This is a genomic window from Tritonibacter sp. SIMBA_163, from assembly GCF_046535935.1.
GTDB lineage: Bacteria > Pseudomonadota > Alphaproteobacteria > Rhodobacterales > Rhodobacteraceae > Epibacterium > Epibacterium scottomollicae.
Map to the genome: position 1 here is coordinate 453,436 of NZ_JAWJBP010000001.1, position 55,644 is coordinate 509,079.

Consider the following 55,644-nt stretch of genomic DNA (forward strand, 5'->3'; position numbering starts at 1 on the left):
TCAAGGCGCGCGGGCAGGTGCTTGGCGGGATCTCGGTGCTGTGGCTCAGGACCTACAAGCCGGTGAAAGGTTTTGCGGCGCTGCATCTGGAGGCGCTGCAGCAGGCCGCCCGCGACATCAACGCGGCCTTGGATCTGGTTTGGGACGACACTCCCGGCTGATCGAACTGACCCGGGCTGATCCAGGGCCGCCGGATCAGAGCAGGCTTTCGGCGGTCTGTTTGGCAAGGAAGGCCGTGCGATAGAGCGGTGCCTTCAGCGCGCGGCCCCGGTCCGGCACCAGATTGGTGATCGGCAGTGGCAGGCTCTCTTCCGGTGCGCCGGAGAACAGCTCCGCCAGCGCCCGGCCAAACAGCGTGCCAGTGGTGATGCCGCGGCCATTGTAGCCCACCGGAGTGTAAAGCCCGTCATCCAGCCGGTGAATGCGGAACAGATGGTCGGGGGTAAAGGCGATCTGCCCGTGCCAGGCGTCCTCGAATCTCAGCGGCCCGAGGTCCGGGTACAGACGGCGCAGCTTGCGCTCCGCCCAGCGGCGCGACAGACCCGTGGTGCCGCCCACCACTGACCCCATGGAGCCGATGATCAACCGCCCGGCCTGATCGCGGCGCAGCGAGAACATGATCTTGCCGGTGTCCCACAGGCCTTGCCCCTCGGGCAGGATCGCCTGCGCCTCCTCGCCAAGAGGAGCGGTGGCCAGCTGGAAGAACTGGATCGGGGTGAAGCTCTGTTCCAGTCCTGGCCACAGTCCGGTGCTATAGGCATTGGTGGCCAGCACCACCCGGCCTGCGGTAATGACGCCGCGCTCCGTCTCGACCTTCCAGCTGTCGCCGTCCTTGACCAGCGACAGCACCTTGGTGCCGGTGGAGATCTCCGCCCCTGCCGCCCTTGCCGCGCGGGCCAGTCCGCGTGCGTATCCCATCGGGTTGATGGTGCCGGCGCGGGCATCCAGCAGGCCCCCGTGGAATTTGCCTGTGCCGGTCTTTTCCGCCGTCTCTGCCGCGCTCAGCAGGCGCACCGGCGCACCGCGTGCCTGCCAGGCGGCGGCGCGGGCCTCCAGGTCGCGCAGGCCCGAGGGCGCATGGGCGGCGTGGATGGTGCCCGCGCGGGTCGCCTCGCAGCGGATCTGATATTGCTCGATCAGCGAGAACACGTAGTCGGGCATATCCCCCAATTCCCGCACCAATGCGGCGCCATGGCGCTGGCCCAGCAGGTGCTCCACCTCCTGCGGCGGCAGCCACAGCCCGGCGTTCACCAGCCCGACATTGCGCCCGGAGCCGCCATGGCCGATCTCCTCGGCCTCCAGCACATGGCACGACAGCCCCTTGAGCGCCCCGTGCAGCGCGGTTGACAGGCCGGTGTAGCCGCCACCGACGATGGCCACGTCGACTCGCGCATCCTGTTGCAGCGGCTCGGAATGGGTGGGTTCTGCGGACGAGCGGTCCCACAGGGAAATGGACGTGTCTGCGCTCACGTTGGACGCCTCACATGCTAGGGGTGCGCCCGGAGCGGGGATGCCCGCCGAGCCTGCAGGGAACACTGGGGCAGCGCAGAACGCCTGTCAATCGGCTGCGTGACACGGGCTGGCGCAGCGCTCCGACTGGGCCTAGAGTGCTGGAAACGCAGCAGGGCTCGACCCACAGCAGGAGGCGACATGATGGCCAAGCTCAAGACCTCATCGGCGGACATGGTGGCAGCAGCCCGCGCCCGCATCGCGGAGATCGACAGCGCGGATGCGATTGCGCTGCATGGGCGCGACGACGTGATCTTTGTCGATCTGCGCGACGTGCGCGAGCGTCAGCGCACGGGCTTTATTCCCGGCAGCTTTCACTGCCCCCGTGGCATGCTGGAGTTCTGGGTGGATCCCGACAGCCCCTATTTCAAGGAAATCTTCGCCAAGGAGGACAAGCGGTTCGTCTTTCACTGTGCGTCCGGCTGGCGCTCGGCGCTTTCGGTGGCGATGTTGCAGGACATCGGATTTGAGGCGGCGCATATCAGCGACGGCTTCTCCGGCTGGGTCAAGGCAGAGGGGCCGGTGGTGCCAGCGGTAGATAGTGCCGACTGATCCCGAATCTTCCCCGCAAGCGCCAGAACAAGCCCGGCCGTGACGCGGCGTGCCTTTGTTGCTTCGTCCTGTCGTTTCGCCGGGTCGTGGCGCAGATCACCGCTATCCCGCGCCCCCGCAGGAGAGGGTGACGTGGCCATTTCATCACGGTTCATTTGGGAATAGTGACCCTGGCCCCCGTGTGAGGACTTTCCCGCCGCGCCTCAATTTGTTAACGCTTCGTTAAAATAAGAAGCAGTGACTGAGGCAGGCTAGAGCATGAAGACGGGCTTTCGTGGCACGTTTGTCATTTCCTGGACGCAGACAGAAATCGACGGTCTCGAGGCAGCGCCGATATCTGCGCTCGATGTCGGTGCCGCGTGGTCATGGCATGGGGATGCCCTGCGCGTGGATGGACCGTCGGACCTATTGCGTCTCGACATGGCAGATGGCGAAAAGGATCTCCGCCGGCGCGCGGCGCATTCGGTGCGTCGTCTTGTTGGCGCAGCCGTGCAGAATCGCACTGATATTCATGCGATCAACGTCAAGGATCCGGTGATGGACAGCAGCTTTGTCGTCACCAATGGGGTGCGCAGCTATACGGTGACCGTGATTGATGCCGGCAAGGGGCGACCACCTCTGCTGATGTTTGTCGATGACATGCCGCCGCGCCACACCGATCTCTGGGTCGTACATCATGCGCTTGGGTCCTTGGGCGTGGCTCAGGCGCCGCGCGATCCTGGGGTGATCTGCTTTACCCCCGGCACCCGCATCGCCACACCGGATGGGCCCAGAACCGTCGAAACCCTGCGTGAGGGCGACCGGGTGCAGACCCGCGACAACGGTGTCCAGATGATACATTGGATCGGCGCGCGGCGCATGACGGGCGCGCGGCTCTTCGTGATGCCGCAGCTGCGTCCGGTGCGCATCGGCGCGGGCGCGCTTGGCATTGACCGCCCCGAACAGGAGCTGCTGGTCTCTCCCGAACACCGCATGTTGTTGCGCGGCCCTGCGGCGCAGGCGCTGTTCAATGAGCCGGAAGTTCTGGTGGCCGCGCGTGATCTGGTGAATGACCGCACGATCCAGGTGGACCGCGCCGTGACAGAAGTGACCTATGTCCATCTCCTACTGGAGAATCATCAGGTGCTCTGGGCCAACGGAGTGGAGACAGAGAGCTTTCATCCGGCCCACGCGGCGCTGTCGGCGCTGGATGATTCTGATCGCAAGCGGCTGCTGCGGCAGTTGCCGGATATCGAAGGCGACCCGAGCAGCTACGGCGGTTTCGCCCGTCGCAATCTCTCTGCCTCGGAGGCGGCCATTCTGCTGCATGACGCAGCCTAGCGCCGCCGCGTTGATCGCGCTGTGTTTCGGGATTTGTGAGGGCGGGCAGGGCATCCAGTCCCAGTGTCCCAGCAGATCCGCTGTTGTGACCTGACCGAAGGTCCCGGCGCGGCAATGGCCGCTGGATTGAGCGGGACCATAATCCGCGGCTTCTCCCTTGACACCACAGCGCGTTCCTATAGAAGCGCGGCTTCATTGGTGTTGGTGGCTCCCGCAAGGGAATGCCTGTCATGGCAGAGGGTCGCAAGATCCAAACCCAAGAGGACAACGCCCTTTATCGCCGTGGCGAGCCTGATCTGGTTCTGACGGTTGTGTGTCGCTCGCGTCCGCAACCTGAAAATTGGGAACCGGTTTTCGGAGCAAGTCGCGGAGCCAAATATAAAGGAGAACAGCCGTGACCAAACGCACGTCTGCCAAGTACAAAATTGACCGTCGCATGGGCGAAAACATCTGGGGCCGCGCAAAATCCCCGGTGAACCGTCGTGAATATGGCCCCGGCCAGCACGGTCAGCGCCGCAAGGGCAAACTTTCCGATTTCGGTATCCAGCTGCGCGCCAAGCAGAAGCTCAAGGGCTACTATGGCGACCTGACCGAAAAGCAATTCCGTCGCATCTACGGCGAAGCCGAGCGTGTGAAGGGCGACACCGGTGAAAACCTCATCGGTCTGCTGGAGCGTCGTCTGGACGCCGTCGTCTACCGCGCCAAGTTCGTGCCGACCGTCTTTGCGGCCCGTCAGTTCGTCAACCACGGCCACGTGCTGGTGAACGGCAAGCGCGTCAACATCCCCTCCTACCGTGTGAAAGAGGGTGACGTCATCGAAGTGCGCGACAAGTCCAAGCAGAACGTTGCTGTTCTCGAGGCCGTGCAACTGGCCGAGCGTGACGTGCCTGACTACATCGAAGCCGACCACTCCAAGCTGACCGCCACCTTCGTGCGCGCGCCCTCGCTGGCCGACGTGCCGTACCCCGTGATCATGGAACCGAACCTCGTGGTCGAATTCTACGCCAAGAACTGATCCTGTCGCCCGCAGGGCGTATCGGATACGAGATTTGCAAAAGCCGCTCCCGAAAGGGGCGGCTTTTCTTCTGTTGTGTGGAGCGGGTGGGCTTGCGCGCCGCATGACGTCAGGAATCTCTTGGGTCATCGCGGGTTTGCTGCCTATGGTGCCCCTGACACCGGCCTCAACCCCAGAACAAATACGTGGTCCGGACAGATTGGGAGTTCACCATGTCGATCATATCCGCCACCCTTCGGACCCTCACGCTTGCCACCGGGCTGATTGCCGGGTTGGCCGCCGCCGCGGTCGCCGCCCCGGTGCAGCTGACACCCGCAGACCCGCAGCCCTCGGGGCTGAAACCGGGGCTTTCGGTGCGCTATGCTTATCCCTCGGACGTCAAGAGCCTGGGCGCGGCCCGCAACGCGCTGAAATACAAGGTCGAACAGGGCGCGCCGCTTAAAGGGCTGGACTACCGCGACACCGAGCTGGGCGAGAATGTCCTCACCTCCAAGCGGGCCGAACGGGTGGTGGCCGATATTCGGGGCTATGTGCGATTTGACGCGGCCGGAGTCTATACCATCGATTTTCTGACCAACGACGGGCTGCACGCCGTGGTGGGCGGCCAGCTTGTTGGCGAATTTGATGGCCGTCAGGCCTGCGAGGAGACATTTGCGGTAGAGGTCGAGGTGCCGCAAGCGGGCTGGTATCCGCTGCAGGCGCTCTGGTTCCAGCGCACCAACACGGCTTGTTTGCACATGCGGGCCGCGCCGGCGGGCAAACGCCCGACCTGGATGCCCAACGCGGTCTTTGGGCACTGATCCGCGCGTCCGGAGCCACCGAAGAGCCCATGCAGATCACGTATCACCCAGCAGAGCTTTCGGATGCGGCGGGTCTCTCCGCCGTGCTCGAGGCGCTGCGCAGGGCTGGCAAGCGGCGCAAGGCGGGGGATGCCGCCTTTGTCCGGACGCATTACATCCGCCATCCCGACCAGTTGGCCTGCACCGTTGCGACCGATGAAACGGGCGTGGTGCTCGGCTTTCAGTCGCTGAAGCGCGCGGTGCCCGGAAACCCCTATGGCGCCCCGGTGGGCTGGGGCGTGATCGGCACCCATATTCATCCAAACGCGGCGCGTTGCGGGATCGGGCGGGGGCTGTTTGCCGTCACCACGGCGGCGGCACGGCAGGCCGGACTGCCCGCCATTGACGCCCTCATCGGTGCCGCAAATGCAGAAGGGTTGGGCTATTACGCCGCCATGGGGTTTGTCGACCATCGCTCTGAACCCGGTGGCGTCGGCAAAGCATTCCATTTGCCGCGCGACTGAGCCTCAGACCGGCAGCGGACGCCCCTCGGCGATTGTCTCCATCGCGAAATAGGATGTCACGCTGTCCAGTTCCACGCCGCCGATCAGGCGCTGATAGACCTTGTCGTAACTGGCCATGTCGCGGGTCACCACCTTCAGCTGGTAATCGTAATCGCCGCCGATGCGATGGAAATCCACCACTTCGGGAATGGTCAGCACATGGCGCCGGAACTGCGCCAGCCAGTCTGCCGAATGATGCCGGGTGCGCAGCATGACAAAGACCACCAGACCGAGATCCAGCTGGCTGCGATCCACCTCCGCCCGGGTGCCGCGCAGAATACCCTTGTCCTGCAAGGCCCGGAGCCGCCGCCAGCAGGCGTTCTGCGACAGGCCGACACGCTCCGCTAGGTCGCGCTGCGACAGGCTGCCGTCTCTTTGCAGGATATGCAGGAGGTCGCGGTCAATCTGATCTACGGTTTTTGTCATTTCTCGATCATATGATAGCGAATTATCGCTGTCACCTGTGATGTTTTGTGAAAATGACCCTGCTTAGGTGGTCTATGATGAGCAAAATAACCATGAGGGCGCAAAAATGATCCTGCAAGAGTTCAAAACGGCGATCAAACACACCGCGTATGCGGGCAAGCTGGCTGAAACGCTGATCGGCGAGGGGGTGATGATCCCCGGCCTGAACGGCGATGTGCCGCTGGTCTATGCGGATTACGTGGCCTCGGGCCGCGCCATGCGCCCGGTGGAGGCGTTCATCGCCGAGAAATTGCTGCCGTTTTACGCCAATTCCCACACCGAAGCCTCCTATTGCGGGCAATATGTGACCCGCCTGCGCCGCGAGGCCCGGGCCGAGATTGCGCGGCTCACCGGCGCGGGGCAGGCGTGCGAGGTGATCTTTGCCGGCTCCGGGGCGACGGCGGGGCTGAACCGACTGGTGAAACTGCTTGGTGTCGAGCAGGTGGAGCGGCCGGTGGTCTTCATCGGCCCCTATGAGCATCACTCCAACATCCTGCCCTGGCGTGAGAGCCGGGCCGAGGTGGTGGAAATCCCCGAGGGCGCCGAGGGCGGCGTCGATCTGGCGGCATTGGAGGCGGCATTGCTGCATCATGCGGATGCGGATCTGATGATCGGTAGCTTCTCGGCGGCCTCGAATGTCACGGGGATCGTCACCGATCCGGACCCGGTGACCCGGCTGTTGCGGGCGCATGGGGCGCGGGCGGTCTGGGATTATGCCGGGGGCGGGCCCTATCTGCCCATCGACATGGGGGAGCATGGCGCCGAGCCAAAGGACGCCGTAGTGGTCTCGCCGCATAAATTCCCCGGTGGTCCGGGTGCCTCCGGGGTGCTGATCCTGCGCCGCGAGGCGGTGCGCTCGACCATGCCCTCCTGGCCCGGTGGCGGCACAGTCAGCTTCGTGTCACCCTGGTCGCATCGCTATGCCGACAGTCTTGCTGCGCGCGAAGAGGCGGGCACGCCCAATGTGGTTGGTGACATCCGCGCCGCGCTGGCCTTTCTGGTCAAGGAAGCGGTGGGGCAGGAGTATATCGAGGCGCGCGAGGCGCAGTATGCGGCCAAGGCCCGCGCGGCATGGGGGGCGCTGCCGGGCTTGACGCTGCTGGGTCATGAGAGCGCACATCGGCTGCCGATCTATTCCTTTACGGTGCGTGGGGCCTCCGGTGCACCGGTGCATCAGCAGCTCTTCACCCGCATGCTGAGTGATGTCTATGGCATCCAGGCCCGCGGTGGCTGTGCCTGCGCAGGACCTTATGCGCACCGGCTGCTGGAGATCGACCAGCCGCAGTCCGAGGCTCTGCTCGGCGATCTTCTGGCGGGGCGCGAGTTGCAGAAACCCGGCTGGGTGCGGCTCAACTTCTCCTACCTGATGGAGGAGGCAACGGTGGATTATGTGATCGAAAGCGTTGCTAAATTGGTGGCGGAGGCGGAACAAATCGCCGCGTCCTATGATGCTGATCCCAGCACCGCCCGGTTCCAGCCGCGCGCTGCCTAAAGACGTAGCGCATCGGATATCTGTGTTTGCATGAGCCGTTGAATTGAGAGGTTTCGCCTCGGGCTGTGCCCGAGGCGACCCGCGCCGCGCGCCCCTTTTGGGGCGCGCGGCGCGGCCCGGCCCAACGGGAGGATCTGTCCGTTTGCGGGCAGGGACGACGGGCGGGAGCACGCCCTCCCATCCCGGATTGCGCGCCACTGGTGTAGGCCTGCGCGCAGTTGCCGCTTTTCCCATCGCCTTCAGACCGCTATGAGAGACGGGTTCGCGAAGGAGCTCGACCGATATGACCCAAATCACGCCGCAACCCGGTATCATGGACATCGCCCTGTATCAGGGGGGCGCGGCCCATGTGGACGGGGTGAGCAATGTGACCAAGCTCTCCTCCAATGAAAACCCGCTGGGCGCCAGCCCCAAGGCGGTGGAGGCCATGGCCCAGGCTGCGGCCAAGATGCATCGCTACCCAAGTTCCGACCATATCGCCCTGCGCACTGCGATTGCCGAGACCCACGGGCTCGACGCGGATCGCATCATCTGCGGCGCGGGCAGTGACGAAATCATCGCCTTCCTCTGCCAATGCTACGCTGGTCCGGGCGACGAGGTGCTCTATACCGAGCACGGCTTTGCCATGTACCGCATCTCTGCGCTGGCCGCGGGCGCAACCCCGGTCGAGGTCAAGGAGCGCGAGCGTGTCACCGATGTGGACGCGCTTCTGGCAGGCTGCACGCCGCAGACCAAGCTGGTCTTCATCGCCAATCCCAACAACCCCACCGGCACCATGATCTCCGAGGCCGAGGTGGCCCGGCTTGCCGATGGCCTGCCCAAGGGCGCGCTGCTGGTGCTGGATGGTGCCTATGCGGAATATGTCGAGGGCTTTGATGCCGGTGCAAAGCTGGTCGAGGCCCGCGACAATGTGGTGATGACGCGGACCTTCTCCAAGATCTACGGGCTTGGTGGTGCGCGCATCGGCTGGGGCTATGGCCCGGCCGAGATCATCGACGTGCTGAACCGTGTGCGCGGGCCCTTCAACGTCTCGTCCACCGCATTGGCGGGGGCGGAGGCGGCGGTGCGCGACCGCGACTACGTGGAGGCCTGCCGGGTTGAGAACGCGAAATGGCGCGGCTGGCTTGCCGATCAACTGGCCGAGGCGGGCGTGCCGTCGGATACCTCCTGCACTAATTTCATCCTCGCCCGCTTTGCCAGCCAGTCCGAGGCCGAGGCCTGCGATGATTTCCTCAAGGCCCGCGGCCTGATCGTGCGCCGGGTGGCAGGCTATAACCTGCCCACCGCGCTGAGGATCACCATCGGGGATGAGACCGCCTGCCGCGCCGTGGCTGCGGCCGTGAAGGCGTTTAAATCCGGGCAGGGCACAGAATGACCGAAGCGCAGGCTAAACCCGTCTACAACCGCGTGGCGCTGATCGGCTTGGGGCTTATCGCCTCGTCGATGTTCTGGGCGATGAAACGCTCCGGTCTTGCGGGCGAGGTCACCGGCTATGCCCGCAGCGCCGAGACCCGCGACACTGCCCGCCGCATCGGCCTGTGCGATCGCATCTGCGACACGCCACAAGAGGCCGTCGAGGGCGCCGACCTGGTGGTGCTCTGCGTGCCCGTCGGCGTGATGGGCGCTGTCGCCGCCGAGATCGCACCGGCGCTGATGCCGGGGGCCACCCTTTCCGATGTGGGATCGGTGAAGCGCCATGTGATCGAGGATGTCGCGCCGCATATCCCCGAGGGGGTGCATTTTGTCCCGTCCCACCCGCTGGCCGGCACCGAACACTCCGGGCCCGAATCGGGCTTTGCCGAACTGTTCGACAACCGCTGGAGCCTGCTGGTGCCGGTAGAGGGCAGCGACCCAGAGGCGGTGGCCCGTCTTCGCGCGCTCTGGGAGGGCATGGGCGCGCATGTGGAGGAAATGGACGCCGACCACCACGATCTGGTGTTGGCGGTGACCAGCCACGCGCCACACCTCATCGCCTATACCATGGTTGGCGTGGCCGATGATCTGCGCCGGGTCACGGATAGTGAGGTCATCAAGTATTCCGCCGCGGGCTTTCGCGATTTCACGCGGATTGCGGCCTCTGATCCAACCATGTGGCGCGATGTGTTCCTGACCAACAAGGATGCGACGCTGGAAATCCTCGGTCGCTTCACCGAGGAACTCTTTGCCCTGCAACGTGCCATCCGCACCGGCGACGGTGAACATCTGCACGCCTATTTCACCCGCACCCGTGCGATCCGTCGCGGCATCATCGAGGCTGGTCAGGACACGGATGCGCCGGACTTCGGGCGTGGGCCGAAGAAATGAGCGTGCGGGCGCATATGAGGCTGGCCGGGGTTGCGCTGGTTTTGCTCCATGCGGCCAGCAATGTCACCACTGCTGCGCCGGAAACCACCCCGCGGCCACCGCTTGAACGAGGTACAGAGGTGGCACTGGCGGAGATCTCTGACCTGTCTGCGTCTACCGTAGTCAGCGCGGCGGCTGCCGCCGTGGTCATGCCATCGCTGGCGGCTCAGCTGCGCCCACAGATCCGCCCCGTGTCGCCACAGATCCTGGCCGCCGCCGCGCGCCCGATGGATCTGAGTCCGGTGGCGCCAGGGGCGACCCTGCGCCCGATGATGCGCACACCGGAGTTCATGCAGCAGGTGCTGTTTGGTCGCGCCAAAAAACGGCGCGGCTCGGTCTGCGGCGTCCTGGACATTCAGGGTGAGGTCGCGGGCGACATCCCTGGCAAGCTCAAGGGCTGTGGTGCCAAGAACGCGGTGCGGGTACGCTCGGTCTCCGGGGTTGCGCTCAGCACACCGGCGCTGATGACGTGCGACACTGCCAAGGCGCTGAACAAATGGGTGTCGCGGGATGTGGAAACGGCCTTTGGCCGGTCCAACCGCGTGGTGCGGCTACGGGTGGCCGCGCATTACAGCTGCCGCACCCGCAACAACCGGCCCGGCGCTAAAATTTCTGAGCACGGTCGCGGGCGGGCGATCGACATCTCCGGGTTCACTCTGGAGAATGGCACCACCGTGAGTGTCCTCAAGGGCTGGCTCGACAAGCCCACCCGCAAGGCCCTGCGTCGCATGTGGAAATCCGCCTGCGGTCCGTTCCACACGGTGCTGGGACCGGAGGCCGACATCTATCACCGCGATCATTTTCACCTCGACACAGCCCGTCATCGCAGTGGCCGCTACTGTCGCTAAGGGCATCGTCGCGGATCTTGTGGGTCGCGCCGCGCAGTCAGCGCTGAGTCGTCCGGGCAAAATCGCTAGGGCAGGGCTCCCGCCCCCGCAGGTGCACGCCCCCTGACGTGGGCCTCCCCCTTGGCGGGGTTGGGCCGGGCAGCCTGTCCCGGATCGGGACAGGCTGCGGCGCCGGGCCGAAGGGCCCGGCGCCATGCCCAACGCGGAGCGATGTGCCCCGCAGGGGCGCAGCGAACAGGGGCGGGAGCCCCACCATTAGCCCTTGCGCAGCCTCAGCGGATGATCAAGCGCGGGGCAGGGCCAAGCGGGATTGGGCCGATGGTGATGTAGCCACCGCGAAAGCCAAGCGTGATGTCCAGATCCTCCGGGTTGCCGCTGGCGCGCGCCAATATCGCCACCACGCGTGCAGTCTGATCCCGTGCCCCAGGAGTGATGAAGCCGGTATCCACCGCCATATCCAGAAACTCGGCCCAGGCTTCCACCTGCAGCGCCAGCTCGCCGGTGGGGACGCCCGAGGCATCCACATCCAGCGTTCCGGTGCTCTTCAGCCGCATCTGGCCCCATCGGGCCTCAAGCCGATCAAGGTCGATCCGGCGCGGTTGCGGGCGACGGTCCTCCAGTGCGCTGCGATCCCAGGCGGTGTCGAACGTCACATCTGCCTGCAGGGTCAGAGTGTCGAATGTTTGCGGCAGCTCGGGCGCGGCCCGCAACAGACGGCGTAGGCGGAGGCCGGGGCGAAAGGCGCGGGCCTGCATGTCGATCCGATACGCCTCCGGCTCAGCGCCTTGCACCATGCGCAGATCCAGATCCTCGGCGCTGAGCGTGATGGTCTCGCCATCACCGATGCGCCACGCGCCCGAACTCAGCCCTAGCTCTTCGAGCTCCAGTGCAAGACCGGGCGCGAGGAACAGATCCGCGCGCAGCCCTTCAGTGCCGATCACGACGGTCTGGTCAAAATAGGACAGACGCTGATCTCCATCGGCAAACCGCAGGCTCTGACGTCCGGGCCAGATCGCGGGGCTGTGAAGTTCCAGCCAGTCTGCCCGCCACGCCGCCCCGGTGCCCGGATCGGCCAGTGTGGGGGCGTCGATGCGGGTCACATGGCGCCAGGGAAAGCCCCCCAGCGCACCACGGGGCGCAATGCCGCCCACCTCCACCTGCCAGCCGCGTGCCGCCTGTGTCTCAAACCAGTTCGCAACGCTTTGACGCAGGCCCCATTCCGCGACGGCCCAATAGAGCACCCAGATGACACAGAGCCCCAGAAGGACCTTCAACCCGCGTTTCATGCCGCACTGCCCCTTTTGTTTCCAACCGTTTTGCTGTTTACAGGCGCACGGAAAAAAGGACCAGTAACATGACGATGTGGGTATTCGGATACGGCTCTCTCCTGTGGAACCCGGAGTTCCCAGTGGCGCAGAGCGAAGTGGCAACGCTGCATGGCTTCGCCCGATCTTTCTGCATGCGGTCCATCCACCATCGCGGCAGCGAGGAGGTTCCGGGCCTGGTGCTGGCACTTGATGCGCAGGAGGATGCCCATTGCAAGGGGCTGGCGCTCCGAGTGGAGCCGGGCCACGAGGAGACCACCCTCGCCGCGCTGCGCGAACGCGAGCTGATCTCCTCGGCCTATGTCGAACGTTTCTTTGACGTGGAGCTTGCCAGCGGCGAGCTGGTCAACGCGGTGGTCTACGTGATCGACCCGCATCACGTGCAATACTGTCATCTGGAGCTGGAAGAGCAGGCGCAGATCATCGCCCGTGCCGTGGGGGGGCGTGGTCCCAACAGCGAGTATCTGTTCAACACGGCCGGCCATCTGGATGAAATCGGGCTCAGCGATCCCGACCTCAGCTGGCTGACGCAGCGCGTCCGGCAAATTTTATCATAAATCCTTGGCGACCATGAGGTTTTCGGTCTAGGCTGCAGGCGCAGAACCACGTCGAAGCCTATCGGGAGCCGCAAGGAATGGCGCATCACGAACGCGAACGCCGGCCGCAGTTTTCACAGCCGGTGCGTCAGGTTGTCATGATGCTGATCGCATTGGCGCTGGCCGGGGCAGGGGCCGTGATGGCGCTGCCCCGGGTGATGCCGGTGTTCGAGGCGAACCCCTATCTCAACGGGTTTATCGTCTTTGTCTTTGTCATCGGGGTGCTGGCCACCTTCTGGCAGGTGCTGCAGCTGATCAACTCCGTGCGCTGGATCGAACGCTTTGCCGCCGAGATCACCACAGATGATGATCGTGCGCCCTCGATGCTTGCACCACTGGCCTCGTTGTTGCGATCCCGGGGCGCGCGAATGCAGCTGGGGTCCTCTTCGACCCGGTCAATCCTCGACTCCGTGGCCGAGCGCATTGATGAAGCGCGCGAAATCACCCGCTATATCGTCAACCTGCTGATCTTTCTCGGCCTGCTGGGGACCTTCTACGGTCTTGCCACCACGGTTCCTGCTGTGGTCGACACCATCCGCAGTCTCGCCCCGCAGGAGGGCGAAGAGGGCATCGCCGTCTTCAACCGTCTGATGACCGGGCTCGAGGCGCAATTGGGCGGCATGGGTGTCGCCTTTGCCTCCTCGCTGCTGGGTCTTGCAGGCTCGCTGATTGTCGGTCTGCTGGAGCTGTTCGCCGGGCATGGTCAGAACCGGTTCTATCGCGAGCTGGAGGAATGGCTGTCGTCCTTCACCCGCGTCAGTTTCTCGTCCGGTGAGGAGGGCGTTGGCGACAGCAACCTCGTGGCCGGTGTGCTTGATACCATGGCGGAACAGATGGACGCGCTGCAGGCGATGTTTGTTCAGACCGCCGAGAGCCGCGCCGAGGTGGATGGAAAACTGTCGCGGCTGGTCGACTCGATTGATGACATGAACCGCCGTCAGGACGATGTCTCCTCGATCTCCGGGGCGCTGGAACGGGTCGCGTTGGGGCAGGAAACCCTGACAGAGCTGATGCGCGCCCATGGTGACGTGGGCATTGACGCCGAAAGCCGCATGCGCCTGCGCTCCATCGACGTGCAGATGCTGCGCATTCTCGAGGAACTCTCTGCCGGTCGTCAGGAAAGCCTCGCCGAGTTGCGCAAGGACATCGACCTTCTGGTCAAGGCCTTCGCCGGCCCGCGTGGCATGGATCGGGCGGCGCGTGTGGCGGCGCGGAAAGAGAGCTGATCCATGGCCCTGAAACGCCGTACCGGCCAACGTTTCCAGGGCGCGATCTGGCCCGGCTTCGTGGACGCGATGACCGGTCTTTTGTTGGTGCTGATGTTTGTGCTGACCATCTTCATGGTGGTGCAGTTCGTGTTACGCGAAACGATTTCCGGACAAGAAACCGAACTTGATGACCTGTCGACCGAGGTCCGGGCGCTGGCGCAGGCGCTTGGGGTGAAGGAGCGCGAGGCCAGTCAGCTGCAGGCCCGTTTGGGCGCTTTGGGCGCCACGCTCAATTCGGCGCGCTCGGATCTGCAGGCCGCGCGGGATCAGATTTCGGCGCAGCAGGCGCGCATCAGCACATTGACGCAGGAGCGGGATGCAGCCACCTCTGATCTTGCCTCGGCGCGGACGCAGATTTCCGATTTCGAGGCCCAGGTGGCGGCGTTGATCGCAGGCCGAGACCGGGCCGTGACACAGATTGCGGAACTCACCGCCGAACGGGACGATCTTGCGACCGCGCGCAGCGAGCTGCTGTTGGAGCAGGACGCGCTGAACCTCGCGTTGGCGCAGGCGCGCGATGAGATGGACGCGCAGGTCGAGGCCGCGCGCTTGGCTGCCGCGCGAACGGATGCGCTGCAAGCCCTGGTGGAGGATCTGCGCAGCGAAGACGACGCGCAGGCCGCCCGTGTCTCGGAGCTGGAAGAGGCGCTGTCCGAGGAGGAAGCTGCCCGCCTGACCGAAGCAGCCGCCGCCGAGGCGCTGCGCAACCGGTTGGAAAATGCCGACGCCGAACTCACCGCGATGACGCTGGCGTTGGAAGAGGAGCGCAAGAACGCCGAGGACACGCTGACGCTGTTGGCTGCCGCAGAGGCCGCTCGCGAGACGCTTGACGAGGAACTGGAACAGGCGCTGTCCACGATCGAGCAGGCCAAGGCACAAGCCCAGGATCGCGATGAATTGGCTGAACGGCTGACACGCGTGCTGGCTCAGATGGAGGTCACCGAAAGCAGCGCCGCCGCCCGAGTTTCGGCATTGGAGGCAGAGTTGGAGCGTGTGCGTGCCGACAGCAGCGCCACGCGCGCCCGGCTGTCGGCTGAGGTCGACGCCGCACGTCAGAAGGCCGCAGACACCCGCAGCCAGTTGGAAACCGAACTGACCCGCCAGCGGGCCGCCACGGTGGAGACGGAAACCCAGTATCAGGCGCAGTTGCGTGCTTTGCAGGACAGCTTTGATGTCGAACGGCGCGCGCTGGAGGATCAGCTTGCCGCGCTGGGGGCCGAGGCGGAAGAAACCCGCCGCACGCTCGAAACACAGCTGGCAGATCTTCGCGCCGAAACCGCAGAAACCCGCAGCGGTTTGCAGACGCGCCTGGACCGTGCCGAGGCCGATCTACAGGCCGCCCGCAGCGCCGCAAGCTCTACCGCGGAAGAGCGCGCCTCTGTCGAGCAGCGCCTGCTGGTCGCCTTGGAGGCGCTGGAGCGGGCGCAGGCTGCGGCGTCCGATCAGGATGTGTTGCAAAGCCGTCTGCTGGCCGCCTTGTCGGACAAGGATGAATTCGCCTCAGAGGCTGCCGAACAAAAGACCCTTGCCGAACAACGCGCCGATCTCCTCGCACAGGCCCGCGCCGCCCTTGCGGACGAGAAAGCGATTTCCGAGGACGCGCGACGCGAAACTGCGCTGCTCAACCAGCAGGTGGCGGCGCTGCGCGAGCAGCTTGGCGGATTGCAGGCGCTGCTGGATGACTTCAAGGAACGCGATGCCGCGCAGTCCGTGCAGGTGCAATCGCTTGGCAAGGATCTCAACACCGCATTGGCCCGAGCCGCGTCAGAGGAACGTCGCCGCCGCCTGTTGGAGGAGCAGGAGCGCAAGCGTCTGGAGGCGGAGCGGGAGCGTCTGGCCAACCGGGCGGAGGATCTGGAGCGGTACCGGTCCGAGTTCTTCGGTCAGCTGCGTGATGTCCTGGGCGATCAAGAGGGCGTGCGAATCGAAGGTGACCGATTTGTTTTTGCTTCAGAGGTGCTCTTCGCGCTAGGCAGCGCCGAACTGTCAGAGGCGGGCAAGGTCGAGATCGCCAAAGTCGCGCGTATCTTGCAGAACGTGGCAGCGGTGATCCCTGAGGAGATCAACTGGATCATCCGGGTTGATGGCCATACCGACAATCTGAGTTTTTCGAGCACTGGGAAGTACGCCGACAATTGGGAACTCAGCCAGGGCAGGGCACTGTCGGTTGTGCGCTACATGATTGATGCGCTTGGGATCCCTCCAGATCGGCTTGCCGCCAATGGTTTTGGCGAGTTTCAGCCGATCAATCCAGCCGACACGCCGGCTGCGCGGGCGCAGAACCGCCGCATCGAACTGAAGCTAACCGAGCGCTGAAGTCAAAGATAAACATATGATATCTCTAAAATAAAAAGGCTCCGGCGACATGACATCGCCAGAGCCCGAACTGCTCAAATAACATCTTTGAAATCTGGACGTCTCCACCACTCACGGCTATTGGGTTCGCCCAGTAGGTGAGTAGCACGGCGACAGCTAAATTTCAATAAATTCTCATGCGTGAGAATTTTTATGTGCTATGCTGATCCTACAGATTATTTGCTTTGGCCCCTGGAGGGCATATGCATCTTCTTGGAGGGGCATTTTGATTGGATAGACTACGCGCCATCTTTGAACTTCGCGACATGTTGCGTCAGATGGAGCGCGACATAGGGCTGGAGGATTTGAGCCGGGCCGAAAAGGACGTGTTTCAGGCGGCACATAAATTGACGGATGAGCCCGGACAATTGGTGCGCTCTGAGCAAATTCGACAGCACCCTCTGACATGCGACATCACCCAGGCGACGTTTCATCGGGCATTGCGCTCGCTGCTGGATCTCGGCTTTCTCGAACGTCCCGAGGGCGCACGGGCCAAGCATTACATCGTTCGACGAGACTTGTTGCACGATTGATTTCGCAAGGGACGTGGCGTTTGTTCTCGGTTTGAGGGTCAAGGTCGCGACAGGAATTGTTTTGTGAATATGTGGGCGATACACCAGATGCATGAGAACTGCTGACGGCTTCATACCCGGTGTCCCCGGCATGGTGATGATCGCCATGGCCTATATAATTTGTCACGGTGCCACCATCTGGGTGATCGCGCCGGTGCAGCATTTCTTCTGGGAAAGCGCGTCCGTGTTTGCCAGCCTGGCGTATTTGCCGCATGGGGTTCGGGTGCTGAGCGTCTGGTTGATGGGGTGGCGAGCGATCCTGCCATTGGTTCTTGGCGCGGTGCTTGCGAACCTGATCTTTACGGGAGCTGACATCCGGGACTTGATGCAGAACCGGATGTGGATCTCGATCTTGACGAGCACGCTTGCCACCTATCTGGCATTTGAGCTGCTGCGCGTGTTCGGCGTTTTTGCCTATGCCGGAAGCGGCAGACGCATGAATTGGCGGCAGCTGCTGCTGGCAGGACTGCTGGCATCTGTTTTCAACTCGATGGGGCAGACGCTGGTGTTCTCCGGCATCGTTGACCCCAGCAGTCAGATTGGCGAGGTTGCTGCGTATATGGTTGGCGACATCCTCGGGCAGGTGGTGCTTATGATAGTTCTGATGTTGATCTTTCGCGCCTTGCGCAGTCCCATCCGCCGCAGCTGAGCCGTGATTTCGCACGCGGGGCACTGTCTGCTCGACGGGCCGATGCCGCGATCTAGAGCAGTCTTTTTCCAGGGTGTGTCTGCTGAACAATTGGGGGGAGGGGCGGCACCCGCCGCAGCTTGAACTCTGACATGAAAAACGCCCACCTTCGACTGAAGGTGGGCGTTGTCCGTTGCTGCGCCTGAGGCAGGCAGCGCGCGTTATTCGGCGGTCAGCAGGGGTGGCTTGTTGCCACTGAGCTGCGGCTTGTTTGGCCCCTCGATCCGCAGGTCGAGCTTGCCGTCCTTGATGCCGACCTGAACCACCCCGCCCTTGGCGAGCTTGCCGAACAGCAACTCCTCCGCCAGCGGTTTCTTGATGTGCTCCTGAATCACGCGACCCAGCGGGCGTGCGCCCATCTTGTCGTCATAGCCCTTATCCGCCAGCCATTCGGCAGCTTTGCGGGTCAGCTCGATCGACACGTTGCGGTCCATCAACTGGGCTTCCAGCTGCAGCACGAACTTCTCGACCACCTGCAGGATGACCTCTTTCGGCAGCGCGCCGAAGGAGATGGTGGCATCCAGACGGTTGCGGAATTCCGGCGTGAAGGTGCGTTCGATGGCCGCCGTGTCCTCGCCCTCGCGACGGTCGCGACCAAAGCCGACAGCCGATTTCGCCAGCTCCGTGGCGCCCGCGTTCGAAGTCATGATCAGAACCACGTTGCGGAAGTTCACCGTGCGGCCGTTGTGGTCCGTCAGCTGACCGTTGTCCATCACCTGCAGCAGGATGTTGAACACATCCGGATGCGCCTTCTCGATCTCGTCGAGCAGCAGCACGCAATGTGGATGCTGGTCGACGCCATCAGTCAGAAGACCGCCCTGATCGAAGCCGACATAGCCCGGAGGCGCGCCGATCAGCCGTGAGACCGCGTGTTTCTCCATGTATTCCGACATGTCAAAGCGCAAGAGCTCCACACCCAGCGTATCGGCCAGCTGCTTTGCCACCTCGGTCTTGCCGACGCCGGTTGGGCCGGCAAACAGGTAGTTGCCGATCGGTTTTTCCGGCTCGCGCAGCCCGGCACGGGACAGTTTGATCGCTGAGGACAGCGCGTCAATGGCGGCATCCTGACCAAAGACCACGCGTTTCAGGCTGGCCTCCAGATCCTTCAGCACCTCTGCATCGTCCTTGGAGACACTCTTTGGCGGGATGCGGGCGATCTTGGCCACCACGGCCTCGATCTCCTTGACGCCGATGGTCTTGCGACGCTTGCTTTCCACCACCAGGTGTTGGGCCGCACCGGCTTCGTCGATCACGTCGATGGCCTTGTCCGGCAGCTTGCGGTCGTTGATATAGCGCGCTGCCAGTTCCACCGCGGATTTGATCGCATCCGAGGTGAACTTTATTGAATGATGCTCCTCGAAATAGGGCTTCAGCCCCTTCAGGATGGCGATGGAATCCTCCACCGACGGCTCGTTCACATCGATCTTCTGGAACCGGCGCGACAGGGCGCGGTCCTTCTCGAAGTGCTGGCGGAACTCCTTGTAGGTGGTAGAGCCCATGGTGCGCAGCTTGCCGCCCTGCAGGGCAGGTTTCAGCAGGTTGGAGGCATCCATGGCACCGCCGGAGGTGGCGCCGGCCCCGATCACCGTGTGGATCTCGTCGATGAACAGCACCGCGTCGGGGTGGTCTTCCAGCTCGGTCACCACCGCCTTCAGGCGTTCCTCGAAATCACCGCGATAGCGCGTTCCGGCCAGCAATGCGCCCATGTCGAGCGAGTAGATGGTGGTTTCCGACAGCACCTCGGGCACTTCGCTTTGCACCACCTTGCGAGCCAGACCTTCAGCGATGGCGGTCTTGCCGACACCGGGATCGCCCACCAGCAGCGGGTTGTTCTTGCGACGGCGGCACAGCACCTGGATGCAGCGCTCCACCTCGGAGTCGCGACCGATCAGCGGGTCGATGTCGCCTTCGCGGGATTTGGCATTCAGATCGACACAGTATTTCGCCAGTGCCGACTCTTTCTGTTCGCCTTCTGCCACGCCTGGGCCGCCGCCAAGTTCTTCCTCGGCCTCGGGTGCGCCGGACACGGGGCGATTTTCGCCATAGGCGGGATCCTTGGCGACACCATGTGCGATGAAATTCACCGCGTCATAGCGGGTCATGTCCTGATCCTGCAGGAAGAAGGCCGCATCGCTTTCGCGTTCGGCAAAGATCGCCACCAGCACATTGGCCCCGGTCACTTCGGTTCGGCCCGAGGATTGAACGTGGATCGCGGCACGTTGAATGACGCGCTGGAAGGCCGCGGTCGGAACCGCCTCCGATCCGTCGATGTCGGTGACCAGATTGGCCAGATCTTCTTCTACGAACTCCAGAAGGGTTGATCGCAGTTCGTCAAGATTGACGCTGCAGGCGCGCATGACGCGTGCGGCATCAGGTTCCTCGATCAGTGCCAGAAGCAGATGTTCGAGGGTTGCGAATTCGTGACGCCGTTCATTCGCCAGCGCCAGCGCCGCGTGAATGGCTTGTTCCAAAGTGCTCGAGAATGAAGGCACGGGCGTGCTCCTCTGTCTTGGGTTATGGGGACCCGTCGCCACCGGGCGGCCCGGTCCTGTCCCATAACCATGTCCTCATACTGTTAGAGTTTGGTTGATAGAGCGTAAGCTTCAAGGGCTTTTTACGTGATTGTGGTCACAATTCCCGTCATTGTGCTCACATATCTTGCGTAGATTTGATGAGGCAGAGCCCCGGTACGTTAGAACCTGTCCTTTGCCGACCGGATATGGGCAAAGACCTCGACGTCTGCAACCCCTTCCATGCCAAGGGTTTTCTTCATTTCCGCATCGCCTGCGCGCAGGAATGGATTGGTGGCTTTTTCCACGCCCAATGCGACGGGCACTGTGGGGGCGTTTTTTACGCGCGCCTGCGCAATTTCTTTTGTCCGGCGTTGCAGCGCGGCGTTGTCCGGGTCGATACTGAGTGCGAAGGCGGCGTTGGACTGGGTGTATTCGTGCCCGGAATAAACCATGATTTCGTCGGGCAGGGCGGCCAGCGACGTCAGCGACTGCCACATCATGGCCGGTGTCCCCTCGAACAGGCGTCCGCATCCCAGCGCCATCAGGCTGTCGGCGGTAAAGAGCGCGCCGCCTTCCGGGTAGTAGAAGGCGATATGACCCAGCGTGTGGCCGGGAACCGCCAGAACCTGGCAGCGTCCCGCGCCGGTGCCGCCCTCAAATCCGGGCTCCAGCTCCATGTCGAGCGCTTCGCCCTGGGCGGCGATCTTGTCGGCCTCGGCCTTGGGGCCCATCACCGTGCAGCCGTATCTGTCGCGCAGCGCCTTGATGCCGCCGACGTGGTCGTGGTGGTGGTGGGTGATCATCACCACTGCGGGCGTCCAGCCGCGCGCCTCAAGGGCGTCGATGATCGGAGCAGCCTCTGGCGCGTCAATCACGGCAACCCCGTCGGGGCCCTTCACCAGATAGGCGTAATTGTCCGACAGGCAGGCGACCGTGACGATTTCGAGGGCAGAAGCGGAGGTAGAGGCTTGATCGGGCATGGTCATTCGCTTTCACATTGCTAGACTGCCCCCAAACTGACCGAAGCAGTGGGCCTCTGCAATGCATCTGGACGTGCAGGATCTAAGGAACTTCTATTATCGCAGTACGCTGGGGCGTGCGGCACAAGCATCGATCCGGGGCCAGCTGTTGCGCATGTGGCCGGATGCGATAGGCGAGACAGTTGCGGGCTTTGGCTTTGCCGCCCCTCTATTGCGGCCCTACCTGCCGGAGGCGCGTCGCGTGCTGGCCTTGATGCCGGGGCCACAGGGGGTGATGCAATGGCCTGCGGGGATGCCCAATGTCTCTATTCTGTGCGAAGAGACCTCCTGGCCGGTGGAGACGGGGCGGGTCGACCGTCTGGTGGTGTTGCACGGGCTGGAAACCTCGGAACGGCCGTCCGACCTTCTGGATGAATGCTGGCGGGTTCTGGGGCCGGGCGGCCGGGCGATCTTCATCGTCCCCAACCGGGGCGGCTTCTGGGCGCGTTCGGATGCCACGCCCTTTGGCTTTGGCCGTCCTTATACGCTGACCCAGGTGGAAAATCAGCTCCGAGGGCACCAGTTTGTCATCGAACGTCACGCGGCGGCGCTCTATCGCCTGCCGAGCCAACGGCGGTTCTGGCTCAAGTCCGGCGCCATGATCGAGCGGTTTGGACGGCGGCTGCCCGCAATGATGGCGGCGGGGGTGTTTCTGGTCGAAGTGTCCAAGCAGACCCACCCGCAGAAGGGCCATATGATCAAATCGCGACGCACAAACCCGATCCGGGTTCTGGAGGGGCTGTCCAATCCGGTTGCGGAACCGGCCTGATCTCTTGGGACCGGCGCCCATGCCGGGGGTCGTCCCCGCCGCGCTTCGGAGTGTCGCTGGCGTGGGGAGGGACACAGTCGACGCTTCATGTGCGAGATTCGACATTGTATGCGCCGGTGTACTGAAATAGCGCAAATTGTCACATCGGAATCGCATCCGGTTCACTCGCGGACGTAATTTTTTTGCGGCCCGACCTGCAATAAAGCGTCGCACTTTTGTTAAGTGATTGAAAAACATAGAAATCGGTTTTTTGTGTCGCGGACAGAGGGAGTTGCTAGGTCGCAAAGGCTCTGCTACATCCACGCTGATTTCGATGCCCGGCCAAAATCGGGTTGACCTCACGCCCCCGGATGCAACCTGCCAGGACGCATTAAAAACCGGGGCCAAAATAATATCGGAAGGGTGGACGTGTCCGAACCAGCTTCGATTTCCGCAGGCATTGCCGACCGCTATGCCACAGCGATCTTTGATATCGCTGTCGAGAGCAATGCTCTTGATAAACTCGAGACAAGCATCAACGATCTGGCAGCCGCGCTGGCTGACAGCGAAGACCTGCGTACTCTCATCTCTTCTCCCCTCGTGTCGCGCGAAGAGCAGGCTTCGGCCATCTCCGCCGTAGCGGAGAAGATGGGGATTGACGAAGTGCTCCGCAATGCCCTGTCCGTGATGGCGGCCAAACGCCGCCTGTTTGCGGTTCCGGCGCTGATCGCTGCGTTGAGCGCGCGCCTTGCCGAGGCCCGTGGTGAGGTCACCGCAGATGTCGTCTCTGCCAAGGCGCTGACCAAGACCCAAAGTGAAAAACTGGCCAAAACCCTCGCCGAGCGCGTGGGCAAGACGGTCAAAATCAATGCCACCGTTGATGAGAGCATCATCGGCGGTCTCGTCGTAAAAGTGGGCTCGAAGATGATCGACAGTTCGATCCGCTCCAAGCTCAACTCCCTACAGAATGCAATGAAAGAGGTCGGATAAATGGGTATCCAAGCAGCAGAGATTTCTGCGATCCTGAAAGACCAGATCAAGAATTTTGGTCAAGAAGCCGAAGTGGCCGAGATCGGCCGCGTTCTCTCCGTCGGTGACGGTATCGCCCGTGTCTACGGCCTCGACAACGTCCAGGCGGGCGAAATGGTCGAGTTCCCCGGCGGCATCATGGGCATGGCGCTGAACCTCGAATCCGACAACGTCGGTGTGGTGATCTTCGGCTCCGACCGCGACATTAAAGAAGGCGACACCGTCAAGCGCACCAACTCCATCGTGGACGTGCCTGCCGGTCCCGAGCTTCTGGGTCGCGTTGTGGACGGCCTCGGCAACCCGCTGGATGGCAAAGGTCCGATCGAAGCCAAAGAGCGCAAAGTTGCAGACGTGAAAGCGCCGGGCATCATCCCGCGTAAATCCGTGCACGAGCCGATGGCAACTGGCCTCAAGTCCGTGGACGCGATGATCCCCGTTGGCCGTGGCCAGCGTGAGCTGATCATTGGTGACCGTCAGACCGGTAAGACCGCGATCGCCCTGGACACCATCCTGAACCAGAAATCCTACAACGAAGCGGCAGGCGACGACGAGAGCAAGAAGCTCTACTGCGTCTATGTTGCGGTTGGTCAGAAGCGCTCCACCGTGGCGCAGCTGGTGAAGAAACTGGAAGAGTCCGGCGCGATGGAATACTCCATCGTTGTGGCCGCGACCGCGTCCGACCCGGCGCCGATGCAGTTCCTGGCACCCTACGCCGCGACCGCGATGGCCGAATACTTCCGCGACAGCGGCAAGCACGCGCTCATCATCTATGATGACCTCTCCAAGCAGGCCGTGGCCTACCGTCAGATGTCCCTGCTGCTGCGCCGCCCGCCGGGCCGTGAAGCGTATCCGGGTGACGTGTTCTACCTCCACTCCCGCCTGCTGGAGCGTTCCGCGAAACTCAACGAAGACTTCGGTTCCGGCTCGCTGACCGCGCTGCCGATCATTGAAACCCAGGGCGGCGACGTGTCCGCGTTTATTCCGACCAACGTGATCTCCATCACCGACGGTCAGATCTTCCTGGAAACCGAACTCTTCTACCAGGGTATCCGTCCGGCCGTGAACACCGGTCTGTCGGTCTCCCGTGTGGGCTCCTCGGCTCAGACCGATGCGATGTCCTCCGTCGCCGGTCCGGTGAAACTGTCTCTCGCCCAGTACCGCGAGATGGCTGCCTTTGCTCAGTTCGGCTCCGACCTTGACGCCGCGACCCAGAAACTGCTGGCCCGTGGCGCGCGTCTGACCGAGCTGATGAAACAGCCGCAGTATTCGCCGCTGACCAACTCCGAAATCGTCTGCGTCATCTTCGCGGGCACCAACGGCTATCTCGACAATGTCGACGTGAAGCAAGTGGGCCGCTTTGAAGCGGAACTGCTGACCTTCCTGCGCACCAAGAAGGCCGACTTCCTGGCTTGGATCACCAATGAAGATCCCAAGTTCAAGAAGGGTGAGCCGCTCGAGAAGATGAAGGCTGTTCTGGACGAATTCGCCGCAGACTTCGCGTAAGGAGAGAGACAGCACATGCCTTCTCTCAAGGACCTCAAAAACCGGATCTCGAGTGTGAAAAACACTCGTAAGATCACCAAAGCCATGCAGATGGTCGCGGCGGCGAAACTTCGCCGCGCCCAGGAAGCGGCTGAGGATGCACGCCCCTACGCCGAACGGTTCAATGCCGTGATGGCGGGGCTGGCAGCTTCTGTCGGCCAAAGCGATACCGCGCCGAAGCTCCTCGCGGGCACCGGCTCGGATCAGGTTCAGCTCCTGTTGGTCATGACCGCCGAACGCGGCCTGTGCGGTGGCTTCAATGCCAATATCGCCAAGCTGGCACGTCTGAAGGCGCAAGAACTTCAGGCGGCTGGCAAGACCGTGAAGATCCTCACCGTGGGCAAAAAAGGCCGCGACGTTCTCAAGCGCGAGTTCGGCGAGCTGTTCATCGGCCATGTGGATCTGACCGAGGTGAAGCGCCTGGGTTATGTCGACGCGCAGAACATCGCCAAGGACGTGCTGGCACGTTTCGACGCGGGCGAGTTCGACGTTGCGACGATGTTCTACGCGAAGTTCCAGAACGTCGTGACCCAGATCCCGACCGCACAGCAGATCATTCCTGCTCAATTCGATGCTGACGACGCCGATGCCGCATCCGGTCCGGTGGATTACGAACCAAGCGAAGAGGCGATCCTTGCGGATCTCCTGCCGCGCGGTGTCGCCACCCAGATCTTTGCGGGGCTGCTGGAAAACGGGGCCTCCGAACAGGGGGCTCGGATGAGCGCGATGGACAATGCGACCCGCAACGCGGGCGAGATGATCGACAAGCTGACCATCGAGTACAACCGCTCGCGTCAGGCCGTCATCACCAACGAGCTGATTGAAATCATTTCGGGCGCCGAGGCGCTCTAAGAGACAACCGGAGACGAACAAATGGCAAATGCAAAAGGCAAGGTGGTTCAGGTCATCGGCGCCGTTGTGGACGTCCAGTTCGACGGCGACCTGCCGGCGATCCTGAACTCCCTGACCACCGACAACAATGGCAAGAAACTCGTTCTTGAGGTGGCACAGCACCTCGGCGAGAACACTGTCCGCACCATCGCTATGGACGCCACCGAGGGTCTCGTGCGCGGTCAGGCCGTGGCCGATACCGGCGCTCCGATCACCATCCCGGTCGGCAACGCAACCCTGGGTCGCATCCTGAACGTCGTCGGCGAGCCGGTCGACGAAGGTGAGCCGGTCAACGCGACCGAGCACCGCGCGATCCACCAGCCTGCTCCGGAGTTCTCCGAGCAGTCCACCGAATCCGTGGTTCTGGAAACCGGCATCAAGGTCATCGACCTGCTGGCGCCCTATTCCAAAGGCGGCAAGATCGGCCTCTTCGGCGGTGCCGGCGTTGGTAAAACCGTTCTCATCATGGAACTGATCAACAACATCGCAAAAGTGCACTCGGGTTACTCCGTGTTCGCCGGTGTTGGTGAGCGGACCCGTGAAGGCAACGACCTTTACCACGAGATGATCGAATCCAACGTGATCAAGCCCGACAACCTCGAAGAGTCGCAGGTTGCTCTGGTTTACGGTCAGATGAACGAGCCTCCGGGTGCGCGTGCCCGTGTTGCGCTGACCGGCCTGACCCTGGCCGAGCAGTTCCGCGACCAGTCCGGCACCGATGTTCTGTTCTTCGTGGACAACATCTTCCGCTTCACGCAGGCCGGTTCCGAGGTGTCCGCACTTCTGGGTCGTATCCCCTCCGCTGTGGGTTACCAGCCGACGCTGGCCACCGACATGGGTGCGATGCAGGAGCGTATTACCTCCACCAAGAACGGCTCGATCACCTCGATCCAGGCTGTGTATGTTCCCGCGGACGACCTTACCGACCCCGCGCCGGCAACCACCTTTGCGCACCTCGACGCAACCACCGTTCTCAACCGTGCCATCTCCGAGCTGGGCATCTACCCGGCTGTGGACCCGCTCGACTCCTCGTCGCGCCTGATGGACCCGCAGATCGTTGGCGAAGAGCACTACAAGGTGGCCTCCGAGGTTCAGCAGATCCTCCAGCGCTACAAGTCGCTGCAGGACATCATCGCCATCCTCGGCATGGACGAACTGTCGGAAGAAGATAAGCTGACCGTGACCCGTGCGCGGAAAATCCAGCGTTTCCTCTCCCAGCCGTTCGACGTTGCGAAGGTCTTCACCGGTTCTGACGGTGTGCAGGTTTCCCTCGAGGACACCATCTCTTCGTTCAAGGCGGTTGTGGCCGGCGAATACGATCACCTGCCCGAAGGCGCCTTCTACATGGTTGGCGGCATCGACGAAGTGATCGCCAAAGCCGAAAAAATGGCTGCTGACGCGGCCTAAGGAGGGCCCTTATGGCTGATACGATGCAATTCGACCTCGTCAGCCCGGAGCGGAGCCTTGCTTCGCTTCAGGCCAGCGCGGTCCAGATCCCCGGGTCCGAGGGTGACATGACGGCCATGCCTTTGCATGCGCCGACCCTCACCACCCTGCGTCCGGGCATCCTGAAGGTCGATGCGCCTGAAGGATCGTCGGAGTATCTTGTCACCGGCGGCTTTGCCCAGATCACCGCAGAGGGCCTTTCGGTCCTCGCGGAGCGGGCAATTCCGATGGACGAGATGACCCGCGCCCATATGGACGAGCTCATCGAGGAAGCCCGCGCCATGTACAAGACCGCCAAGGACGATGACTCCGAGCACGGTCTGGTGGAAGACGCGGCCAAGCTGCTTTCGGACATGGAAGCGCTCGGGACCCACATGAGCCTCTGACGCCTGTCGTCAGACTGAAATCTCTGAAACCGGCCTGTTTACGCAGGCCGGTTTCTTTTTGGTAAGAAACCCGCGATAGTTTCACTTTGTCGCATATTTTACCTTTGAGGTTCGCCTTGCACTCCACTCGTCTTCACAGCGCACGCACCGGGATTATTCAGGGTGATGCAGAGATCTTCTCTGAATTTGAGTCCGGCGGCACCATGTGGACCGGAGAGGGAGAGCGCGAGCGCCGCCTGCACCTGCGTTTTGACGAGGCGTTTGCGGCCCCGCCTGCGGTGCATCTCACGGCTTCTCTGATGGACATGGACCACGCCGCCGCCTACCGCGCGGAACTGGTGGCCGAGGAGATCTCGGCCGAGGGCTTTGATATCGTGTTCCGCACCTGGTCCGACAGCCGCGTTGCCCGCGTGCGGGTGTCCTGGATGGCGATTGGCGATCTGCCGTTCGAGGATGACTGGGACGTGGAGTAGGGGACGGCAGCGACTCTCTGCATTGACCGGGAAAGAACACATCTCATATTCGCGGCCGGCAATATTAAACTTGCAAGTGGTGCGAGCACTGCATTTGATACCCCCTGCGTTGTTTGCGCATTTGGTGTTCAGGAGAGGTATTGAAATGTGGTTTCGCTCTATTGGTTTGATGATGTCCGGATTAGCGCTTGCCGCCTGTAGTCGCCCCATGACTGATGGCGAGATTGCTTACGGGTCACAGTATTTTACGCAGAACTTGGCGTTTGAAGATGTGCGGTTTTCCGGGAACGAGTCCCGAGGGCGCAGAGTTGCGAAGCAGCAGTTGGAACGCGAACTCGGAACAGCGGCGGGCAGCGCCGGCGAAAACTCGCAAAAGATTGCGTCCCTACCATCACTGTTCGGCGCCGACGCACTGGTGGTGGGCAATACAGTGTTCTTTGACCGTGAATACTATTCGTCGGATATCTCTCAAAGCCCAATCAACAGTGACCGATGGTTGATGGCGCATGAACTGACCCATGTGTGGCAGTATCAGAACCGCGACATGACCGGGTACAGCTTTGCCAAGGTGGTCTCGGAGCATGTCAGGTTCGGGGATGACGTCTATGATTATACGCTGGTGAACGGAAAGCGCTTTACCGAGTATCGCTTTGAGCAACAGGGCAAAATCGTCGAGTGCTACGCCATGTTGAAAGAAGTCTCGCCCAATGGTGCAAACACGCGCAAACATGAAAAGCTGATCCGGGCCGAGTTTCCTCTGGACGCTTTAATGGCACGGATCGGGATGGGTGCTGGCGATGTGATCCGTGTGCGGGAGTCCGTGCAGATGCAGAAGTGTGACGGCCAATAACGGCACCGTCTGGCTGGTTCCCGGTAGGGGGGAGGCTTGGGTATTGCGCGGGGCAAGATGAAAATCTCAAATTTCCCCTTGAGCCTCCAGTGACTGGAAGCCCTACATGGAAGGCAACAGGCAATAACGGAGTCGTTCCATGACCCAACCGATCACCGCCCGCCTCTCGATCAAGGGCATGACCTGCGCCGGATGCGTAGGCCGTGTCGACCGCACCCTGGCCGCACTGCCGGGGCTCAGCGATGTCTCGGTGAACCTCGCCAATGAGACCGCGCAGATCACCGCCACCACCCCCGAGGCGCTGCAGCAGGCCGACAGCGCCCTGCGTGATCTTGGCAAACCGGCGCGGCACCAGACTGTGCAGTTGTCCATCGAGGGCATGACCTGCGGCAGCTGCGTGGGCCGGGTGGAGCGCGCCATCAAGGCGCTGCCCGGTGTGGTCTCGGCCAATGTGAACCTCGCCGCCGAGAGCGCGCAGGTGGAGATCCTGCAAGGGGTGGTGACGCCGTCGCAGGTGGCGGCGGCCAGCACGGAGGCTGGCTATCGCGCCCGCCCGGCAGAGGCACGCGACAGCGAGGACCGCAGCGCCCGGAAGGATCGTGAAGCGCGCGATCTGCGTCGTCAGGTCTGGATCGCCGCCGTGCTGACCCTGCCGGTGTTTCTGTTGGAAATGGGCGGCCACATGGTCCCGGCGGTGCATCACTGGATCGCGCAGACCATCGGCATTCAAACCTCATGGGTGATCCAGGCCGTGCTGACCACGGCGGTGCTGTTCATCCCCGGTCGGGCCTTTTTCGCGCTGGGTCTGCCCGCCTTGCGCAAGGGCGCGCCGGATATGAACAGCCTTGTGGCACTGGGGGCAGGGGCCGCGTGGATCTACTCTCTGGTGGCCACTTTTGTCCCATCCCTGCTGCCCGCCGATGTGCGCGCCGTCTATTTCGAGGCCGCAGCGATGATTGTCACCCTGATCCTGATTGGCCGCTGGCTGGAGGCCCGCGCCAAGGGCCGCACCGGGGCCGCCATTCAGGCGCTGGTAGGCTTGCAAGCCCGCCATGCGCGGCGACTGACCAAGGATGGCCAGCCCGAGGACGTGGATGTGGATGATCTTGCGCCCGGTGATCGCATCCTTGTGCGTCCCGGCGAACGCATCCCCACCGACGGCGAGGTGCTGGAGGGCAGCGCCCATGTGGATGAGAGCATGATTTCGGGCGAGCCGATCCCGGTTGAGAAAGCCACAGGCGCGGCGGTCACCGGCGGGACTGTCAATGGCGAGGGCAGTCTTACCGTTAGCGTGACCCGCACCGGGGCCGAGACCACGCTGGCACAGATCATCCGCATGGTGGAGGACGCGCAGGGCGCCAAACTGCCGATCCAGAGCCTTGTGGATAAGGTCACCCTGCGCTTTGTGCCGGTGGTGATGGGGCTGGCGCTGCTGACGGTGGCGGTGTGGCTGACGGTTGGGCCGGAGCCGACGGTGACCAACGCATTGGTGGCCGGGGTGTCGGTACTGATCATCGCCTGTCCCTGCGCCATGGGTCTGGCGACGCCGACCTCGATCATGGTGGGCACGGGGCGCGCTGCAGAGCTTGGCGTGCTGTTTCGCAAGGGCGACGCGCTGCAATCCCTCAACGAGGTCGACATCATCGCCTTTGACAAGACCGGCACCCTGACCGAGGGCCGCCCATCACTGGTGGCGCTGCACCCAACCGCAGGGTTTGAGCGCGCCGAGGTGCTGGGTGCGGTGGCCGCGGTGGAGGCACGTTCTGAGCATCCCATCGCCCGGGCGTTGGTGATAGCCGCGCAGGACGAGGGCCTGACCCTCGCAGAGGTCAGCGATTTCCAGAGCCACACAGCCCGCGGTGTCACCGCCAAAGTTGCCGGGCGCGAGATCCATATCGGCAGCGCGCGGCTGATGTCGGAGGCTGGCATCAGCGTCGATGCGCTGGCGGCAGAGGCGTTGGAGCGCGCCAACCGGGGTGAAAGCGTGCTCTACACCGCAATCGACGGCCAGCTTGCGGCGCTGCTTGCGGTGGCCGACCCGATCAAACCCACCAGTGCCGCCGCAATCAAAGCACTGCGGGCGATGGGCAAGGATGTGGCGATGATCTCGGGCGATGCCCCGGCCACGGCAGAGGCCATCGCCCGCGATCTGGGCATCTCCCATGTGGTCGCAGGGGTTGCCCCTGAGGGCAAAGTGGCCGCGCTCAGGGATCTTGCCTCGCGCGGGCGCAAGCTGGGCTTTGTCGGGGATGGGATCAATGACGCGCCGGCCTTGGCGCAAGCGGACGTAGGCATCGCAATCGGCACCGGCACTGATGTGGCGATCGAGGCCGGCGATGTGGTGCTGATGTCGGGCGACCTGAGTGGTGTGGTGACGGCGATCAATATCTCGCACAAGACGCTGATGAACATCCGCCAGAACCTCGGCTGGGCCTTTGTCTACAACGCGGCGCTGATCCCACTGGCGGCGGGCGCGCTTTATCCGGCATTCGGCATCCTGCTGTCGCCGGTGTTTGCCGCCGGAGCGATGGCGCTGTCGTCGGTGTCGGTGCTGACCAACGCGCTGCGGCTGCGGCGGGCGGGGTAGGCCAGGGGCTAGGGCTGGGGCCCGCCCCTAGAACACCGCACAGCCGGAACCGATCACCTCGCCCGGGTGAACCTCGTAATGCGGCGCCGGGTTCATGTACACCATCTGCACCGCGGTGATCCTGTACTGACACTGCTCGGCCTGCGTGGGGGTGACGGTCTGTCCCCCGACATAGAGGTCGAGCCAGATATGGCCGCGGGCGCCGGTGTGACAGGGGCCGTCCTGAGGCCGGGGACCATCGCCGCAGGTGTCTTCGACCACCGCGTATTTCTTGATCCGGGGCAGGTAGAGCATCGTGCCGGGCGGGAAATCGAGGATCTCATGCGGCCCATGGAGCGCATGCCCCACCGCCAGGGTGACCGGATCGTCATGGGTGCCACTGCCGCCCGCGCGCCGGTGCTTGACCGGGTGCGAGATGATGGCCGTGCCCGGCGGGGTATTGTCCCAGAACCCGTATCCGGTGATATAGGCGGCAAAGCGCTGCTCTTCGGCCGCTGCACTCGACACTCCGGCGAGGCTAGCCAAGAGAGGCAGGACAAATCGGGCCGTCAGGGCGTCAGAGAGGCCGCCAGATAGGCCCACCAGACAGGCCGGTGAGGCAAAAAACCGGTGTCCGAGCATCATCAGGGGTCTCCTCGATCTGGATCTGTGCGGTCGCGCGTCACTCCGCCACCTCATGCACGCAGAGAACAGCATATACGGGCGGGTCTGACAACTTCTGGCTGAGCCGGAGACATGAGGCTGCGCCGGAGGCAGGTATTTTATCGACAATTTCACGCAAATCCTCTGAACGGCAGCAGCACCAGCGCCGCAATCAGGAAACGCGACCAGGCCACCACCACCGGTTCGCCCCCCTTGCGGTCAGTAGCTTCCCAGCGGTGTCGCCCAGCTCCACGCAGGTAACGGCGGCGAAGACACGGGCGGCAACGTGCAGGAGGTCGACCGGTCTCGTGGGACAGGACAGCTTTCGTCAGGGGGGGAAGAGCCTATCAGGCGCTGTGGGCGCATCTAACCGCGCTCTGCGCGATGTTTTGGAGTGTGTGTGCCGTGTTTGGCAAGGGGCGCAACTATGAGGCCCAATCGGCGTTTCCGTGACAACACCAGACCGGCCCGGCATGTGCTGCAGAAGGATCACCTCAATGCAGAAATAGGCGTTGTCAGCGGCGCTGACCGCTAGGTCAGCTGTGCGGGACTTTGCTGCCGTTTGTTTTCTGACTAACCTGCTTTGTATGAAACACAACAAGCTTCACGGTGTCGCTCACAATTACGCTGACTCAATAGCAGGCGGTTTAAGTTTTATCGTGCCTCCTCAAGTCATTCAGTTGGACGTCTTTGCTGAGGCTGCATCTAATAACAACGGGTATTTGGTCGCGGATTTTCTAACAGGAAGACTACAGGGTGCCTTCCCAGAAGGAGAAGTCGAGCACGCCTTACCTTTGTTTAAAAGCGCTTTTCCTAAGTTTTGCGAGAAGCACAATGTCGATGTGTTGGACTACAAAGCGTTTTTGGTGCGGTTCATAGCTGATACCGACGGCATCCGTTTTGTCGTTACGATTGAAGATCGCACTGGGCGTCGATCTTCTCGCGAATACGTTGGAAGCCAAAGCAAACGTTCAGAAACGCTCGACAAACTTGGTAGGCGTCGCCCAAATATTCTGGACACTCCACTAGACTAGTCAGCCTGGTAGGTTCGGGTTCAACCCCGCCTTTAGAACGCCCAACGAACAGCCGCACGTATGGCGGGTTGCATTTGAGGGCCGTCCACAAAAAAAACACCCCACGTCATCTCGCGGGGTGTTTTGATGAGATCTGAGGGATCTTAGCTCTGGCTATTGTAGAGCGACTCGTAGATCGGGATCAGGGTCTTGTCCTCGAACAGCGAGGACACCGAGGTGCCGTGCCAGATGTTCAGGATCGCCTGGGTGAACAGCGGTGCGGTGGGCACGATGCGGATGTTCGGGGCGTCCAGAATCTGCTGGGTCGGCTGGATCGAGTCGGTCAGCACAAGCGACTTCATCACCGAGTTGGTCACACGCTCCACCGCCGGGCCGGACATGACGCCGTGGCTGATGTAGGCGTGAACTTCCTTGGCGCCGTTGTCGAGTAGGATTTGCGCTGCCTTGCACAGGGTGCCTGCCGTGTCGCAGATGTCATCGACGATCAGGCAGATCTTGTCCTTCACGTCGCCGATGACGGTCATTTCAGCGATCTCGCCGGCCTTTTCGCGACGTTTGTCGACGATGGAGAGTGGCGCGTTGATGCGCTTGGCCAACTCGCGGGCGCGGGCCACGCCGCCCACGTCGGGCGAGACCACCATCAGGTCGTCCATCTGGTCCTTGAACTGTGCCTTCACGTCCAGCGCAAAGATCGGGCTGGCGTAGAGGTTGTCCACCGGAATGTCGAAAAAGCCCTGGATCTGTGCGGCGTGCAGATCCATGGTCAGCACGCGCTCGATGCCGGCACCTGTCAGCATGTTGGCGACCATCTTGGCAGAGATGGGCGTGCGTGCCTTGGTGCGGCGGTCCTGACGGGCATAGCCGAAATACGGAATGACCGCGGTAATCCGTTGTGCCGAAGACCGGCGCAGCGCATCCGCGATGATCAGAAGCTCCATCAGATTGTCGTTGGCCGGATTCGAGGTCGGCTGGATAATGAACATATCCTCGCCGCGCACGTTCTCGTAGACTTCGACAAAAATCTCGCCATCGTTGAAACGCTCGACCCGAGCATTCACCAGGTTCTGATCGACCCCCCGGTGCATGCTCATACGGCGCGATATGGATTGGGCGAGAGGAAGATTGGCGTTCCCAGCGATCAGCTTGGGTTCGTTCAAGGTCGGCATTGGCTGTTTATCCCCGGGCAGCAATGTGACAGATTCGTGATATTGAACCCCGCTTAACACGCACATAGGGTCAGGCCTAGTTCTAAGCACGAGGAATTCGTCCCATGGCCGCATCGATCCCATCAATCGACTATTATTTCTCTACCCTGTCGCCGTTCAGCTACCTTGCCGGGCAGCGGTTGGAGGAGATCGCGGCCCGCCACGGCGCTGCCATCACCTACAAGCCCTTTGACATCATGACGCTGTTTGCGCGCACCGGCGGCACTCCCCCAAAGGACCGGCACCCCGCGCGGCAGGACTACCGCCTCATCGAGATCGAGCGGCAGTCCAAACGCACCGGCCTGCCGCTGAACCTGAAGCCTGCGCATTGGCCCACCAATGCGGCCCCGTCCTCCTACGCGATCATCGCGGCCCAGAAGGCGGGGGGCGGTGATCTTGGCGCGCTGGTGCATGGCACCCTGCGCGCGATCTGGGCCGAAGATCGCGACATCGCGCAGGACGATGTGGTGAAATCCCTGCTCGAAAGCGCCGGTTTCGACGCGGCGCTGGCCGACAGCGGACTTCTGACCGGCGCGGAGATCTATGCGCGTAACCTCGAGGACGCTGTCAACGCTGGCGTCTTTGGCGCGCCGTTTTATGTGACCTCGGACGGGGCAAAGTTCTGGGGGCAGGATCGACTGGATGACCTCGACCTGCACCTTGCGGAGCAGGGCGCATGAGCCTCGACATGGGCGCATTGCCGCAAGAGGTGTTTCATCGCCGGTTTGGTCAGGGCACGCGGCCCGTCTTTGCGGTGCATTGCTCGCTGGCGCATTCCGGTGCCTGGCGCGGCCTGGTGGCGGCCCTGGGCGAGGATGCGGTGTCCTGCGCGGCCTTCGACATGTTGTCGCACGGCAAAAGCCCGGACTGGGACGGGCAGGGCCTGCTGCAGCAGCGCAATGCAGAGGCCGGGCTGCACCTGCTGTCGGCTGAGGTCGAGGCTGCGGGTGCCCCCGTCGATCTGATCGGCCATTCCTTTGGCGCCACAGTGGCGCTGGCGATGGCGCAGGCCCGCCCGGATCTGGTGCGCACGCTGACCCTGATCGAGCCGGTGCTCTTTGCCGCCGCCAGCGCGCGCGACCCGGCAGCACTCGCGCAGATGCGCGCCGATCACATGGCGGTGCGGGAGCCTTTCGCCGCAGGTGATGTGGAGCGGGCCACCCGCCTGTTCAACCGCGCCTGGGGCACCGGTTACCCCAAATGGCCCGACCTGCCGGAGACCGCCCGCGCTGCGATGATACGGTCCTTCCCGGCGGTGATGGACTGCGACAGTCAGGTCTATGACGACGCCGCCGGTCTGCTGGCGCCCGGCGCACTGGAGGCGCTGGCGATGCCGGTTCTGCTGATGCAGGGGGGCGCGACCCAGCCCATCATGTCGGCGGTCACCCAGGCGCTCTCGGCGCGGATGCCGGAGGCGCAGGTCGCGGTCATCGAGGGCGCGGGCCATATGGTGCCGGTGACACATCCCGAGGTCGTGGCGGAGGTTCTGCGGTCGTTTTGGCCCTAGGGCGCGACGCCGCCGTCTCGGCGGAAGCGCTCGACCCACTCTTGGCTTCTGGGGTCATCTATACGGGCAACATCCGGCTCCACACTGTCCGCGACCTGAGGTGGTAAATTAAGTTGCTCCAAGATGTCTCGTATCTGCGTTTGTGGAGCGTCTGCCAGAGTTTCATATGTCACGGTAAATGGCGCGACACCTTGCAGGTTGAACCACGCCTGCCAGTTCTGATCCCATTCCGTGAGCTTTGCCACCGCCGCCGCGATGGCCTCGTATGAGTATGTTGGCAACTGCGGCGCCGCTGTGCGCTCCAACTCCGTTCCATCGGCGTTTCGATGCCACAGCCCGGTTTGTTGAGCCAATAGGTAGGACACCGCTTGGCTCACCTTGTCCGCCCGAGTCAGATAGATGAAGCGCAGCGGACCAAAGACCGAGGTGAGCCGGACCAAATCAGTCTGGGCGGCAGGGAAGAGAAGGGCGAGCTGAGATTGCAGAAACGCGAAGCTATGCCATTGCTGGCGTAGGGCAAAGACCGCCGTGTCGCCTTTTCCCAATGCATGCGCCGCAGCCATAATGTCGCGGAGTTGCACTGTCGAGGATGCATCGGAGGGCGAAAGTGCCATGCGGCGCCGCCACTCAGCGAGGGAGGTGCCGAAGAACAACGAGGCGGGTGCCCCGGCGATGCCGGTTGTGCGCAACATTCGGCACAGAAGGGTGCTGCCACTGCGGGGAGTTGTGCATATAATATACGCGTTGGCCATCACGGCAGCCTAGCCGACTTCGATGACAAAGGAATGACGCCGCGCTCAGACCGGCTCTTCGATGATGTAGTCTTCCCATTCTTCCAGCGGCGTGTCGAATTCCGACACGGTCATGCCGCGTACCGAGACCCCGGCGCGGTGCACGCTGTCGGGGTCTCCGGTCACAAGCGGGTGCCAGTCGGGCAGGGATTTGCCCTCCCACAGCCGGCGATAGGCGCAGGTCTGCGGCATCCAATAGGCGTGGGTGTCGAGGTTTTCGGGCTTCAGCACGATGCATTCGGGAATGAAACTGTGCCGCGTCTCGTAATGCGCACATTGGCAGGACTGATCGTCCAGCAGGCGGCAGGCCACACGCGTCAGCGCCACCTCGCCGGTGTCCTCGTCCTCCAGCTTGTTGAGGCAGCATTTGCCGCAGCCGTCACACAGCGCTTCCCACTCGCGTGGGGAGAGCGTCTTCAGCGGCTTCTTTTCCCAAAACCGGTCAACGAGACCGTCGCGGTCGATTTGATTGGTCATATCCGCCCTCTCAGAGTGCGTTGAGGATGGCGCGCGCCTGATCACAATCGGCGTGCATCTGGGCGATGAAGGGCTCCAGCCCGTCAAATGTCAGCTCCGGGCGCAAGAAATCTACCAGTCCGACAGACAGATGCGCACCATAGAGGTTGCCCTTGAAATCAAAGAGATAGGTCTCGATGTTCGGCTGGTCGCCGTCAAACATCGGCCGCACCCCGACTGAGGCGGCACCGTGGTAGCTGCCCATATGGGGGCCGTCGAGCACATCCACCAGCACCGCATAGACGCCAAAAGCAGGCGGGTGCAAACCGTCGATGGACTGGTTGGCGGTGGGAAAGCCAAGCTCGCGGCCGCGCTGCTCGCCGCCGATCACCTCCCCCTCGATGCGGTGCCAATGGCCCAGCATGGCAGCGGCGTCGCGCGGGCGGCCCTCGCTCAGGGCGGTGCGGATCGCGGTGGAGGAAACGGTGTGCTCGGAATATTCCATCAAGGGCGCGATGGTGACGCCAAAGCCCATCTCTTGGCCGAAGCGCTGCAGATCTTCGGCGGTGCCGGCCCGCCCCTTGCCAAAGCAGAAGTCGGCGCCCACCACCACATGCGCCAGCCCCAGACCTTCAAAGATCACTTTGCGGGCAAACTCTTCGGGGGGAAGCGACGACAGCGCGTGGTTGAAATTCAGCTGATAGAGCTTCTCGACGCCGATCTTCTCCAGCCGATGCGCGCGGGCCTCTGCCGACATCAGCCGGAAGGGCGGCGCGTCGGGGGCAAAGAATTCACGCGGATGCGGCTCGAAGGTCATCACGCCCAGCGGGGCGTCTGGTACCGCCTGACGTGCCAGATCCACCACCGAACGATGGCCGCGATGAACGCCGTCGAAATTGCCGATCGCAACGGTTGCCCCGCGATCCTGCTCTTCGACAAATTGATAGTCCCGGATGATGCGCATGGCGCTTCCCTAGCCGCCGTGGCTGGGCGGCGCAAGAGTGCTGTGGTCAGTGGCGACCTCTACCGCGCGACCAGCGCGTGAAATCCCTTGCCCGAAGGACCGGAGCCAGAGAGGGAGCCGGTCTCCCCCGTTTCACCTTCTTATAAATATCCCCGCCGGAGGCTCCTGCAGCGCGACAACCGACCCCGGTCTGAAGGACCTGTTGCGCTGTCGCCGTGCGCCCGCTTCACCGGGATCTCATTCGATGGCGTTAGGCTGGCCGGGATCGATCACCAAGATGGGGACGCGGGATGGCTGTGGGCAGCGCCGCGTCTAAGGCAACGACCGGCCCCGATAAAAAGGGGGTGGATGATGCAGATGCACACTCAGCAGGCGCCGTAGTGCGACCTGTCCAGATGCCTGAGCAAGCGGTACCGCGACCCGTCCTTTATTGGATAGATCATCGGCTCCGACTATGAAAATGAACCGGCTTCATCGTCGGCACTCCGTCCGGGGGCATCCCCGAGGCGGCCTGATGCGCGGCCGCGCGTCAGTCGAACTTGCGCGAGGGGGCCATCACCATGGCCTCGCCCACCAGTACCTTTTGGCCCTCGACGATGCAGCGGCAGTCCAGCTTCACCCGGCGCTTGTCAATCTGGATGTCGGTCACCTCGACCTCGGCCAGCACCATGTCGCCGGGGCGTACGGGGGCGAGGAATTTCAGGTTCTGGCTCATGTAGATGGTGCCATGGCCGGGAAGCTGCTCGCCGATCACTGCCGAGATCAGCCCGGCGGTCAGCATGCCATGGGCGATGCGCCCTTCAAAGATCGTGTCCTGCGCATAGCCGTCATCCAGATGCACCGGGTTGCGGTCGGTGGAGACCTCGGCAAACAGCTCGATGTCGCGGTCGGTGATCTGCTTGCGCAGGTAGCGGGTCATGCCCATCTCGATGTCTTCGATGCAGATGGTGCCGCGGGGGAAATTGTCCAACATCCCTGCCTCCCTGAAGGATTTGAGCGGCAATAAATATACCGCTGAGTTGCGTGTTTGGTAATTTTATTACCTCGCAACTGCAGAAAGTCAAGCCCGCCCGTCCGGCCCCTATGGCGCAGGTATCCCAGCGGACGCCCTGACGGGCGACAGCAAAAGGCCCGCCCGCTCCGAGTGGAGCAGACGGGCCGGATTGGCGCGAAGCTGCAAGTGTCAGCGCAGAAAGCCGATGCTGTAGGTCGGGGCCACCTGCTCTTGTGCCAGATAGGTCTCCAGCGCGGCCGGGTCGGGCTGTTGGTCGGTCTTGGTGTCCTTGGCCGCCAGCCCGCCGGTGATGAACAGCGTGTCCACGCCTTCGCCCATGCCGCCGGAGATATCCGTGTGCGGGCCGTCGCCGATTGCCAGGATCTCGCGGTCACTGACATCATGACCGATCTCGCTCAGACGGCGACGCGCCAGGTCGTAGATCGGCGGGTAGGGCTTGCCGAAATAGAGGCTCTCGCCGCCCATCTCGGTATAGAGCTTCGCCAGCGCCCCGGCGCACCATTCCCGCACCTCGCCGCGGTCGACGATGATGTCGGGGTTGGCGCACAGCAGCTTCATCCCCATCTGCTTGGCGTAGAGGAACTCCGCCCGGTTCACTTCCGGATCGGCCATGGTGTCGAAGGGGCCGCAGCAGACGATGCCCTCGGCCTCTTTCAGGGGCACGCGGGTGATCTCGACGGGATCGTGGATCACCTTCATCGGTTCGAAAAAGCCCGCATCGCGCTCCCACTCGCCCATGAAATAGACCTTGCTGCCCACCGCGCCGGTGAACATCGCCGCGCGGGCAGAATCGCCAGAGGTGGAGATGGTGTCATAGGCGTCATCTGGCACCCCGAACTGGCTCAGCTGTTCGGCCACCCCGGCGCGGGGTTTGGGGGAGTTGGTCACCAGCACCACGACGCCGCCCCGCTTGCGATAGGCCTGCAGTGCGGCCACCGCGTCGGGGTAGGCGGTGATGCCGTTGTGCACGCAGCCCCAGAGGTCGACGAACAGGGCCTTGTAGTCGGCGGAGACCTCGGAAAGGGCGGAGATGATCTGGCTCATGGGGCGCCTCATGGGAAAGGAATATGCGTCCTTCCTATGCCAGGGGCAGCCGTTTGGCCAGATGCAGGCGGAGCGCGGCGGGGGCGTCCGGCGAATGGGCGCGCTCGGTGAAACGGATCGCGTGCCCCGAAATGAGTTGCGCCCGCCCCGGTTTCGGGACGGGCGCAAGCCGATGTGTCTATGTTTCACAAGGCCGGGCGGGGCTTAGCCCCTCTTGCTGGGCGGGGTGAAGCGCTTGGAGGTATCCGAAGCACCGCGGGCCTTGTTCTTTTTGCTGGAGGGCTTGCCTGCCGGGGGCGGCGGGCCCTTGGGCTTGTCGCTGCGCGGCTTGTCGGAGCGCGGTTTATCGAATTTCGGCTTGTCGCCGCGGGGTTTGTCCGAGCGCGGCTTGTCAAACTTCGCCTTATCCCCGCGCGGCTTGTCGCCCCGGGGTTTGTCATAGGCGGGTTTGTCACCGGACGGGCGTGGTTTGGCCGCGCGCGGTTTTACCGGGTGGTCCGTGCTGTCCTCGCGGGCGCGATAAGGCTTGCGGTCGCTCTTGTAGTCGCCACCGCTCTTGCGGTCGCCGCCGCCCTTGTAGTCACCACGATCACCGCCCTTGTAGCCGGGCTTGCCGCCGCCAAAGCCACCACGGCCCTTGCCGCCACCGGGTGCGCCACCTTTGCGGAAGGGCGGTTTGGAGCGTTCGGGCAGGTTCGGCGCTTCGTTCAAACGCTCCAGCGCGGAGCCATCATCCAGCGCCATTTCGCCGCCAAGGGTGGCCATGAAGCCATCGACCTTGTCTTGCGAAATCTCGGCATAGCTCTTGTCGCCGACGATGCGGATCGCACCAATGGCGGATTTGTCGATGCCGCCGGCCTTGCACAGCATCGGCAGCAGGCGACGCGGATCGGCACCGGCGTCGCGCCCGCCATCAATGGCAAACCAGACCGAGGGGCCAAAGGGCACGCGGTCTTCTTTCTTCTTGCGGGCATCCACGGAGGCCACATCGGTCAGCTCTTCCGGCGCGGAGCGGGCGGCGGACCACAGGCGCAGATAGCCAGCGGCCAGCTGCTCGGGCGAGAAGCTCTCGACCAGTTTCGCCAGCGTTTCCGCCTGGCTTTCGGGGGCCTCTTCGGTCCAGACAGCGTCGGACAGCATCCGCTCCATGTCGCGGCCACGCACCTCGTCGGCGGAGGGCGCATCGACCCATTCCGCTGACAGTTTGGCATCGCGCAGCAGGCGTTCGGCCTTGCGCACGGAGCGCGGCGTCACCATCAGCGCGCTGGCGCCCTTGCGCCCGGCGCGACCGGTGCGGCCCGAACGGTGCAGCAGGGTCTCATGGCTCGATGGCAGATCGGCATGCACCACCAGATCGAGGTTCGGCAGGTCGATGCCGCGCGCCGCCACATCGGTGGCCACACAGATCCGGGCGCGACCATCGCGCATTGCCTGCAGGGCACCGGCGCGTTCCGCCTGGCTCAGCTCGCCCGACAGTGCCACCACCTGAAAACCGCGGTTCGACAGCCGGGTCAGCAGACGGTTCACCGCAGCGCGGGTATTGGCAAAGACGATGGCGTTCGGGGCCTCGTGAAAGCGCAGCACGTTGATGATGGCGTTTTCAACGTCATGCGGCGCAACCACATGGCTGAGATAGGAAATATCGCTGTGCTGTTCGGATTTGTTGATCGTGGAAATCCGCTGCGCATCGGTCTGGTAGGTCTGCGCCAGCGTGGCGATCGGCTTGGACACCGTGGCCGAGAACAGCAGGGTCTGGCGCTCTTCCGGGGTTTCCTGAAGGATGAACTCCAGATCCTCGCGGAAGCCCAGGTCGAGCATCTCGTCGGCTTCGTCCAGCACCACGGCGGCGACGCCGCTTAGGTCGATGGAACCACGGGTGATGTGATCCCGCAGACGGCCCGGGGTGGCGACGACGATATGGGCGCCGCGTTCCAGGGCGCGGCGTTCGTCGCGCATGTCCATGCCGCCCACACAGGAGGCCAGCACCGCGCCCGCATCACCATAAAGCCAGGTCAGCTCGCGCTTCACCTGCAGCGCCAGCTCGCGGGTCGGGGCGATCACCAGCGCCAGCGGGGTGCCGGCACGGGCAAAGCGGCCGTCCTCTTCGAGGATGGTGGATGCAATGGCGATGCCGAAGCCCACCGTCTTGCCGGATCCGGTCTGTGCCGACACCAACAGGTCCGCTCCCGCCAGCTCTGGGTCGGAGACTGCCTCCTGCACAGGCGTGAGAGAAATGTAACCACGGCGCTCTAGCGCCTGCTGCAAGGTGGGTATCAAGAGGGGATCCGTTCATATCGAAGTGAGGCGCACGGGGCGCAGGGCCACAGAGGCGCCGATGGGTCAAGATCGCGCGTATAGCGTAAGGTTTCGGCTTTGTATAGCATATCTCGCCCGTGTTGGCTGCATGGCTGTATTGCGTTTTTTAAGGGAACGGCGCCGCGCGGGCGCTTCGGAGTTGATTTGCGGCGGGCAGCGCGCCAATTTGGCGGCCTTAGGTCCAGAGTCCAGTCGCAGGCCCGCTGTCGGACCCGCACGCCTTTGCTGCCTGTTCGCGCGGGGGGGCGGGACATGCCGCAAGGCGCGACAGATGTGATGAGGGACACGGGCATGGCAACGTCATGGCAACAAGGAGACGGCACATGAGCAAGCTGCCCCCGGAGGTGATCGCGGAGATTGATGCCGCGATTCGCCTGATCGTCGCGGATCTGGCCCCCGATGCGCGCTATCTGCCGAAATACGGCGGCGTGGTGATCGCGCCCGACCCCGCGAGCGACCAGTTTGTCGGCGGGCTGTTTGCCTATACCGAACATGTCTCGCTCGAGTTCTCGCAGGGGGCGCGTTTCGCGGATCCGCAGGGGGATCTGGAGGGCAAGGGCAAGGCGCGCCGACATCTGAAATTCCGCCATCCGGATGATGTGGCGGCACGGGATGCGCGCGGTTTCCTGCAGCAGGCGCTTGCGCTGCGAAACGCGCCTTGAGGTGAGCGTTCGCCGACGCCTGCAACGCCTCTTGTAGCGGGCGCAGACGCTGCTAATCTGCGTCGCGGTCAGATCCGTTTCCCTGCCAGATAGAGCGATACCTTCATGATGTTTCTGCGGTCCCCCGGTTCCTCCTGTCGCGCGCTGCTTGCGGGCGGGATATGCCTTGTCGTCAGCGCCTGTGGCACCACCTACGAGTTGCCCGACAGCGGCGGCGTTCACTCCGAGGAGGCGGCACGCCTCTTTGCCGAAGCGCGTCGCAGCCCGCCACCGGCCACCCTGTCCAGATCCGCCGCCGAGGCGCGGTTTGCGCGGGTGGAGCCCCGGGTGATGCGAGCAGGGCGAGAGACCTGCCAGCGGCTGAGAACCGGCGTCAATTGCAACGTCGATATCGCCATCGACCGGCAGATGACGGAGCGCAACGCCTATTTCACCTACCAGAACGGCCAGCCGGTGATCCGCATTTCGCTGCCGCTGATTCAGGACACCGGCAGCGATGACGAGGTCGCCTTTGTGCTGGCGCATGAATACGGTCATCTGATCGGACGGCACGTGGAGAAACAGCAGCAGCAAGTGCTGGCGGGGGCGTTGATTGGCGGCGCGCTCGCCGGGCTGGTGGGCGACAGCGGTGATGCGGTGGGGCTGGGGCTTGGCGTTGGCGCGACGGCGGGCGGGATTGTCTATTCGCAATCCTACGAGCTGGAGAGCGACACGCTGGGCACCCGCATCGCCTATGACGCAGGCTATGATCCGGTAGAGGGCGCGAAGTTCTTTGCCCGCTCCGAGGCGGCCACCGGCACCAGTGGCGGCTATTCGATCTGGGGCACCCATCCGCCGGACCGTCGGCGGGTGGCGACAGTGTTGGCCACCAAGGCCCAGATTGATGGTCAGGTCGGGCTGCGCAACGCGCGATAATCAACAGGACCTGTTTCAAAACGGAAAAACGCCCGCTGCAGGCAGCGGGCGTTTTGCATGTTCAGGCGGTCCGGGACCGCCAGGGCGATCAGACCTTGAGGTTCGGGATGATCTGCTTCTTGCGCGACATCACGCCCGGCAGCACCACGAGGTCGCCCTCGACACTGGCGCCAAAGCTCTTTTCGGCCACGGATTTCACCAGATCGTTGGGCACCAGCAGGGTGGCTTCTTCCTTCAGGATGTCGACCACGAACAGCAGCACCTGATCGACGCCGTCCTCGGCCTGAACAGTCTTGAAGGTCTCCATCAGGCTGTCCTTGCGGCCCAGCGGGATGTCCGGCGCGGTGGTTTCCAGCACGGAGACGCGGAACTTGGTGCCGTCGACCTCGTATTCCTTGGAGTCCATGCGGATCAGCTCTGCATCGGAAAACGCGGAGACGTCGGATTTGGCGGCGAACATCTCGGCGGCGTAGTCGGTGACGTCGAGGCCCAGATCCTTGGCCAGCTTCTCCGCCACGGCGCGGTCATGCGGCGTGGTGGTGGGGGAGCGGAATTCCAGCGTGTCGGACAGGATGCAGGTCAGCGCCGCGCCCTTGATGTCGTCGGGCATGCGGTCGGCGTCTGTGCCCATCAGGTCGTGCATGATGGTGGCGGTGCAGGCCAGCGGGCGCACGGTAATGTCGATCGGAGCCTTGGTTTCCAGGCCACCGACCAGCTTGTGGTGGTCGATGATGGCGCGGATGTCGGCGCTGTTGATGGAGGCGGGCAGCTCTGCGGGGTTGTTGGTGTCGACGATCACCACCGGTGCGTCGGCCTCGACATCGGCGATGATTGCGGGCTGCTCAAAGCCCCAGCGCTGCAACATGAAGGCGGCTTCGGTGTTCGGCGCGCCCAGCAGGACGGGAGTGGCGGCTTCGCCCTTCACCTCGTTCAGATACCAGGCCCAGATGATCGCGGAGCCGGTGGAATCGGTGTCGGGAGATTTGTGGCCGAAAACTTGAATGGTCATGAGGTCAATCCTGTCTGACGGGGTCTGTTGCCGCGCCTTACACCAGCGGGGCAGGGTTTGTCACCCCGCTACGGGCGGGCGACGGAGTTCTGCGCAGCGCATGGCTCGGTCACGGCCCCCTTTAAGGTGGCACCGCAACGCAAGGGGCAGTTGCCCGGGGGCAGAGGGCATGTAAACCTGCGAAGGCGGCGGGGGCCGTGATCGGTAAACGTGATTGGTCGTGCTTGGTAAAGAGGAGGGATTTCAGATGATGAGTGTATTTCGCAGGGTGGTCGGCGGGGCCGGGGGGCTGTTGTTGCAGGTGGCGGCTGGCGTCGCGCTGGCCGAAGGCGACAGCGCGCCCAAAGGCGTGGCCACAACGGAACGGGCGGCATTCTACAGCGGCAGCTGGCAGGGTTTGGACGTGGACAAACAATGGATCATCAACGGCCTGGTCAACCGCCACCTGATCCGCGTCACCTGCGAGGGTATCTCCAACGATCAGGAGTTCCCCAGTTTTCTGCTGGTGACAGAGGCCGGAGAGTACCGCTGGCCCCTCAACGAAAGCGGCGCCGCCTTTGTGGATGCGAAAACCCTCGCGCTGCGTGAGGCCGGGGCGGGCAAGGTGGTGGAGTGCACCTGGGCCTCGGTGAGTGATGCCGCCACGCAGCGCGATACCGTGCAGGTCGACGTGCTGCCGGGGCACAATATCCTGCTGGGTGGCTTTGCAACGACGCGGGAGTTCTCGGTCGCCTTTCACAGTACCGCCGGATGCAGTGATCTGTCTGCTCAGCTTTACATTGACGATGCACCATTGGTCACGGCGGATAACCAGCCGCAGCTGCTGACACCCGATGCCAGCTATTTCGGGGCAGCGCAGACTGTGGAGGCCAAAATCAATGGGCTCTGTCCCACGGGGGGCATTCCGATCCTGGAATTCTCACTCGCCCGCTGATCGCGGGTGAGCCCCGCGCCCTGGCGAGTCCGGTGCAGGCCGGATCAGTTGCGGGCCGGGGTCAGTTGATACCCGGCCCGTTGCAGCAGGTTCAGCACACCGGTGTCCCCGGCCAGATGCGCCGCGCCGACGGCGACAATCAGATGGGGGTCCTGGCGGGCGCGCAGGCGTTTAACCCAGGCGCGATTGCGCTGGGTCAGCACGGCCCGGTCAAAGCTGGCGAGCAGCCGGTGCACCTCGCGGCGCGGCACATCGAGGTCGCGGTAGATCATCCAGCTCATGACAATGCGCCCCTCGGTCAGCCGGTCGTCGAAATAGGATTCGGAGAGGGTGACATAGAGGTCTTCGTGCCGGGTCTCGCTGCGCAGATCGAGGCGCAGCATCTTGACCTGATCCGCCAGCGGCATGGAGGCCAGCGCAGCAAGGCCGCTTTCCGGCGCCTCCAGACCCAGCGTCGGGATGCCGGCGTTTCGGGCGCTGCGCTCGATGCGGTCGTCGAGCCCACGCCGGGCGCCAAAGCCGCGCTTGCGGCAATCGGTTCCGGTGAGGAAATCGGAGATATACCACGGCTGCATCCGTTTGGCGGCCTCTGCGGTGATCCCGTAGAGCGCCAGGCGGGCGGTCAGCAACCGCCAGTCGGCAGCGGGCATCATCCGGTCCAGTTGCTGGCCCGGTCGCAGCAGAAAATAGCGCGCAAAGGCACCCTGATTGCCATCCGCCGCCTGCATCTGCGTCTCGGTGACCTCCAGAAACACCGCGTCGGCCTGCCGGATCAGCGGACGCAACTGCCGCATGGTCTTTGCCATGCGCGCATCGCCGCTGTGCTGGGTGCCGACGATATCGATCCGCTGCGTGCCGCGGGTGGCGACCCAGTGGTTGCCGATGGCAAAGGGCACCTTGCCAAGGTCACTGTCGAGCCGGCTGCGGGCGCTGTCAGTCAGGTGATCCCGCAGGTCGATGCCGGAGCAACGCGCCTCGGCGCGGTCAACCGCGGTGAGCAGGGACAGCGCCAGCGTGGCGGCCATCATGCCCCGGGGCACGCGGCGGGCCATTGCCCGTAGCACAGACAGCGTGGCGGTGCCGGTCATAGTGGCGCCTCTTCGATCTCGTAGCCCTCTGCGTCCAAGAGGGCCAGCACCCCTTGCGTGCCGGGAAGATGTGCGGCGCCAACGGCCACCACCAGCCGTGATCCCTGCGTGGCCTCGATCACCGGGATCCAGTTACGGTTGCGTTGGTAGAGCAGCAGCTCCATCAGCTCATCCACCTGTGCCTGCCGCTCTGCCTCGGAGAGGCTGCTTTCTGCGGTCAGATAGTCCTTCAGCTGTAGCAGGGTGAATTCTTGCACCGCGCCGTCAAAGTAGCTTTCCACCATCGTGTAGAAGTCGTCCGGCCCCACCCCCATCATGGCGATATAGCCGCGCAGCTCCGCCACCTGCTGCTCCAGCGGGGCGGCGTCGAGCAGCTGAAACACGCTCAGCGGATCCTCAAGCGACAGGGTCGGGACGGCGGCTTCCTCGGCCACCTCCATCAGCTGCATGTCGAGGCCGCGCGTCACATCCTTGATCGTGCGGGCGCATTGCGGCACCGACAGGGACATGGTCAGGAACCAGGGCCGCATCTTGGCCGCCATGAAGGCAGGCACCCCGGCGGCGCGGGCCTGATCGGCGATCTGCTGCCAGTCCTCTTCGGGCAGGCGATCAATCAGGGTTGGCCCTTCGGTGATGAACATCATCGACGGCGTTTCGGCCAGGGTACGGTTCAGCGCGGCCTTGTCGGCGCGGTTCACCTCCAGCAGCACGGCATCGGCGCCTTCCACCACCGGGGTCATATGCGCCACCAGCGCGGCGTGACGGGGGTCGTTCAGGTGCATGGTGCCGATGATGTGCAGCCGCCGCTCGCCCCGTGTGGCGATCCAGCTGAGCCCCTCCGCATAGGGCGTCTGCGCCAGCTCCGCGTCCACCTCGGCGCGGATCTCCGGGGGGGCGGTGGCGCGCAGGTCGGTGCCGGAACAGGCGGCCTGAAGGGCGGTGCCCGCCAGCATTGGGCCGATCAGTAATGATGCAGCCCAGAGCCGCAGCGAGGCCTGCAAGGACGGGCGCGCGGGTTTGTTGCGCAGCGCGCAGCCATGCCCAAAGGTCTCCACCGTCCATGCCGGGGCAGGGCGGAGGCGAGAGAATAGTCCGGTCATGACTCACCGCTCGGTTTTTTCATTTGTCTCACATTGCCATTGCCGCCGGGGCGGGGCAAGCATGGCCGGGATGGAACGTGAACAAGATCTCTACGCCCCGGTGAAGGCGCTGTTCGAAGGGCAGGGCTATACCGTGAAGGGCGAGGTGGGTGCTGCCGATGTGGTGGCGCTGCGCGGCGCGGAGCCGCCGGTGGTTGTGGAGCTGAAGCTGCGCTTCACCCTGTCGCTGTTCCATCAGGCGGTGACGCGGCTTGCGGTCACCGATCTGGTGTATCTCGCGGTGCCGCGTCCCACCGGCAAGACCGCGCGCCGGGCGCTGAAGGACAACCTGGCGCTCTGCCGGCGGCTTGGCCTCGGGCTGATCACGGTGCGCGCGGATGGCCGCACCGAGGTGCATTGCGATCCCGGCCCCTACGCGCCGCGCAAATCCAAGGTGAAAACCGCGCGGCTGCTGCGTGAATTTGCCCGCATCCAGGGGGACCCCAACACCGGCGGCGCAACGCGGGGCGGGCTGATGACCGGCTACCGGCAGGACGCGCTGGCCTGCGCGCGTCACCTTGCGGCCCATGGCCCATCGCGCGGGGCCGAGATCGCCCGTGCCACCGGCGTCAGCCGTGCCACGCAGGTGATGTACTCCAACCATTACGGCTGGTTCGAGCGGGCGGCAAAGGGCATCTATGCGCTGACCGAGACGGGGCGGGCGGAGCATTTGAACTGGCCGGAACCACAGACGCCCCCCACGGAGACAGACACCGACTCAGGATCGGCTTCAGGATCGGTGGCGCGTTGAGGCGGTCCGCTTGCAGGGGCAGATGACGATAAATATATCGCCAAATGCGCAATCCAGAGCCCCTTGCATTCCGGTATCCGCGCACAGGTCCGGTCGTCACAAAAATTCCACCAAGTTTCATGCAGGGATTGGTTGACAGGCCAATTCTCACTGCCTAACTATCCGGCAGTTAGCACTCGACTAAGGTGAGTGCCAACGTCCTCGCGGCCCATGATGGGCGTGGGGTAAGGAAAACACTTTGAGCCTTTTGAGGAGCTGCAAAGATGGCATTGAAACCGCTTCATGACCGCGTGCTGGTTCGCCGTACCGAAAGCGAAGAAAAAACCGCTGGTGGTCTGATCATTCCCGACAGCGCCAAGGAAAAACCGTCCGAGGGCGTAGTTGTCTCGTGTGGCGATGGCGCGCGCAAGGACAGCGGCGAACTGATCGCGATGGCCGTGAAAGAGGGCGACAAAGTCCTGTTCGGCAAGTGGTCCGGGACCGAAGTCACCGTCGACGGCGAAGAGCTGCTGATGATGAAAGAGAGCGACATCATGGGTGTGATCGTCTGAGCCACCGGCTCCGACACATCCTCCATCGCATAGATACAGTATTCTCAAGGAGACTGAAAAATGGCTGCTAAGGACGTCAAATTCGACACCGATGCCCGCAACCGTATGCTGAAGGGTGTCAACACCCTCGCAGACGCTGTCAAAGTAACCCTGGGCCCCAAAGGCCGTAACGTGGTTCTGGAGAAATCCTTCGGTTCCCCGCGCATCACCAAAGACGGTGTGTCCGTGGCGAAGGAAATCGAACTGGAAGACAAGTTCGAGAACATGGGCGCCCAGATGGTGAAGGAAGTTGCTTCCCGCACCAACGACGAAGCAGGCGACGGCACCACCACCGCAACCGTGCTGGCGCAGGCGATCGTCAAAGAAGGCCTGAAGCAGGTTGCTGCTGGCCTGAACCCGATGGACCTGAAGCGTGGCATCGACATGGCGACCACCAAAGTCGTCGCAGCGATCAAAGAGATGGCCCGTCCGGTCAACGATTCCGCTGAAGTTGCGCAGGTTGGCACCATCTCCGCCAACGGCGAAGCCGAGATCGGCCGTCAGATCGCAGACGCGATGCAGAAAGTCGGCAACGAGGGTGTCATCACCGTCGAAGAGAACAAAGGCATGGAAACCGAGACCGACGTGGTCGAGGGCATGCAGTTCGACCGCGGCTACCTGTCCCCCTACTTCGTGACCAACGCCGACAAGATGACTGCAGAACTCGACGACTGCATGATCCTGCTGCACGAGAAGAAACTCTCCTCCCTGCAGCCGATGGTTCCGCTGCTGGAGCAGGTGATCCAGTCGCAGAAGCCTCTGCTGATCATTGCAGAAGACGTCGAAGGCGAAGCGCTGGCAACTCTGGTTGTCAACAAGCTGCGCGGCGGCCTGAAGATCTCTGCTGTCAAGGCACCGGGCTTTGGCGACCGTCGCAAGGCCATGCTGCAGGACATCGCGATCCTGACCGGCGGCCAGGTGATCTCCGAAGACCTCGGCATGAAGCTCGAGTCCGTGACCATGGACATGCTTGGCACCGCCAAGAAGGTTCAGATCACCAAGGACGAGACCACCATCGTTGACGGTGCAGGCGAGAAGGCCGAGATCGAAGCACGTGTTGCTCAGATCCGTAACCAGATCGAAGAGACCACCTCCGACTACGACAAAGAGAAGCTGCAAGAGCGCGTTGCCAAACTGGCAGGCGGTGTTGCCGTGATCCGCGTCGGTGGCATGACCGAAACCGAAGTGAAAGAGCGCAAGGACCGTGTGGACGATGCTCTGAACGCGACCCGCGCTGCTGTGCAGGAAGGCGTGATCGTCGGTGGCGGTGTTGCTCTGGTTCAGGGCGGCAAGGCTCTCGAAGGTCTGACCGGTGAGAACTCCGATCAGAACGCCGGTATCGCAATCGTGCGTCGCGCTCTCGAAGCGCCGCTGCGCCAGATCGCCGAAAACGCCGGTGTTGACGGTGCCGTGGTTGCCGGCAAGATCCGCGAATCCGACGACAAGACCTTCGGTTACAACGCTCAGACCGGCGAATATGGCGACATGTTCTCCTACGGCGTGATCGACCCGGCCAAAGTGACCCGGACCGCTCTGGAAGATGCGGCCTCGATCGCTGGCCTGCTGATAACCACCGAAGCCATGGTTGCCGACAAGCCCGCCAAAGAAGGCGCAGCTGCCGGTGGCGGCATGCCCGACATGGGTGGCATGGGCGGCATGGGCGGCATGATGTAAATCACGCCATCCAGTCTGGATGTCTGGCCCGCAAGGGTCGGGATGGGGTCGCCTTCGGGCGGCCCTTTTCTGTTTCACCATACCCTGTCGCAATCGCTGGTCTTGCGGTTGCCATATGGGTAGCTTGCCCCGACGCAAGGTAGTTTTGAGGCGCGTGCAGGCATGGCCAAGGCGATCCCGTCCACCGACAATATACTGGGGTCCTTTCCGCAGGTGTTTCCCCGCACGGACTTCTCACACAATCTGTTTCATGACTGGGACCACTGTCTGCGCTTTGAGCTTGGCGGCGATGATGTTTCTGATTCCTTGTGTCTGCGGCGGTTCATTCAGGCCTTCGAGCGGGCCGATGCGGTGGCCTCCTGGCTGTTTCGTGACACGGAGGAGCTGTGGCTGCTGTCATCGGATTACGGGGATGAAAAGCCCCGGAAGAAGCGCCTGAAACCCTATAAGAAAACAACCCTCAGGCCCTCCGACTTCCAGTATCTCGGCAAGGTGTTTCAGGAGGACTCGGACGACTTTACCGGCGATATTTATCGTCACTGGGATGCAACGATCCTGAAGGAGCGATGACAGCTGTGCGAAGTGCTTTGGCTGACCCTCGGCGCCGAGATGGGGGTGCGACCGACCGTGTCCGCAGATATCTATGTCGTGGATTTTGCGCGGGGGCTGGTTCTTCACCCTTATGATGATCGCGGCATGGATGTTGCCGGCACTCAGAAAGGAACGCTGGTGCCGCTCTACCAAGAGTATCACGACTGGTTGCAGACATTTCGGATCGATGAAATGCGCGCTGCCTTTGAGGGCTGAGGGGGCGCTCCCGCCCGTGGGCCATGCCCCTGCGGGACCTGTCCTCCGGTTGGGCCCGGCGCCGCGCGCGCCCAACGGGCGCGCGCGGCGCGAGTCGCTTCGAACGCAGGTCGAAGCGAAACCCTGCTGGCCCGCCCCGAGTTTGTGTACCGCCTGAGTGCAGAGCACCGAGCCTGTCGAGATGCATCTATTGTATCGGCACAGAACTGCGACCTTGAGCTTTCTGGGGTGGGATGCTTGCCTGCAGCACAAAGACACAGCAGGAGCACGAGATGCCTGAGTTTCAGTTCGATTGGGTCGATGCCTTCACCGACCGGCCCTTTGGCGGCAATGGCTGCGCGGTGGTGCATGGCGGGGCCCATCTGCCCGAAGCTGTGGCCTGCGCCTATGTGCGCGAGACTTCATTGGTCGAATGCACCTTTACCGGCCCCTCTGAGGTGGCGGATATCCGGGTGCGCTACTTCCTCGCCAGCCGCGAGATCCCCTTTGCCGGGCATCCCACCATCGCCACCGTGGCGGCAATGCGGGATTGCGGCATGATCGCCGGCAATCGGATCACGCTGGAGACCGGGGCGGGGATCGTGCCCGTGGCGCTGGAGGGAGATCGGATCGTCATGCAACAGGTGGCGCCGGAGTTCGGCCCCGCGCCGGACCTTGCGCTGGTGGCGGCGGCGGTGTCCCTGCCGCAGGACGCCATCATCGGTCAGCCGCAGCTGGTCTCCACCGGCCTGCCCTTTTGCATCACCGTGCTGAAGGATCACGCGGCACTGAAAGCGGCCCGCCTGAACGCCGAAGCAATGGGGCCGCTGGGCGCGGCGCTTGGGGCAGATGGCAGCGATATCATGGAGCCCTTTCTGGTGACGCTTGATGGGTATACCGGCGCGGGGGACACGTTTTCGAGGTTGCTGATGTTGCCCCCAAGCCCGCCGGAAGATCCGTTCACAGGGTCCGCCACCGGCGCCATGGCGGCCTATCTCTGGCACCATGGGCTGATGGAGAAAGAGAGCTTTGTCGCGGAGCAGGGGCACCTGATGGGGCGGCCCGGGCAGGCCCATGTGTCGCGGATCGGACCACCAGACGCCATCGAGGGCGTGCGCGTCGGGGGCACTGGGTTTGTGTTGATGCGGGGCAGTGTTACCTTGCCCGAAGAGCTCCCCCTCTAAGAGCACATATTCGTCACAGGGAGGCTCCCGCCCGAGGGTCATGCCCCTGTGGGACACGTCCCTCGGTTGGCCCCCGCGTCACGCGCGCCCTTTGGGCGCGCGTGACGCGGGTCGCTTCGAACGCAGGTCGAAGCGAAACCCGTTGACCTGCCTGTTACAGCGCTTGTCGAATCCTCAATGTTCACGTATTGTTCTTCTCAAGTTCAATAAATACGGGAAGAGTCAGGATGATCGAGGGAAGCTGTTGTTGCGGCGCGGTGCAGTTCACATTGGATCGGCCGCCGTCGATGATGGGCACCTGCCATTGCTCGCGCTGCCGCAAGGTCGGGGCCAATGTGCTGGTTTTTGTGGCACGCGACAGCGTGAGCTGGGTACAGGGGCGCGAGAATGTGGCGCGTTACCAGCCCGAGGCGCCTTATACATACGGCCGTTGTTTCTGCAGGACCTGCGGCACCTCATTGGGAGAGATCCTGTCGGAGGAGGAGAGCTTTCCAATCTCGGCCCATGCGCTGGACTGCGATCTTGAGATCCGCAACCGGTTTCACGAGTTCGTGGCGGAAAAGCCGTCCTGGTATGAAATTTGCGACGCGGCAGAGCAGTATGATGGGCATCCCGTCACCACGTGATCCGGCTTGGGTCGCGGCGGGGGCGGAGGCTCAGGTCGCATCCTCCGCCCTGCAGTCCCACAGGACCCAGACCATTCGGTCTAGCATCCAGAGTTTGGTCAGCATGGTGATGGCCAGCCCGGTCGCGGTTAACCCGGGATGCAAGACAGCCAGACCGGCGAAATACAAAAGCCCACCACAGAGACCACCCAGCGTCAGGGCATGGACCACCCGGCGATGGTGGGCAAGCGCCGGTGTGTCGCTGCGCTGCAGCCAGAGCTGTTCACCCAAGACGCCCTCTGACATCCAGTTGTCGGTGCGAGCTGGAACCGGGAAAACCCTCGGGTTGAGCCAAGTCCACAGCAGCAGCAGCGCTACAGGCAGCAGCGCGCCCCAGCCGACCCAGACGCGGCTCCAGACCGCCAGGGCGAGAAGCGGCAGCACGGTCAGGCGGCTCCAGCCGCTCCAGGGATTGGCGTGGCGGGCCCAGACCTGCGGTGTCATGCCCATCATGGCCGCAGTATGGTGAAAGGCATTGCGCTTGGCCATTTGCGTGCTTTCCCTCTCGACGTTCGGCGCCATTAAGGCATGGTGGGGGACAAATGAAAACGGCCCGCCACCGGGGCAGGCCGTTGTTGTGATCGAACTGCACGCCTGCAGTGGTGGGCCGAGGTCAGCCGATCATGCGATTGATGGCAATGAACAATACGCCCGAGAGGGTGGCCGCAGCCGGAACGGTGATCACCCATGCGGCGATGATGGTCATGAAATGCGACCGGCGCACCAGCTTGCGACGACGCCGTTCCGCGGCGCCTACACGAGGGGCATCGGGGGTCACGGCCTTTGCTCGGCGCAGGCGGCGTTCGGTGTCCCACTCGCGGAAGAAACCAACGCCGAACACCCCGCCGATGGCGATATGGGTGGAGCTGACCGGCAGGCCCAGCCCGCTCGCCACGATCACCGTGATCGCCGCCGACAGCGCCACGCAGTAGGCGCGCATCGGGTTCAGCTTGGTGATCTGGCTGCCGACCATGCGGATCAGCTTGGGGCCAAAGAGGAACAGGCCAAAGGAGATGCCGAAGGCGCCAATGATCATCACCCAGAAGGGGATCGAGACCGCTTGGGTGAAATCGCCGGAAGTGGAAGCCTGCACGATCGCCGCGAGCGGGCCGACCGCATTGGCCACGTCATTGGCCCCATGAGCAAAGCTGAGCAGCGCGGCAGAGACGATCAGCGGGATCGCAAACAGCACCTTCAGCGATTTGTTGCGGTTCTCCAGCCCGCGTGACTGGCGGCGCACCACCGGGATCATCACCAGCCACAGCAGCAGGGCCACGGCGACGCCGATCATGATCGCATCGGTCAAGTCGATCTTGATCAGTTTCTTCAGACCCTTGACCGAAAGATAAGCGGCAAAGGCGCCGCCCATGATGCCGACAAGAACCGGTACCCAGACACGGGCAGCGGCGATCTTGTCATCACGGTAGATGATGCGCGACTTGATGAACCACAAGAAACCCGCCGCGATCAGCCCGCCCAGCATGGGCGAGATCACCCAGCTGGCGGCAATGGCGCTCATCTGCGCCCAGTTCACGGCGGCAAAGCCGGCTGCGGCGATGCCGGCGCCCATGACGCCGCCCACCACAGCATGGGTGGTGGAGACAGGTGCGCCGATCCAGGTCGCGAGATTGACCCAGAGCGCGGAGGCCAGAAGCGCCGACAGCATCGCGGCGATGAACATCGAGGAGGTCGCCATGGTGGTCGGCGAGATGATGCCCTTGGCGATGGTCGAAACCACATCGCCCCCCGCGATCAGCGCCCCGGCGCTTTCGAAGATGGCGGCCACGACGATGGCAAACCCCATCGACATTGCATTGGCGCCCACGGCGGGGCCCATGTTGTTGGCGACGTCATTGGCGCCGATGTTGAGAGCCATATAGGCCCCGAAGGCAGCGGCGATCACCACGATGACGGTGTTGTTGGCATCGCCCAGCATCAACCCGGTCGCGGCAGCGACAATCAGGATGAAGACAAAGGCAATTCCAAGCCCGACATTGGACCGCCCGACATAGGCTGTCGCCTGTTCCAGCGAGGACAGGCGGTCGAGATCCCGGTCCAGGGTTTCAAGGTGACGCGGGTCTAGATCGTTTTGGGACACC

The 55,644-nt window shown here is 63.3% G+C and carries 55 protein-coding genes (1 of these 55 only partly in view); 37 read left to right on the forward strand and 18 right to left on the reverse strand.

The window, feature by feature from the left end; genetic code table 11:
• Positions 1-161, forward strand: the end of a protein-coding gene (locus tag R0J92_RS02065) for an IclR family transcriptional regulator (RefSeq protein WP_411050564.1). The gene continues 646 nt to the left of window position 1, outside the view; the window shows 161 of its 807 coding nt (coding positions 647-807); its start codon lies beyond the left edge, outside the window; it ends in the stop codon at positions 159-161.
• Positions 162-195: 34 nt separating this feature from the next.
• Here R0J92_RS02065 and R0J92_RS02070 read toward each other — a convergent pair whose 3' ends face one another.
• Positions 196-1,470, reverse strand: coding sequence for an NAD(P)/FAD-dependent oxidoreductase (locus R0J92_RS02070; RefSeq protein ID WP_411050565.1), 1,275 nt, complete (start codon positions 1,468-1,470; stop codon positions 196-198).
• 183 nt (positions 1,471-1,653) lie between these two features.
• Here R0J92_RS02070 and R0J92_RS02075 point away from each other — a divergent pair, with 183 nt between their 5' ends.
• The 5 genes from R0J92_RS02075 (at position 1,654) to R0J92_RS02095 (ending at position 5,699) form a co-directional block, all read left to right on the forward strand.
• Positions 1,654-2,061 (forward strand): rhodanese-like domain-containing protein, encoded by a 408-nt coding sequence (locus R0J92_RS02075; protein ID WP_411050783.1) that lies wholly within the window; start codon positions 1,654-1,656, stop codon positions 2,059-2,061.
• 258 nt (positions 2,062-2,319) lie between these two features.
• Positions 2,320-3,381, forward strand: a complete 1,062-nt coding sequence (locus R0J92_RS02080; protein ID WP_106163056.1) for a Hint domain-containing protein — start codon at positions 2,320-2,322, stop codon at positions 3,379-3,381.
• Between the two features lie 394 nt (positions 3,382-3,775).
• Positions 3,776-4,396 carry a 30S ribosomal protein S4 gene (gene rpsD, locus R0J92_RS02085; RefSeq protein WP_106163055.1) on the forward strand — a complete coding sequence of 207 codons (621 nt, stop codon included), beginning with the start codon at positions 3,776-3,778 and terminating at the stop codon, positions 4,394-4,396.
• Between the two features lie 212 nt (positions 4,397-4,608).
• Positions 4,609-5,196, forward strand: a complete 588-nt coding sequence (locus R0J92_RS02090; RefSeq protein ID WP_411050566.1) for a PA14 domain-containing protein — start codon at positions 4,609-4,611, stop codon at positions 5,194-5,196.
• A gap of 29 nt (positions 5,197-5,225) precedes the next feature.
• The gene (locus tag R0J92_RS02095; RefSeq protein ID WP_411050567.1) at positions 5,226-5,699 is read left to right on the forward strand and encodes a GNAT family N-acetyltransferase; all 474 of its coding nucleotides are present in this window, start codon (positions 5,226-5,228) and stop codon (positions 5,697-5,699) included.
• Positions 5,700-5,702: 3 nt separating this feature from the next.
• On the opposite strand, the gene R0J92_RS02100 is transcribed toward R0J92_RS02095, so the two are convergent.
• A complete protein-coding gene (locus R0J92_RS02100; RefSeq protein ID WP_411050568.1) occupies positions 5,703-6,164 on the reverse strand; it encodes an Lrp/AsnC family transcriptional regulator in 462 nt (153 codons plus the stop codon).
• A 106-nt stretch (positions 6,165-6,270) separates the two neighbouring features.
• Between R0J92_RS02100 and R0J92_RS02105 the strand changes: the two genes are divergently transcribed.
• The 4 genes from R0J92_RS02105 (at position 6,271) to R0J92_RS02120 (ending at position 10,886) form a co-directional block, all read left to right on the forward strand.
• Entirely contained in the window at positions 6,271-7,695 is a 1,425-nt protein-coding gene (locus R0J92_RS02105) for an aminotransferase class V-fold PLP-dependent enzyme (RefSeq protein ID WP_411050569.1), read from the forward strand.
• Positions 7,696-7,978: 283 nt separating this feature from the next.
• Positions 7,979-9,070, forward strand: a complete 1,092-nt coding sequence (hisC, locus tag R0J92_RS02110; protein ID WP_106163050.1) for a histidinol-phosphate transaminase — start codon at positions 7,979-7,981, stop codon at positions 9,068-9,070.
• The gene (locus tag R0J92_RS02115; RefSeq protein ID WP_411050570.1) at positions 9,067-9,999 is read left to right on the forward strand and encodes a prephenate/arogenate dehydrogenase family protein; all 933 of its coding nucleotides are present in this window, start codon (positions 9,067-9,069) and stop codon (positions 9,997-9,999) included. The genes hisC and R0J92_RS02115 overlap by 4 nt, the downstream gene beginning before the upstream one ends.
• On the forward strand, positions 9,996-10,886 hold the full coding sequence (locus tag R0J92_RS02120) for an extensin family protein (RefSeq protein ID WP_411050571.1): 891 nt from the start codon (positions 9,996-9,998) through the stop codon (positions 10,884-10,886). Before R0J92_RS02115 ends, R0J92_RS02120 begins: the two co-directional genes overlap by 4 nt.
• Positions 10,887-11,158: 272 nt before the next feature.
• Here the strand turns inward: R0J92_RS02120 and R0J92_RS02125 are convergent, their stop codons facing one another.
• A complete protein-coding gene (locus R0J92_RS02125; protein ID WP_411050572.1) occupies positions 11,159-12,172 on the reverse strand; it encodes a DUF2125 domain-containing protein in 1,014 nt (337 codons plus the stop codon).
• A 68-nt stretch (positions 12,173-12,240) separates the two neighbouring features.
• On the opposite strand from R0J92_RS02125, the gene R0J92_RS02130 reads away from it, so the two are divergent.
• From R0J92_RS02130 to R0J92_RS02150, 5 genes are all read left to right on the forward strand, one after another.
• The gene (locus tag R0J92_RS02130) at positions 12,241-12,768 is read left to right on the forward strand and encodes a gamma-glutamylcyclotransferase (RefSeq protein ID WP_106163046.1); all 528 of its coding nucleotides are present in this window, start codon (positions 12,241-12,243) and stop codon (positions 12,766-12,768) included.
• 77 nt (positions 12,769-12,845) lie between these two features.
• On the forward strand, positions 12,846-14,033 hold the full coding sequence (locus R0J92_RS02135; RefSeq protein WP_106163045.1) for a biopolymer transporter ExbB: 1,188 nt from the start codon (positions 12,846-12,848) through the stop codon (positions 14,031-14,033).
• A gap of 3 nt (positions 14,034-14,036) precedes the next feature.
• Entirely contained in the window at positions 14,037-16,391 is a 2,355-nt protein-coding gene (locus tag R0J92_RS02140; protein WP_411050573.1) for a peptidoglycan -binding protein, read from the forward strand.
• 269 nt (positions 16,392-16,660) lie between these two features.
• Positions 16,661-16,963 carry a hypothetical protein gene (locus R0J92_RS02145; protein ID WP_106163043.1) on the forward strand — a complete coding sequence of 101 codons (303 nt, stop codon included), beginning with the start codon at positions 16,661-16,663 and terminating at the stop codon, positions 16,961-16,963.
• 91 nt (positions 16,964-17,054) lie between these two features.
• Entirely contained in the window at positions 17,055-17,651 is a 597-nt protein-coding gene (locus tag R0J92_RS02150) for a hypothetical protein (protein ID WP_411050574.1), read from the forward strand.
• A gap of 200 nt (positions 17,652-17,851) precedes the next feature.
• On the opposite strand, the gene clpA is transcribed toward R0J92_RS02150, so the two are convergent.
• Both clpA and gloB read right to left on the reverse strand, forming a co-directional pair.
• Positions 17,852-20,182 (reverse strand): ATP-dependent Clp protease ATP-binding subunit ClpA, encoded by a 2,331-nt coding sequence (clpA, locus tag R0J92_RS02155; RefSeq protein ID WP_106163041.1) that lies wholly within the window; start codon positions 20,180-20,182, stop codon positions 17,852-17,854.
• 200 nt (positions 20,183-20,382) lie between these two features.
• A complete protein-coding gene (gloB, locus tag R0J92_RS02160) occupies positions 20,383-21,189 on the reverse strand; it encodes a hydroxyacylglutathione hydrolase (RefSeq protein ID WP_411050575.1) in 807 nt (268 codons plus the stop codon).
• A gap of 55 nt (positions 21,190-21,244) precedes the next feature.
• Here gloB and R0J92_RS02165 point away from each other — a divergent pair, with 55 nt between their 5' ends.
• The 9 genes from R0J92_RS02165 to R0J92_RS02205 all read left to right on the forward strand — a co-directional run bounded on the left by R0J92_RS02165 (position 21,245) and on the right by R0J92_RS02205 (position 31,174).
• Complete coding sequence (locus R0J92_RS02165) at positions 21,245-21,991, forward strand: class I SAM-dependent methyltransferase (protein WP_106163039.1); 747 nt, start codon at positions 21,245-21,247, stop codon at positions 21,989-21,991.
• Between the two features lie 408 nt (positions 21,992-22,399).
• Entirely contained in the window at positions 22,400-22,960 is a 561-nt protein-coding gene (locus tag R0J92_RS02170; RefSeq protein ID WP_106163038.1) for a F0F1 ATP synthase subunit delta, read from the forward strand.
• The gene (atpA, locus tag R0J92_RS02175) at positions 22,961-24,502 is read left to right on the forward strand and encodes a F0F1 ATP synthase subunit alpha (RefSeq protein WP_106163037.1); all 1,542 of its coding nucleotides are present in this window, start codon (positions 22,961-22,963) and stop codon (positions 24,500-24,502) included. It abuts the gene before it with no gap.
• A gap of 15 nt (positions 24,503-24,517) precedes the next feature.
• Entirely contained in the window at positions 24,518-25,393 is an 876-nt protein-coding gene (locus tag R0J92_RS02180) for a F0F1 ATP synthase subunit gamma (protein WP_106163036.1), read from the forward strand.
• 21 nt (positions 25,394-25,414) lie between these two features.
• On the forward strand, positions 25,415-26,839 hold the full coding sequence (gene atpD, locus R0J92_RS02185; RefSeq protein WP_106163035.1) for a F0F1 ATP synthase subunit beta: 1,425 nt from the start codon (positions 25,415-25,417) through the stop codon (positions 26,837-26,839).
• Positions 26,840-26,850: 11 nt separating this feature from the next.
• Positions 26,851-27,264, forward strand: a complete 414-nt coding sequence (locus tag R0J92_RS02190) for a F0F1 ATP synthase subunit epsilon (protein ID WP_106163034.1) — start codon at positions 26,851-26,853, stop codon at positions 27,262-27,264.
• A 116-nt stretch (positions 27,265-27,380) separates the two neighbouring features.
• On the forward strand, positions 27,381-27,737 hold the full coding sequence (locus tag R0J92_RS02195; protein ID WP_106163033.1) for an H-type lectin domain-containing protein: 357 nt from the start codon (positions 27,381-27,383) through the stop codon (positions 27,735-27,737).
• Between the two features lie 22 nt (positions 27,738-27,759).
• Positions 27,760-28,587 (forward strand): DUF4157 domain-containing protein, encoded by an 828-nt coding sequence (locus tag R0J92_RS02200; protein ID WP_411050576.1) that lies wholly within the window; start codon positions 27,760-27,762, stop codon positions 28,585-28,587.
• A 139-nt stretch (positions 28,588-28,726) separates the two neighbouring features.
• Entirely contained in the window at positions 28,727-31,174 is a 2,448-nt protein-coding gene (locus R0J92_RS02205; RefSeq protein WP_411050577.1) for a heavy metal translocating P-type ATPase, read from the forward strand.
• Between the two features lie 27 nt (positions 31,175-31,201).
• Here R0J92_RS02205 and R0J92_RS02210 read toward each other — a convergent pair whose 3' ends face one another.
• A complete protein-coding gene (locus R0J92_RS02210) occupies positions 31,202-31,798 on the reverse strand; it encodes a hypothetical protein (protein ID WP_411050578.1) in 597 nt (198 codons plus the stop codon).
• A 605-nt stretch (positions 31,799-32,403) separates the two neighbouring features.
• Between R0J92_RS02210 and R0J92_RS02215 the strand changes: the two genes are divergently transcribed.
• Positions 32,404-32,850 carry a hypothetical protein gene (locus R0J92_RS02215; protein ID WP_411050579.1) on the forward strand — a complete coding sequence of 149 codons (447 nt, stop codon included), beginning with the start codon at positions 32,404-32,406 and terminating at the stop codon, positions 32,848-32,850.
• Positions 32,851-32,993: 143 nt separating this feature from the next.
• Here R0J92_RS02215 and R0J92_RS02220 read toward each other — a convergent pair whose 3' ends face one another.
• Positions 32,994-34,016 (reverse strand): ribose-phosphate pyrophosphokinase, encoded by a 1,023-nt coding sequence (locus R0J92_RS02220; RefSeq protein WP_106163029.1) that lies wholly within the window; start codon positions 34,014-34,016, stop codon positions 32,994-32,996.
• Positions 34,017-34,120: 104 nt separating this feature from the next.
• On the opposite strand from R0J92_RS02220, the gene R0J92_RS02225 reads away from it, so the two are divergent.
• Positions 34,121-34,735 (forward strand): 2-hydroxychromene-2-carboxylate isomerase, encoded by a 615-nt coding sequence (locus R0J92_RS02225; RefSeq protein WP_106163028.1) that lies wholly within the window; start codon positions 34,121-34,123, stop codon positions 34,733-34,735.
• Positions 34,732-35,562, forward strand: coding sequence for an alpha/beta fold hydrolase (locus R0J92_RS02230; RefSeq protein ID WP_411050580.1), 831 nt, complete (start codon positions 34,732-34,734; stop codon positions 35,560-35,562). The genes R0J92_RS02225 and R0J92_RS02230 overlap by 4 nt, the downstream gene beginning before the upstream one ends.
• Here the strand turns inward: R0J92_RS02230 and R0J92_RS02235 are convergent.
• The 6 genes from R0J92_RS02235 to R0J92_RS02260 all read right to left on the reverse strand — a co-directional run bounded on the left by R0J92_RS02235 (position 35,559) and on the right by R0J92_RS02260 (position 42,109).
• A complete protein-coding gene (locus R0J92_RS02235) occupies positions 35,559-36,314 on the reverse strand; it encodes a Stf0 family sulfotransferase (RefSeq protein WP_411050784.1) in 756 nt (251 codons plus the stop codon). The genes R0J92_RS02230 and R0J92_RS02235 overlap by 4 nt on opposite strands.
• A 45-nt stretch (positions 36,315-36,359) precedes the next feature.
• Positions 36,360-36,830 carry a YcgN family cysteine cluster protein gene (locus R0J92_RS02240; RefSeq protein WP_411050581.1) on the reverse strand — a complete coding sequence of 157 codons (471 nt, stop codon included), beginning with the start codon at positions 36,828-36,830 and terminating at the stop codon, positions 36,360-36,362.
• 10 nt (positions 36,831-36,840) lie between these two features.
• The gene (locus tag R0J92_RS02245) at positions 36,841-37,773 is read right to left on the reverse strand and encodes a bifunctional riboflavin kinase/FAD synthetase (RefSeq protein WP_411050582.1); all 933 of its coding nucleotides are present in this window, start codon (positions 37,771-37,773) and stop codon (positions 36,841-36,843) included.
• 529 nt (positions 37,774-38,302) lie between these two features.
• The gene (locus tag R0J92_RS02250; protein WP_106163024.1) at positions 38,303-38,746 is read right to left on the reverse strand and encodes a MaoC family dehydratase; all 444 of its coding nucleotides are present in this window, start codon (positions 38,744-38,746) and stop codon (positions 38,303-38,305) included.
• A 210-nt stretch (positions 38,747-38,956) separates the two neighbouring features.
• Positions 38,957-39,832, reverse strand: coding sequence for a TIGR01459 family HAD-type hydrolase (locus tag R0J92_RS02255; protein WP_317386728.1), 876 nt, complete (start codon positions 39,830-39,832; stop codon positions 38,957-38,959).
• 204 nt (positions 39,833-40,036) lie between these two features.
• Positions 40,037-42,109 carry a DEAD/DEAH box helicase gene (locus R0J92_RS02260; RefSeq protein WP_411050583.1) on the reverse strand — a complete coding sequence of 691 codons (2,073 nt, stop codon included), beginning with the start codon at positions 42,107-42,109 and terminating at the stop codon, positions 40,037-40,039.
• A gap of 362 nt (positions 42,110-42,471) precedes the next feature.
• Between R0J92_RS02260 and R0J92_RS02265 the strand changes: the two genes are divergently transcribed.
• Together R0J92_RS02265 and R0J92_RS02270 are read left to right on the forward strand one after the other, a co-directional pair.
• Entirely contained in the window at positions 42,472-42,810 is a 339-nt protein-coding gene (locus R0J92_RS02265; protein WP_411050584.1) for a DUF1801 domain-containing protein, read from the forward strand.
• 105 nt (positions 42,811-42,915) lie between these two features.
• A complete protein-coding gene (locus R0J92_RS02270; RefSeq protein ID WP_243394960.1) occupies positions 42,916-43,725 on the forward strand; it encodes a M48 family metalloprotease in 810 nt (269 codons plus the stop codon).
• Positions 43,726-43,813: 88 nt separating this feature from the next.
• Here R0J92_RS02270 and R0J92_RS02275 read toward each other — a convergent pair whose 3' ends face one another.
• Positions 43,814-44,734, reverse strand: a complete 921-nt coding sequence (locus tag R0J92_RS02275; protein ID WP_411050585.1) for a manganese-dependent inorganic pyrophosphatase — start codon at positions 44,732-44,734, stop codon at positions 43,814-43,816.
• 247 nt (positions 44,735-44,981) lie between these two features.
• Here R0J92_RS02275 and R0J92_RS02280 point away from each other — a divergent pair, with 247 nt between their 5' ends.
• Positions 44,982-45,668, forward strand: coding sequence for a hypothetical protein (locus R0J92_RS02280; protein ID WP_411050586.1), 687 nt, complete (start codon positions 44,982-44,984; stop codon positions 45,666-45,668).
• Positions 45,669-45,712: 44 nt separating this feature from the next.
• Here R0J92_RS02280 and R0J92_RS02285 read toward each other — a convergent pair whose 3' ends face one another.
• On the reverse strand, positions 45,713-46,756 hold the full coding sequence (locus R0J92_RS02285; RefSeq protein ID WP_411050587.1) for a TraB/GumN family protein: 1,044 nt from the start codon (positions 46,754-46,756) through the stop codon (positions 45,713-45,715).
• Entirely contained in the window at positions 46,753-47,856 is a 1,104-nt protein-coding gene (locus tag R0J92_RS02290; RefSeq protein ID WP_243394958.1) for a TraB/GumN family protein, read from the reverse strand. Before R0J92_RS02290 ends, R0J92_RS02285 begins: the two co-directional genes overlap by 4 nt.
• Positions 47,857-47,926: 70 nt before the next feature.
• Here R0J92_RS02290 and R0J92_RS02295 point away from each other — a divergent pair, with 70 nt between their 5' ends.
• The 7 genes from R0J92_RS02295 to R0J92_RS02325 all read left to right on the forward strand — a co-directional run bounded on the left by R0J92_RS02295 (position 47,927) and on the right by R0J92_RS02325 (position 53,506).
• Positions 47,927-48,646 (forward strand): DUF2161 domain-containing phosphodiesterase, encoded by a 720-nt coding sequence (locus R0J92_RS02295; RefSeq protein ID WP_411050588.1) that lies wholly within the window; start codon positions 47,927-47,929, stop codon positions 48,644-48,646.
• Positions 48,647-48,909: 263 nt separating this feature from the next.
• Complete coding sequence (locus R0J92_RS02300) at positions 48,910-49,197, forward strand: co-chaperone GroES (protein WP_106163016.1); 288 nt, start codon at positions 48,910-48,912, stop codon at positions 49,195-49,197.
• A 60-nt stretch (positions 49,198-49,257) separates the two neighbouring features.
• Complete coding sequence (gene groL / locus R0J92_RS02305; protein WP_106163015.1) at positions 49,258-50,910, forward strand: chaperonin GroEL; 1,653 nt, start codon at positions 49,258-49,260, stop codon at positions 50,908-50,910.
• Positions 50,911-51,072: 162 nt separating this feature from the next.
• Positions 51,073-51,480 (forward strand): hypothetical protein, encoded by a 408-nt coding sequence (locus R0J92_RS02310; RefSeq protein ID WP_411050589.1) that lies wholly within the window; start codon positions 51,073-51,075, stop codon positions 51,478-51,480.
• A 12-nt stretch (positions 51,481-51,492) separates the two neighbouring features.
• Positions 51,493-51,717: a DUF3885 domain-containing protein gene (locus R0J92_RS02315; protein WP_411050590.1), complete on the forward strand. Its 225-nt coding sequence runs from the start codon at positions 51,493-51,495 to the stop codon at positions 51,715-51,717.
• A 272-nt stretch (positions 51,718-51,989) separates the two neighbouring features.
• Entirely contained in the window at positions 51,990-52,880 is an 891-nt protein-coding gene (locus tag R0J92_RS02320) for a PhzF family phenazine biosynthesis protein (protein WP_411050591.1), read from the forward strand.
• Positions 52,881-53,107: 227 nt separating this feature from the next.
• Entirely contained in the window at positions 53,108-53,506 is a 399-nt protein-coding gene (locus R0J92_RS02325; RefSeq protein ID WP_411050592.1) for a GFA family protein, read from the forward strand.
• Positions 53,507-53,536: 30 nt separating this feature from the next.
• On the opposite strand, the gene R0J92_RS02330 is transcribed toward R0J92_RS02325, so the two are convergent.
• Together R0J92_RS02330 and R0J92_RS02335 are read right to left on the reverse strand one after the other, a co-directional pair.
• Complete coding sequence (locus tag R0J92_RS02330) at positions 53,537-54,034, reverse strand: DUF6653 family protein (protein ID WP_106163012.1); 498 nt, start codon at positions 54,032-54,034, stop codon at positions 53,537-53,539.
• A gap of 124 nt (positions 54,035-54,158) precedes the next feature.
• Positions 54,159-55,643: an anion permease gene (locus R0J92_RS02335; RefSeq protein WP_317386716.1), complete on the reverse strand. Its 1,485-nt coding sequence runs from the start codon at positions 55,641-55,643 to the stop codon at positions 54,159-54,161.
• Position 55,644 lies beyond the last annotated feature (1 nt).

What these genes read in the sequence shown, in the direction of transcription:
- R0J92_RS02330 (WP_106163012.1), bottom strand. Translation starts at nt 54,034, where the DNA reads ATGGCCAAGCGCAATGCCTTTCACCATACTGCGGCCATGATGGGCATG.
- R0J92_RS02265 (WP_411050584.1), top strand. Translation starts at nt 42,472, where the DNA reads ATGAGCAAGCTGCCCCCGGAGGTGATCGCGGAGATTGATGCCGCGATT.
- R0J92_RS02255 (WP_317386728.1), bottom strand. Translation starts at nt 39,832, where the DNA reads ATGAGCCAGATCATCTCCGCCCTTTCCGAGGTCTCCGCCGACTACAAG.
- R0J92_RS02115 (WP_411050570.1), top strand. Translation starts at nt 9,067, where the DNA reads ATGACCGAAGCGCAGGCTAAACCCGTCTACAACCGCGTGGCGCTGATC.
- R0J92_RS02310 (WP_411050589.1), top strand. Translation starts at nt 51,073, where the DNA reads ATGGCCAAGGCGATCCCGTCCACCGACAATATACTGGGGTCCTTTCCG.
- R0J92_RS02190 (WP_106163034.1), top strand. Translation starts at nt 26,851, where the DNA reads ATGGCTGATACGATGCAATTCGACCTCGTCAGCCCGGAGCGGAGCCTT.
- R0J92_RS02090 (WP_411050566.1), top strand. Translation starts at nt 4,609, where the DNA reads ATGTCGATCATATCCGCCACCCTTCGGACCCTCACGCTTGCCACCGGG.
- R0J92_RS02285 (WP_411050587.1), bottom strand. Translation starts at nt 46,756, where the DNA reads ATGACCGGCACCGCCACGCTGTCTGTGCTACGGGCAATGGCCCGCCGC.
- R0J92_RS02180 (WP_106163036.1), top strand. Translation starts at nt 24,518, where the DNA reads ATGCCTTCTCTCAAGGACCTCAAAAACCGGATCTCGAGTGTGAAAAAC.
- groL (WP_106163015.1), top strand. Translation starts at nt 49,258, where the DNA reads ATGGCTGCTAAGGACGTCAAATTCGACACCGATGCCCGCAACCGTATG.
- R0J92_RS02320 (WP_411050591.1), top strand. Translation starts at nt 51,990, where the DNA reads ATGCCTGAGTTTCAGTTCGATTGGGTCGATGCCTTCACCGACCGGCCC.
- R0J92_RS02105 (WP_411050569.1), top strand. Translation starts at nt 6,271, where the DNA reads ATGATCCTGCAAGAGTTCAAAACGGCGATCAAACACACCGCGTATGCG.
- R0J92_RS02165 (WP_106163039.1), top strand. Translation starts at nt 21,245, where the DNA reads ATGCATCTGGACGTGCAGGATCTAAGGAACTTCTATTATCGCAGTACG.
- R0J92_RS02150 (WP_411050574.1), top strand. Translation starts at nt 17,055, where the DNA reads ATGAGAACTGCTGACGGCTTCATACCCGGTGTCCCCGGCATGGTGATG.
- R0J92_RS02140 (WP_411050573.1), top strand. Translation starts at nt 14,037, where the DNA reads ATGGCCCTGAAACGCCGTACCGGCCAACGTTTCCAGGGCGCGATCTGG.
- R0J92_RS02125 (WP_411050572.1), bottom strand. Translation starts at nt 12,172, where the DNA reads ATGAAACGCGGGTTGAAGGTCCTTCTGGGGCTCTGTGTCATCTGGGTG.
- R0J92_RS02080 (WP_106163056.1), top strand. Translation starts at nt 2,320, where the DNA reads ATGAAGACGGGCTTTCGTGGCACGTTTGTCATTTCCTGGACGCAGACA.
- R0J92_RS02120 (WP_411050571.1), top strand. Translation starts at nt 9,996, where the DNA reads ATGAGCGTGCGGGCGCATATGAGGCTGGCCGGGGTTGCGCTGGTTTTG.
- hisC (WP_106163050.1), top strand. Translation starts at nt 7,979, where the DNA reads ATGACCCAAATCACGCCGCAACCCGGTATCATGGACATCGCCCTGTAT.
- R0J92_RS02245 (WP_411050582.1), bottom strand. Translation starts at nt 37,773, where the DNA reads ATGCGCATCATCCGGGACTATCAATTTGTCGAAGAGCAGGATCGCGGG.
- R0J92_RS02235 (WP_411050784.1), bottom strand. Translation starts at nt 36,314, where the DNA reads ATGGCCAACGCGTATATTATATGCACAACTCCCCGCAGTGGCAGCACC.
- atpD (WP_106163035.1), top strand. Translation starts at nt 25,415, where the DNA reads ATGGCAAATGCAAAAGGCAAGGTGGTTCAGGTCATCGGCGCCGTTGTG.
- R0J92_RS02280 (WP_411050586.1), top strand. Translation starts at nt 44,982, where the DNA reads ATGATGAGTGTATTTCGCAGGGTGGTCGGCGGGGCCGGGGGGCTGTTG.
- R0J92_RS02220 (WP_106163029.1), bottom strand. Translation starts at nt 34,016, where the DNA reads ATGCCGACCTTGAACGAACCCAAGCTGATCGCTGGGAACGCCAATCTT.
- R0J92_RS02100 (WP_411050568.1), bottom strand. Translation starts at nt 6,164, where the DNA reads ATGACAAAAACCGTAGATCAGATTGACCGCGACCTCCTGCATATCCTG.
- R0J92_RS02075 (WP_411050783.1), top strand. Translation starts at nt 1,654, where the DNA reads ATGGCCAAGCTCAAGACCTCATCGGCGGACATGGTGGCAGCAGCCCGC.
- R0J92_RS02095 (WP_411050567.1), top strand. Translation starts at nt 5,226, where the DNA reads ATGCAGATCACGTATCACCCAGCAGAGCTTTCGGATGCGGCGGGTCTC.
- R0J92_RS02250 (WP_106163024.1), bottom strand. Translation starts at nt 38,746, where the DNA reads ATGTTGGACAATTTCCCCCGCGGCACCATCTGCATCGAAGACATCGAG.
- R0J92_RS02205 (WP_411050577.1), top strand. Translation starts at nt 28,727, where the DNA reads ATGACCCAACCGATCACCGCCCGCCTCTCGATCAAGGGCATGACCTGC.
- R0J92_RS02325 (WP_411050592.1), top strand. Translation starts at nt 53,108, where the DNA reads ATGATCGAGGGAAGCTGTTGTTGCGGCGCGGTGCAGTTCACATTGGAT.
- R0J92_RS02270 (WP_243394960.1), top strand. Translation starts at nt 42,916, where the DNA reads ATGATGTTTCTGCGGTCCCCCGGTTCCTCCTGTCGCGCGCTGCTTGCG.
- gloB (WP_411050575.1), bottom strand. Translation starts at nt 21,189, where the DNA reads ATGACCATGCCCGATCAAGCCTCTACCTCCGCTTCTGCCCTCGAAATC.
- R0J92_RS02300 (WP_106163016.1), top strand. Translation starts at nt 48,910, where the DNA reads ATGGCATTGAAACCGCTTCATGACCGCGTGCTGGTTCGCCGTACCGAA.
- atpA (WP_106163037.1), top strand. Translation starts at nt 22,961, where the DNA reads ATGGGTATCCAAGCAGCAGAGATTTCTGCGATCCTGAAAGACCAGATC.
- R0J92_RS02275 (WP_411050585.1), bottom strand. Translation starts at nt 44,734, where the DNA reads ATGACCATTCAAGTTTTCGGCCACAAATCTCCCGACACCGATTCCACC.
- R0J92_RS02135 (WP_106163045.1), top strand. Translation starts at nt 12,846, where the DNA reads ATGGCGCATCACGAACGCGAACGCCGGCCGCAGTTTTCACAGCCGGTG.
- R0J92_RS02215 (WP_411050579.1), top strand. Translation starts at nt 32,404, where the DNA reads ATGAAACACAACAAGCTTCACGGTGTCGCTCACAATTACGCTGACTCA.
- R0J92_RS02210 (WP_411050578.1), bottom strand. Translation starts at nt 31,798, where the DNA reads ATGATGCTCGGACACCGGTTTTTTGCCTCACCGGCCTGTCTGGTGGGC.
- R0J92_RS02290 (WP_243394958.1), bottom strand. Translation starts at nt 47,856, where the DNA reads ATGACCGGACTATTCTCTCGCCTCCGCCCTGCCCCGGCATGGACGGTG.
- R0J92_RS02230 (WP_411050580.1), top strand. Translation starts at nt 34,732, where the DNA reads ATGAGCCTCGACATGGGCGCATTGCCGCAAGAGGTGTTTCATCGCCGG.
- R0J92_RS02240 (WP_411050581.1), bottom strand. Translation starts at nt 36,830, where the DNA reads ATGACCAATCAAATCGACCGCGACGGTCTCGTTGACCGGTTTTGGGAA.
- R0J92_RS02225 (WP_106163028.1), top strand. Translation starts at nt 34,121, where the DNA reads ATGGCCGCATCGATCCCATCAATCGACTATTATTTCTCTACCCTGTCG.
- R0J92_RS02130 (WP_106163046.1), top strand. Translation starts at nt 12,241, where the DNA reads ATGACGATGTGGGTATTCGGATACGGCTCTCTCCTGTGGAACCCGGAG.
- R0J92_RS02295 (WP_411050588.1), top strand. Translation starts at nt 47,927, where the DNA reads ATGGAACGTGAACAAGATCTCTACGCCCCGGTGAAGGCGCTGTTCGAA.